Below are 49891 nucleotides of genomic sequence, written 5' to 3'. Positions count from 1 at the left end.
ACCACCTGCCCTGCATCAAACAGTGCTTGCAGTTCGGTTTGGTTGATGCCTTCGAGGGTCAGTGTACCATGGGTACCGATGGTGAGCGTGGCACCGCTCGCATCAAACGTGGCTGAGGATAGCAGGTCAGCCAGCACAAGGCCTTCGATCTCGGAGAAGTCGAGCGTGTCACTGTCACCGTCCGCTGTGCCAAAGTCAGTGATCGTGTCATTGCCAAAGCCTGTGATGAAAGCGAACGTGTCATTACCGTCACCACCAGTGATATTGTCATCACCGGCACCGCCGAAGATCAGATCATTGTCATCACCGCCGTCAACTGTGTCATCGCCCGCGCCGCCAAACAGGGTGTCATTACCAGCACCACCGTTAACCATATCATTGTCTGATGCGCCAAATGCCTGATCATCGCCGCCGCCACCAAAAAGTGTGTCTTCACCAGGGCCACGACCACCATAGATAATGTCACTACCCATACCGCCAGTGACACTGTCATCTCCGTTGCCGCCACCAAGCGTATCGCCACCATCATCACCAATGATGCTGTCATTACCAGCACCAGCATAGATGGTGTTACGGCCGCCGTTTCCGTTCACTGCCATATTTGTTGTCGTATCGAACGAACCACCAATGATGACATCATCACCATCACCACCAAACAGGCTGTCATTACCTGATGCATCTGTGCCATTACCGTCAATGTCACCACCAACGATAAAGTCATTACCGGCACCGCCGCCAACAACATCATTACCGCGGTTACCTTCAACCGTATCATTGCCTTCGTCGTCAGGACCAGCAAACACACGGTCATCACCCGAACCACCAGATATACTGTCATCACCCGCATCACCGCGCAGGAAGTCGGCGTTACTGCCACCATCAATGGTGTCGTTACCCGCGCCTCCAAGCACCGTGTCATCACCCTGATCACCACGCAGAGCATCATTGCCTGCGCCGCCGTCAACACTGTCTGTGCCAATGCCGCCAGACACCGTATCATCACCACCACCACTGGCGACAACATCATTGCCATTCCCTGCATCGACTTTATCACCGCCGCTACCGGCCATAATGTTATCCGATGCAGAAGATCCTTCGATGGTATCCGGAGTTGTATCCGCTTCACTACGCACAATCACTACCGGATCAGGTTCAGCAGCCGGGGCTGGCACTGATGCGGGAGAAGGTGTTGGGGTTGGGGCGGGAGACGGCGGTGTTGCAAAGATAAAATTACTCTCATTCAAGTCAGCAATGGATACGCCTCTGAGTCTGAGTATCTCACCGTTACCAAGCCCAATAATCGTATCGCCGGTCGTTGTTTCGCCTATACTATCTAGGGAGGTTGTCTCGGTCGCACTAAGGTCAATCACTTCTCCCAGACCGGGGTTAAAGTCAGTGATTTCATCTGAGGCGCCAACGCCAATAACAAACCGATCAATCCCTTCGCCGCCAGTAAGCGTATTATCACCCCTGCCGCCCTCTAGCGTATCAGAACCAAGACCATCACCGCCTTCCAGCGTGTCATCGCCATTACCACCCTGAAGACGGTCATTATCCGTGCCACCATTTAGGCTGTCATCACCGTTACCGCCACTTAGGTTGTCATCTTGTCCGCCACCTAGCAACGTGTCGTTACCGTCACGGCCTTCAATATTATCGTTACCGCCCGCACCTTCGATACTATCATTACCTAAATCACCGTTCAGAAAATCACCGAAACCACCACCCGTTATTCTCAAATCATCTGGTGGGATTGCTGCTGTCAGGTCGTTGTCAAAACTGATACGTGATGATGCAAGGAAGTCTGCAAGCATAATATTTTGCAATGTCAGCGTGTTACCATTGGAAAATGTAATCACAACATCATTGCCATTTTGCGCGGAAATGGCCGTTAACTGATCCAGATTTTCAATGTCTGTGTTTGATAAATCTAAACTGTCTCCAGTGAAAGTGTCTTCAGGGTTAAAATCGGTAATGACGTCATCGGAGAAAATATCAACTGCAAAATCATCACCACCAGCGCCTCCTGTCAAAGTGTCATTACCCGACCCTCCTTCGAGAAAATCCCCCTCATCACCACCGTTCAGCACATCGTTACCTGGACCACCATCAACAAAATCGACGCCATTCGTTCCATTTATAGTGTCGTTGCCTGCTGTGCCTGCAAGTGATGGTTGCCGGAATGCGAATGTCGCACCAAAAAACTCACTTAACGTGATGTTTTGAATGACAATGCGGTCACCATTGCTCAGCGTGACAACGACATCAGGGCCATTTTGATTGGATACGGCCATCAAATCAGTCAGGTTTTCGATATTTGTAGAGGCAAGTGAAATAGTGTCTTCCAACACGCTAAAGTCCGTGATGGTATCCCTGCCAAGTTCCCCAAGAAGGTTCAAAGAGTTAAAGAAAAAGGTATCTGCACCAGCCCCCCCAGTCAGGGTATTAAAGCCATCACCACCAACAAGGGTATCATCACCAGCGCCGCCATCAAGTGTGTTATCACCGACTTGACCAGCCAAATTACCAGTAAGCCTCAGATCATCTTCATCATTACCCGCTATAAAGCCTGAAGCTGCAAACAAAACATCATTGCCGTCCCCACCATCAATACTATCGTTTCCAGTATTACCTTGCAGTGTGTCATTACCAGCCCCGCCACGCACCGTATCATTGCCTAGACCACCACTTACCTCATCGTTATCAGCACCGCCTTCCACAATATCATTATCATTACCACCGCTCAGGGTGTCTCTACCCTCTCCTCCATCAAGGATATCATTACCAAGCCCGCCTTCTACACGATCAAAACCACCACCCCCATTCAGCATGTCATCACCGGCAAGGCCGTCCAGATTGTCATTGCCATCAAGACCATTCACTGTGTCATTATCAGAGGTACCATCAAGCGTGTCATTATCCGCTGTTCCGTTAATGACCGGAGACAGTTCAGGCACATCAGTTACATCAATGTCAATGAATGCGGAGAAGGCAGCAAAGTCTGTTCCATCATTCACGCTGAAAGAGAAATTAAACAGATCAGGGCCGTTTTCATCGGCGGCAGGTGTATAAACCAGATTACCTGCTGTGATATCAGCCAAACTGATCACTTGCCCCATGATAACATCTACACCTAACAGTTGGAAACTACCGTTTCCAACACTGATACTGTCAATTCTCACAGATTGTAGGCTGTCGCCTGTATCAACATCGGTAAAGTCAAAGTCACTTACAGTGAAAGTGCGGGATGTATCTTCATCAATAGTAATTCTATTGCCGTTAGATGTCGGCAAATCATTCACTGGTGTAATATCAAATATCAGCGTTTGATCATCAATACCCCCAGCACCGTCAACCGTTTGAATACGGACGCTCCCTGCATTTGTGCCATTTACATCCGCAAGTGGTGTGAAAGTCAGCGTGTCAAGAGCAGCATTAACATCCGATAATGTGCCAATGAACGATATTTCCAGACCATCATTGATTGAAAATGTCACGCCCGTTGTTGTGCTAACTGAAATTGTTCCGCCACTTGCAGTCAGCGTTACAGTTTGGTTGTCACCATCGGCGTCCGCAATCTCAACCGTATCAGAAATCGGTACATCCACAGCATCTTCATCCACAGATGGAGCAGTGGGCAGCGTAATGATCGGGCCACTGTTTGCGGGCGGTTCAGGTGCAAATGTAAATGAGCCGGTTAGGAAATCACTCAGCACAACATTTTGTATTGTAATTTGTCCGCCCACACCGAGATCAACAAAGATATCCACACCAACCTGAGTGGATGCAGTGCTTAACTGAGGGAAGTCGAATAAGTTGAATGAACTAAAATCTATACCATCAGCAGTAAAATCAAAATCAGTAATGGTTTGAAGGCCACCTAGGCCATCAACTCTGAATATATCTGCACCCGCACCACCAACAAGGGTATCATTGCCTAAACCTCCATTCAGGAGATCATCACCGGAACCGCCATTTAAGTTATCATCACCAATGCCCCCATTAAGGGTATCATTGCCTAGGCTCGCAGTTATTCCATCGTTTCCTGGGCCACCATCAAAAAAATCATTACCCGCGCCGCCGATGAGGAAGTCATCACCAGCGCCACCAGAAAAACTATTATTTCCTTCAAAGTCACCGAGCGTATCGTTGCCATCGCCACCGTTTAGTGTGTCATTTCCGCCAGACAGGCCGCCAGTAGTATCAGCGCCAGCACCGCCATTGAGCTCATCGTCGCCCAAGCCACCGTTTACGGTGTCGTTACCATCATCACCGTTAAGCGTATCATTGCCATCACCACCATTAAGCGAGTCGTTACCATCACCACCATTAATGATATCGGCACCAGCTAACCCATCTAAAACATCCCCGTCTGAACTCCCTGTGAGAGTATCGTTGCCTACCGTGCCATTGGGAGTGGCAAAATCGAAGTTGGCTGACAGAAAATCGGCTAAATTTAATCCTTCCAAAAGAACTTGGGCACCGTTCCCGCCAATGGAGAGAACAACATCACTACCCATTTGCGTAGACGCATCTTCCAGTTCTTGCAAGCTAGTGATGTTAACATTTATCAGATCGAGCGTATCATCCGCAGTATTAAAATCTGTGATAATCTGGTTACTATTTGGGTCAATAATAAAAAACGTATCACGCCCAGCACCACCGGTTAATGTGTCATTACCCGCTGTCACTCCGGATAAGGCGCCATCTCCACCTGCCAGTGAATCATCCCCATCGCCGCCATTGATTAAATCATTACCACTTCCGCCGCTAAGAAGATCATTTCCGATATCACCCAATAGGGTATCATCACCTTGGTCGCCATTGAGCAGGTCATCACCCATGCCTCCATTTAACGAATCGTTTCCAAACCCTCCGCTCAAAATATCTAGCCCGGCACCGCCTGAAAGCTGATCATTTCCGTCTCCGCCACTTAGATTATCAATTCCGTCTCCGCCTAAAAGGGTATCTTCTCCGTCTTGACCCGTCAGAGTGTCAACACCGTCTAGACCAATGATAAGGTCATTACCTGCATTACCTTCGAGACCATTATTCAAGTTATCTCCAGAAATAGTGTCCGAAAAATTCGAACCAATTACATCATTGATATCAATGAGGGTATCTGTATCACCAAAGCCATCTGATGCGCTGAGTGTAACCAAGTTCACGTTAACGCCGGAGGGGCTGCTAGCATAGCTGATCAAGTCGATGCCGCCGCCGCCGTTAATTGTGTCATTTCCTGCCTCACCAGATAGTGTATCGGCTCCGCTTGATCCAATCAGGTTCTCTGAAGCAGCTGTTCCGGTAAACGTAGGCATGAGGCAATTTCCTTCTTCATTCAAATATCGCCCCATGAGATGCACAGAGGCTGATGTATTGCTTTGGGTCGAAATGTAGAAGGTCATTTTTCGGAAAAAATCATCAAAAGTGATGATGTTTAGATAAAAATCACGTAATATATCTTTACGAGGAATGGAGAAAAATATGGCGAGCATATCATACAGTGAAGTAGCTATCAGCAATGCTGACTGGTGGACAGAAGCAACCAAGCCTCATCCAGCAAGCCTAATAGGCAAAGCTGCTGTTGGTTATATTAAGCTCATCGTCTGGGCGATGAAGCTTTTAAGAAAAACAAACGCTGATGATGAAATCGATTGGAAAAAAGCACGACACTTTATTGCACGATCAGAAGGTATGATTTCCATATTCTTACGCACCCCCAAAAGCACACCCGTTGAAGGGTGCCCCGTTCCTAGCAACTGGTTCACGCCTGACAATATATATCCAGGTGTCCATACTCTGCCTAAAAGAATCGTGCTTTACGTACACGGCGGCAGCTATTGCTTTGACCGAACAAAATTACACAACAAGCTTGCGGCCAATCTTGCAACTCATGCCGACGCACGTGTCCTTGCCGTTGATTATGGACTTGCACCAGAAAACCCTTTTCCTGATGCCATTGAAGATGTCGTCAAAAGCTACAGCTGGTTACTAACTGAAGGGTATGCACCCAAAGATATTGCCATTGTGGGAGATTCCGCAGGTGCAGGACTAGCGCTTGCTGCCCTTATTGCGATAAGAGATCAAAATATACCCATACCTGCAGCATATGTTGCATTATGTCCGTGGGCAGATCTCACATTCTCAGGTGCATCGATAATCGAGAACGCTAAGGCTGATCCATTTATGTCGAATTTGGAATTTGTATCTATGTTCGCCAATGCATACAGACAAGGCATAAAAGCTGATCACCCGCTTGTTTCACCGGCCCTTACCGATTTATCAGGCCTGCCAAACACACTAGTTCACGCAGGAGGTTCAGACATGTTACTTGATGATGCACGCTCAATCGTTAGCAACGTACGTAAAGCAGGTGGGCGGGCCCGATTGGATGTTTGGGAAGAGATGCCGCACGTATGGCAAAAACTGTCAAACCTAATTCCGGAAAGCAAAACTTCCTTGGTAATGATCGGTCATTTTATTCGCAGCAGCATTCCTAGTTCAAGCTTACATTAGTATGACCAAAACAAAACAGACACTGTTTGCAGAAGACTTTGAAACCGCTTACTTCCGCAACTTACGCGCCGAACGCCAAGAACCGTACGGTGATCGATCTATGCAATTGCTCAAATTACTCGATGAGCAAAGTACAAACTGGATTATGTCCGTTATCAATCAACGGCTGGATCGAAATAGCGATGCATTGGGTACCAACAGTTTTATCGATGAAAGCCTACATCACATTGTAAATAATGCGTACATACCCACATTGTTAATATCCTCCAATCATCAACTTTTATTTTCAAACAAAGCAGCAATGAAAACATTGCAGTATCAGACTGACTTATACCTTGAAAAAGGATATCTACGAGGCACATCGGCCGAGTATGATAAATTATTCAAACAAAAAATTAGAAAAATTTGCAAAGCTAATGCGGCATCCACAAAACCACATCAAACCCTGATGTTAAACCGCGCAAATGATGAACGCGGTATATTCGCTTCTATTGAATCAATTCAACTGTTAGACGGGAAAAGCGCTATTGCTGCGTTATTTTTTCAAGATCCAGCTAATCTACCTAATATCAACACTGAACGGCTTCGTGGCTGGTATGGCCTATCTAAACGAGAAGCAGCACTTGCTACTGCATTCGCACAAGGAATGAGCCTGAAAGATTATGCCCACACTCACGGCGTATCGATAACAACAGTGCGAACTCAATTCGCACAAGTAAAAACCAAGATGTCTGCTGCAAGCCAAGCAGATGTCGTTCGCTTAACTTTATTGGCTCAGGATTAATCTCGTTGCTCTAAAGTTTCCTCATTATTCCGTTTCGGCTTCGTTTTACTCCATATGAATCATGGCAATCTGCACCTTGAGTGCATCTTGCGAGGTGTCAAACCATACCTCACGGAGTCAAAAAAGAAACTCGCTACACGAGATGATTGGGCTTCTTATCGATTGCTAGAGTAGAATTTTAGGTGCGCATACTTATTGGAATTGCTAACTTGTCCTTGGCGTAATTTCGCAATGCAATACATTGCTACGCTGGCGGTTGAACATACTTTGTCTGCAGGTTGTGAGATTAATTGACAGGTTATTAAATCATTGAATTATATAGATAATAAATTTACCTAAAAATTTGTATGAGTTAAGTGATTTTAAAAACTCCTTTTAAAATCCAGCAGGCCTTACTCTAATAATTTTAGACCGAACAACACTACCAGCGAATGCCTTCTTTTTGATAGTGAGAATACACTTAATTGAGAGAGGCTGCGGCCACCTGGTTCGTTTTTTCGCTCGGATGCATAATGTAAGTCTGCACGAACGTCACTTCCTGAGCCATAGAAATCGCAGTATTCTGCCCAGTTACCGCATCTGGATAACCGTCTGCGTGACGATGTAAAGCGCTATACATGGAACTAGCAGATTCTTGCCCGTAGCTCTGATGATGCGTTGACCAAGTCGTGTTCCGCCAATGGCGAAACTTATCGATGTCCATGAAGCCTGCCATCGTGCCTTTTGCCGCCTTGGGCGTCAGGGCAAGCTGAAAACGAAGGCCGAGATAAGACTCGTATCCGTTGGTATTGAACGTAGAACTCGCAGGCACCTTGATATGTTCAATAGGTTCTGTGGTAAGTATCCCATCAACAATCTTGCCCTGAATCTGCATAATAAACTCTTTGCCCCAACGCATATCAATACGCTGTGTTCCGCCGGGAATGTAACCTTCACCAGTAGCATCCGCTAGCAACGGGTCGCGGCCGCGATACGTGGTTAATGTTACTTCGTCGTCGTTGGTCAAATCATCAACACCTGTCAATTCAAACACCCAGCGGTTGCTGTTATATTGCACCATAAACACGTTAACGAAGTGACGAAGCGAACCTGCTTTCATATAGTTGTTGGTACAGCCAACCACACGGTAAAACTGGTTATCAATTCCATCTTCACCGTCCGGGCTTTGGAAATCATTGGGTCCGGTTTGCCCATCAAGATTAAGCCCATACGAAATATTACCCTGCGGCTCTCGGTAAGGGGCTACTAGGTTTTCCTCAGCATTCGAATGCCAATTCTCTCCCTCGAGTTTCAACTGTGTCTCGACAACAGTGCGTTTAGTACCATCGTCAGGAAAGCGCTTGGCAAACAGTTCGCGAGGCCCAAGATTTAAACCATCAGGGCATTGAACACTCTCGTCAGTCTCGTAAACCGCATACATTCTGTTTGTCAGAACATAACCAATCCGGCCACCAGGAGGGGCCTCAGCTAGCGCAGCATCGCTTCCGCTCAACAAGATCGTGCCGCTGCCGGTCAGCAAGGTTGCCGCCACTGCTATGCGCGGTAATATTCGGGATATATTCGACAACCTTGATTGCAGGTATTTTCCACTATTATTCATAGGTTACTCCTCTGCGGCCCAATGCCCTTAAGACCAATCATCGTCTATAAGCATTCGTCAGATAATCATCACGCAGCCAGAAGGCTTTGAAGCCATTACGGTAGCCGTTAAACTCACCGAATGCGTCACCGTTCGCATCTCCTGGCTCAGTATCGCCCGTGAAAGTGAACACTGGCCGGGCGCGGTAAGCCCAAACATTTATCCCGTCCACTTGCCCTTCTAAGGCACGGTGACCGGTATTTGGATCGATTTTCATCACACTCCACAGCCGGCTTTCACTCGTCGCATTTTCTAGCGCGATAACATACGGAAAAGTCTCACGGCAAACTTTCGGGTCGCCGTTGCCACAAATTGCTAAACGATACTCCTGATCAGTGTCCGGATTATCGCAAGCCAGCTGGTCGTAGGCATCATCCCCGCAGTTGTAAACATAAACTGTTTTGCCGTTTCCATCTGCTAGCACATGGCCAATACGTGCCGCCTGAACAGAAAAATTTTCCGGCGGAGGGGCCAGAGAGCGCTGTGTATAGACATTGTGCCACCCGGGCACATCGCTGCCAATGCGACTAACGCCGAGAGTATCAAGGTTATAAGTATAAAGCGGCTTGCCCCAAAAGGCCCACTGACGCACACCGGGCGAACGCTCGATAACTGTCCATTTGCCTTGTTCTACCGCCGACACTGATGCCAGTACAGGCGTCCAGTTATTAAGGCAGCTGTTATAGCAATTTGACTTATTGGGCTCATCACCCTCAAAGCTATATACTGAATACCGATCCTCAGTAACGATCATTCTCCCAGTAGCCATAGCAATAACTTGAAATAATGGTGGATGTGCAGAAGGTGGACCTACAGGTACACGGCCCGCCGGCGAGCCGCCACCGCCCTGAATTTTAGTGCCACCCAGAACGTCCCCCGACTGCTGGTCCAAAGTAGAAAAATACAACGGGTACCCATCAAAGGCCCACTGTTTTGTCTCATCATCTCGCTCGATTAATGTCCATTTACCTACTGGCTCGGAACCTTCGTCAGCAAGTACAGGCGGCCATATCTCAACGCAACTCGGACGCTTGTCGAGATTGGGCAACACTAGCCCGGGTGGGTATGGACTCATAAGGCCTGATGTCACCTGCATAACTTCATCCGTACACACAGATTTATTGCCGTCTTTTCGGTCACCAGTTGACCCATTGCGTAGGTTTTTTAGCGGCCACCTATATAGTGTCCGCCCGCCCGCATCAGCAAAAACCGGTCCTTCCAATTCTGTAGCCAGCACCTGAAATTCGGGCGGCATTGGAACGTCGATATATTCTTCAAGCACTTGGCTATTTGGCGACTGCCAATATTCAAAATCCTCAAGATTTGAAGCGACCACATCTGTGTCGGCTGCACTCACAGCACTTATATTCAGCGCAACAGTTATGGCAAGTAATCCACTTTTCAGCATAATGAATGCGAAACGGCGACTTGTTGTGTCCACATATCTGTTCATTTTCCAGCCTTACTTATATACAGCGTATATCTTCCTTTGAATTGAGAGTATGCGGCGTATCTTCGCAAACGCACACTCAACTCACTGCCTCACTCAAACGAGCATATCACCGAGTGCAGAGGATACTTTATTGCTTTTGGAGCCCCACGACGGCGTGTCCACGCCCATCACACGCATAGCAGTGTAACCTACTTGTGTTACAGAGCCGCCACCCATATCGATATGCATCCCTGTTTTAACTTTGCCTCCGGCACGTCCAGCGGTAAGAACAGGCATGCCATCTAAGGTATGGAAACGAGCATATCCATGATCAGTAGTTGCATATATCAACATATTATCAAGCAATGTTCCGTCGCCTTCTTTGACGCTTGCGAATGCACCAACGAATTCTGCCCAGCTTTCCATTGTTCTGCGTGTAAACCATGAAGCATTCGGCTGATAACCCAACTTTTTATCTACGGGCTCTTCATGAGTTGTCGTGTGAGCTGGCTTTTCATACCCTGGCTTAATAACCACCGATGCCGCACCTGAATACACCATGTTGATAACTCGGGTCTGGTCACAAGCCACAGCCATGACAAGCAGTTCGGTCATCATGCGGTGCCGCAGCGCTACTGACTCAGCAGTCTTGTCCATAGGAGGGTCAGCTATCGGCGCTTGGCCAGGGCGACAACCTGCAATTGGCTCGGGTTTTTTAAGGCGCTGGGCAAACTGGTTCTCTAATTGACGCAATCCGGTAAAATATTGGTCGAGGCGCTGTCGGTCTTCTGCGCCGACTTGCCGCATCAACGACCGTGTCTGATCCATCACACCTGATAGAACGCTTTTTCGGACCATAACTTCCGGATCAGGCGTGAACGATTCTGCATTAGGGTTCGGGAATTCCGGCCCAAAAAGGCGGTTGTAGAATTTCAGCGGTGACCACTCGGGTGCATTGGGCGTGGTGGCATTCTCGTAGCTATAGGTGCTGCGAACGTCAGCGGTTGCAGTCGCAGTGAGCGACTTGAAGCGCGTAGTGCCACCAACTTGGTTGGCAACAGTGACATCAATAGTTTCGCCAGGGATTGATTGTCCATCCTTTGGTGCAACGCCCGTTCTCCCAATTACCCAGCCAGTGTGATGGCACGGTACAGGAGAATCGTCCGGAAAGGCTGAAGCATTTGTGAACAGATTGATATGATCCCGCACTGGTGCCCACGATTCAATTTCCTCGGGGAGATCGTAACCAGAACCATACTTTTTAGGCACGAAGATGTTCGCCGTCATTCCAAGCCCATAACCCCATGTCCCGAACCTGACCGGCATGGGAGCACCCGAAGCCAGAGCGGTACCATTTCCATTTAAAAAGCAATCCAGCATGGGTAGTGCAATTGTTACCGCACCCCCTCTTAACATTCCTCTTAACACGCGGCGTCTGCTTAAGTTTTTCATTTCTTCACACCTTCTACAGATTGAACCGTTGGCTCAGCGTTATGAGTATTACTGGCAATGTGCTGCTCAGGACTGTTGTCAACATCAGGTTCTGGCTCCATTGGCGCAGGGCTCCAACCATCTTTCACTCGCGAAAACGATTCACTCAATCCTATCGTGCGCAGCAGGTTAGGTAATCGATATCCACCAGCTGCAAAACGCTCATTGAAGTACTCTAGTAGTTGATTGTCTTGCGCGCCGGTTGGCCCGCCTGATCCATAACTATAGAGGCGCTGGACCAAACATGCCGGCAAAGCCGTATTATTACGTAAAGCTTGCCCCAAACCTACCACGTTTTCAAATTTCACACCATCTAGGTCACCGGTTGCATCAATCAGAACGTTATTTTCCCTTAACCGCACTCGCCCTTCGCCATTGAAATTCTCCAGCGATAGTCCAGTTGGGTCAGTAACTCTGTGGCAACCAGCGCATGAAGGATTCTCAAGATGAGCCGCCACACGTTCCCGTTGTGTAGGGTAATGCGCATTGGCATCCATTATGACCGAGAAATCGACATCCGGAGGCGGAGGTGGCACATGCTGGCATAGCAGCAATTCACGTAGTGCTTTACCACGTAGTGTCGGCGAACTACGTCCAGGGTGTGCGTGCAAAGCCAGGAAACTAACATGCGTAAGCAACCCGGCCCTTAGACTGTCGGGCGGAAAAGTATAAGGCGTCCACCCAGACGGCGCAGGCATGTCGTAAAGTACAGCCAACTCCGGCGATATGAAGGTTGACCGCGTTGTGAACAAGTCACGATAATCTTCTTCATTGTTGATCAAATGATTGATCACCGTGCGCAACGTCTGCTCACGTGCAGCCACAGCCGTTACACTTGTGAAAGTCGGATAGATGAGCGGATCCTTTGAGAGCGTGTTAAAGTCGTCAAAAGCAAACATGTCATCGAAAAAAGCCCGCATGCCACTATCTAGTCTCGGGCTCGCCAACATTCTATCAACGGCGCGCGCGAGGCCATCTTCTGTCTGCAACTCACCACTCTCAGCGGCGTCCAACAATTCGGCATCCGGGCTGGCATTCCAAAAAAAGTAACTGAGACGCGAGGCGACCGAATATGCATCAAGACGGAGTTTGCCGGGAGTTCTCGGATCTGGTTCGGCATTCTCCAAGACAAACAAAAAGTCAGGGCTTATCAACATTCCTTCCAGCGCTGTCGCCAGCCCTCGGTAAAAGTCCTCCAAACTTTCGGCTGCTGTTTCAGCGCTTGCTACATATGCCGTGATTTCGGCATCGTTCAAGGCACGCCCAAAAAGAAGACGCCCTGTTTTCGATAGAAACTCAGTTGCACAAACGTTGTCTGCTGCATCTTCGGATGCAGGCTTGCAAGGGATTAGGTAATGACGATGTCCTTCATCCACCACTTGAGCCGCCACGCTAGCAGCTGTCCGCTGGAACTGTTCGAGCAGAGAGGCACTAACGCCTGCCACAGCTGCGCCGTTCGCCAGCAATCCCTCTGTTCGTTCTGCGGGAGAGAACTCTCCTTGCGTATGGACACTAGACCCGAATACATACATCAATGTATTGACATATTGATCCGTGGTAACAAGCCTCATCCGAGGTTGAGCGCCCTGCGTTTCGGGTTCGGCTGGACCTGACTCGGAACAGCCAACAAGCGTCGCCGCAACCAACAGATAAACCATGGTCCTGCGAACCAAAGTTATCACAAATAAGTGCATTTTACCCCCCTGATTAGTGCTCCCTAAGACCCTCGCCAGCAATACCCGGTTACATCGGACACATCAGAAAATGTCGCGGAGTTTACAGGCTTTGTTACTTGAATAACAAAAATTTCAGTCTGGCACTATCAGGCACCTCCACCCAGGAAACCTATTCGATAGTAATACGCTTATACTGAAACCGTTTTCACGTAATCTGTCAACTATAGTTCATCGCACGGCAAATAGTACAAAGTACCCATGTGAGCAGCTCGGTTTCATTTTTTGCGCTCAAACTATTTGCGCTGTGTTGTCACCTGTTCTGAGCTTACTGCGCCTGCTTTGTGCCCCCACGAACTACGTATAAAACTTAGAAGATCGGCTACTTGTTTATCATTCAATTTCGCGGCAAAAGGATTCATATGCTGCCAACGCCTTGAATTCCATTCGTCCGACGGTGCAATCTTGGGTGTCTGAGCACCGAACAGAGTAATATTAATTAGCGACGATGGATCGGTGTCCAGAACTACTGGACTGCCAATCAACGTAGGCCCCGTATTTGGGGAACCTTGTCCCGTTGGCAGATGACAGGTGCCGCAATGAATATCGTACTGTACAGAACCAGCCTGAATAGTCGTATCTGCTGCAGGTGGATTAGTATCCTGAGAGTTAGCAGGCAGGCTCTTCAAATACACAGCCATCGCGGTCACATCCTCCGCTGACATATGCCGGGTGCTATTCATCACCACCTTGTTCATTGGCCCAAATACACCCGCACGCGCACTAACGCCCAGCTTCAGATAATTTTTGATATCTTCTTCATGCCACATCGACAGGCCATTATCCGCAGACGTGAGGTTTGGTGCTGACCATGCCGAGAGTTTGCTCTCGACGTGCGTCATATAAGTACCCCCAGTCATGGCGAGGTCAGTATCGATTGCACCCATAAAATTCCGCGGCGAGTGGCACATGCCGCAATGACCAAGCCCTTCGACCAAATAGGCACCACGGTTCCATTGCTTGGTTTGTGCCTGCTCTGGCTCAAATCGCCCCTCATCGAAGTACAAAGCTTTCCACAGCCCCACGGCCCAGCGCTGGTTGTATGGGAAACCCAGATCATTCTCCGGCGGCGTATATTTCACTGGCTCAACAGTCTTGAGAAACGCGTAAATCGATGCAACATCTTCGTCGCTGATTAGTGTGTACGAGGTGTAAGGGAACACTGGATAAAGGTTTTCGCCGTCAGGCCTTTCCCCGTGCCTTAACGCTGCCTCGAACTCTTCAAGGCTCCACCCGCCAATGCCTAACTCTGGATCGGAACTAATATTTGTTGAATATATCGTCCCAAACGGCGTTTCAAAAGCAAGCCCACCTGCAAATGGGCTTCCATTTTCGCTTGTATGACAGCTCACACAGTTACCAGCAGCGACAAGATATTTCCCAGCTTTCTCTACATCAGATAAGTCATCTGCATGAGTAATAGCCGACAAATTCATTAGGCCCAGTGTTAAAATGGAGGTTAGCATCATCCTATTGAAAATAGCTGATGTAGGCACATGCGGGGAGCTATTAGGGTTGCGGCGATTAAAAAGAAACTTAATCATTCTTATCCTCTGTGTTTGACTGCTTTCTTAAGCACAATTCTTAATCCACCGAAATCAAGGCACTGTTATTTATGTCCCTACTGATTATGCATCAGGAGGTTTAAGCTGCACCCTGCGGATCAACACTCCAAGATACACAGTAGCCACCCGAATTCGCTTGCTTGCCACCAAACATCTCACATGTACCACACCCACCTGTGTCCGTTGCCGTTTTAAAGAACTCACAGTCTGAACATGTTTTGGCCGGGTCTGGTGAAGTTTCAGTATAACTCAAAGTACGACGTAAGCTTTTTTCCGCAGCAGTCATTTTACTTTCATCGGCGCAGACCTTTGAGGTCCCGCTGTCGCTGCTGCAAGCCGCCAGCCCGAGAAGAGCGCTTCCTCCAATAGGTAACTGGAGGCATCGTAAAAGCAAAGCGCGGCGTGAAGTGGTCTTTTCCATTTTAGCTCCTGACAGTCATTTACTAACTAAAAAAGGTTATCCTATGAAAAACCGAGACTTAGGTTCAGTCGGAATATGAAAGCTAGCTATCTGCAGCAGCTCTGCCCACTCGAATGGCGGCATCCTTATTAGGACCAATAGGCAATAACCCAAGGAAGCCCTGCTTTACTCGCAGTGCCATCGTTTCTTCGGTTGCAGTAATCAGATCAACCATGCCTGCACGTTTACTATGCGCGAGAACTTGTTGATTGAGTACTTCGGCCGCCTCCCTGTCTCCGCCCAGCGCCTGGGTGAGGCTGCCGATGCCACACGCCAACGAACTGTAGCCTGGAATATTAGCTATTTCCTCAAGTTCGGCGAATACATTCGGATCTTCTACTAAAAGCATTACAACGATTTTGCCGTCCGGGTTTTTTGGAGACCAGACATTGTAATCATCAAAAAACGATACGGCTACACGAGCCTCTTCAGCGCTTCGAATATGAGGCAGCACAACACCGTCAGCACCGAGATCAAGAGCTTCTTTAGCCCGCGCTCGGGAGATGTCTACACCATCCTGATAGATTGGAGGAATACGAACCAATAATGTTTTTACGGAATCGGCGCCGTCATAGCGAAGACCTTCTAAGGCGCCACGAACTGAGTCTGCATTGTAATATTGTTCAAGGTTTAGAAAGACGTAGTCCAAAAGTGGGTTGGCGGCTAGGTCACGGCCCATCTGCACTGTGAATAGGGGGGGCTCTTGTGAACTCTCGACCTCTTCTCTATGGCGTGGGGTTGTATACTCGCCAAACGCTGGCTTCCCAGACTTCCATAAGTCTATCAGACCTGGCCTGACAGTGGCTTCTTGCGTGGGATTAGGCATTTCTTCTTGTCCGCCACCTGCAATGTCAGCGAACGGAAAATCATCGGCATTAAGCGTTAACGGCATAAAAAAACAAATTGCATATGTCAGCGCTGCAAGAGGAAGATGCCGTACTTTCATTTCGTATTCCAATCCTGAATAGGGGTCCTGAAATTAAGCCTTATTTAAAAGCAAATTATAAACCCGAAGTTTTCAGCAAGAAGCCAGGAAGTGTGCATGCCTGTTCAATTTCGCCTCCCCCAAGACCTCAACGCCATTAATTGAACTCATCTTCAAATTAACAAAGAGGTATCTCCGCGACCCCACTATATGACCGCATTACCTATTTAATCAAATGCTCACTGTCGCAAATCTCAGCAGATTTGTGACTTAAAACATTATGGGCAATGTACCATATGAACAATTAATAAACCCAACCCAAGTCAAATGCTGACACATAGCCCTATGCACTTCAACTATTTTGGTTGCTGGAGTAGGATTTGAATCTACGGCCTTCAGGTTATGAATCTGATTAATCAGCTATGAAGTCATTGAAATAATTTAATAACAAACGTAATAGAAAATTTTATGTGAGTCTTGAGATACAAAAAATCACATTAAGGCCATCCAGATAGCTGTCTCTTACTTTTGTGGTTACTTGCAAAAGGATAAGCTGATCTTTCTCGCCAAACACCAATGAATGGCGCGAGCCATTCTGCTCCGTCACCACCGGGCCTTCTTTATTTGAGTGAATTACTGTTACCGGTATATGTGTGGCAGGGTCATTTCGCCCTGCCGCAACAACGAGCGTAAGATCCCGTATTGTTCCAGGTGCAATTGTTTGCCCGCCCAAATTAAAGGGTGACGTTTGCGCTAAAGTCGGCGGCGTTAGCATAAAGGCTAAAAACCAAAGAACCAAAAATCTACACGCAATAAATTTCACAAAAACCTCCTCTCACCCTACCATCTCAATAGGTAAACGTTTTGTTCCCACACCCCTCGCTGCCACTGGGCGTGCCTTGACCACAATCATCGAAACCAGTCAATTCAGCTAACACATTACTAGACATCTAACGATCAGATCCCATAGCAGGATCATACTCAGGCAAACTCTCAAACGCTTCCGCTCTATAAGCAGCATTTTTAAATAGAAGTGGGTAATAGAAGGAGCGCAGTTCAGCATGAAAATTCCGCACCCGATGCTGATAAGTTAGAGCTGATCCCACATCCGTATTTGCAAGGTGCGACAATGACCGCTGCGTCAATGCAGACGGTGACAAAAAGGCAAACCATCCCGCCATCTCGTTCCGTCTTGAAACAGCCACCCGGCGATCATTAGACATGGCGGCAACAGCTTGATCTCCAACTTGTTGGAATGCGTAATACCACTTCCATTCAAAGGGGCGTTCTATTTTCGCATCATCTGCCCATTCAGGATGTTGAGCGACAAAAGGCTCCATCGTTGCTTCTTTCCGCAGATCCCATGCATCATTAACCTTCTCTCGTTGAGCAAGAATAATGTCACCGCCTTCGGGTGCGGGGATTGCACGTTCCACGATAGCATCGCTAGCTGCTGGCATGACAAATGTTGTCAACACCCAAAAGGCGAGTAGGCCAGACGCAATTGCAGGACCACTGAATGGCCGGGCAGATGCCCACAAGCATAAAAATGTCCAGAATAATATCTGAGCAAAAACAACAAGAAATACCAGCGCGATTAACTGTGTATCAACACCCGACATCAATGCACCAACAAGAAACGGCAAGAAAAGCCCAACACCAAGAAGACTGACACGAACTATCGTGCGAGACCGCCAAAGGTTTTGGCCATACCCTGCGGTTGCAACAAGAAGGTCATGACGACCAGCTACTTTTTCAGATGCGCGTTGATCATGCAGTAAAATAATCAGAAACAAAGGCGTTAACACACTGAGGAAAAAAGCAAAATCAAACTGCCCAGATTGTGCTAATTCAGCGTTTGCTGCGTCAGATTCATAGATTTGCCCTTCCAGAGCCAACATACGGATACGATGTTTCCAAGGGAAAACATCTCTCTCACCAAGTGCGGCAAAAGAGAGCGCGCTAGGTGGATCAAAAGTCAAATGAAAGCTATAGTATGCGGCTCCGCCAAAGTCGGACTCTTTCTCAATCGCCGCCGCTCGGTCTTTTGCATCAGCGACAAGTAACCGTTCAATTGTTGCACTTTGTCGATCCACTTCAGTCAACCCTGACCATACTGAAAAAGTAGACAACCCTGTGGCTACAATGATCAGCCAAATTGCAAAAGGTTGCTTCAGGAAAAAACGTAATTCACGTGAAAAAACAGCGGTAGCAGTCATAGCGCACGCCTCCCTATGGTTCTGCACAACAACAAAATGGCAATTAGCCACAGCATTATCTTTGCAAGCGGATTAAAACTTGCCTCCACCCGATCAGTCGCGGGAAACGGCTCAAAGCTAAACGCCTCAAGAACTTTCCAATTTTCAGTACTTATTCGTGTTCGCTTTTCGGCTTCAGGGTCACCGCTCCGACCGGCGTCATCTAAATAAGTCATTTTCTCCGCATGGGCTTTATTCAACGATTGTACAAAATCAAAACGCAGCTTCTCGGTTTCTCGTAAAAACCGATGGTGTGTTTCAAGATCAACACCAGCGAGCTTCATGGAAAACTCGCGGATACTCAGAACAGGCGACAACCAGCCAAAATAGCGTGCAATGCGCACTTGCTTACTTTCAACGCGCATACGTTCTTCAGCAAACTGATTAAGAGTATCGGTCAGCTCTGCTTCTGCTGCACCCGCGACAACGCCGCGAAAATTAATTGGCAGTTCTTCCACACTGTCAACGTTGTATTGTTGAAGAAGGTTTGCCCTGAGCGCTGTGAATGCAGGGTCACCAGCATTGTGGCCGTCACCAATCTTGCTAACAGCTTCGATAACAGCAAAGTCTGTTTCTATCTTCCCCGGGGCATCAACTATATTTGTTGCCACCGTGCTCGATACCCTCGGCATTAACATTGCAACAATCACCCAAACTGCGAGCAGCGCCCCAAGGCTGCCACCTGCTGTACGCATGATAGTTGATGAAAGAACAATAGCAGCACACCATGTTAGAAGGTAGAGTGCATATCCGCTGATGAAGAAGGCAATCAGTGAAACAGCCTCGCCTTCTGAGGCAGCTAACACTGAAGCGATACATAATGGCAAAACCAACAGAGCCGTAACACCGCCTAAAGCTAACCCTTTGCCAAGCATAATCTGAACAGATGTAACACCTTGCGCAATCATTTGGTCTAAAGTCCGCGCCTCGCGTTCGCGTGTTATGGCACTATAGCCCATCAAAATAAGCAGTAAGGGAGCCAGTATTTGCAATAGCAATGCCGGCGAAAGTGCACCAAACATTGCTATTCCTGCACTTGCTTGCCGATCAGCAAACATCGCACTGTTTTGACGGTGCCCTTCCAGAAAAATAGAGTTGCCCGTATATGCATCAATGCCAGGATCAATAACGCTCAATGGTGGTGGTGTGCGGAATGCATAGTGACCATAGTGCACCATACGATGAGGGTGGCGCTCAGGTTGATTTAGAAAGGCATTTTCCGCTTCTGTTTGCAGATGCTCTCTTTCATGCGACGCATCTATCATTTGAATTGCCGTCAGGAATGCTGATCCAACCAGCAGAACAAGACCCGTCAACAATACCGATATTGCGATTCTTGAGCGTCGCCAATAACGCCACTCATCAATTGCTATATTTCTTATGACACTCATGCTACCGCCCTTTCCGCAAAAGCAGCATGCACTGTTTCAGTATCAATACGCTCGCCGTTCTTCGCTTCGAAAGAGCCGACAAGAGTGCCGCGGCGCAGGAGCGCAATCTTATGTGCAACCTGACAAGCGCCGTACACATCATGTGTGACCATCACGATGGTTGTTCCCGCCTTGGCAAGATTAGTAACCAGTCTATTGAATTCATCAATAGCAACAGGATCAAGTCCAGACGTTGGTTCATCAAGAAACAGGATGGGTGTCTCCCTCAAGAGGGCGAGCGCAATGGCCGTTTTCTGCCGCATACCCTTGGAATATCGTTCCATATGCTGGTCACGCGCTTCTTGTTGCAGTGAAACCCGATCAAAAACCTCTTCAACATCCGCGCGTGAGCGTCCTATACCTGCAAGAGAAAGAAAATAATCTACATTCTCATAAGCTGATAAATGTGGGTAAAGCGTTGCTGCTTCTGGCAAATAGGCAATCTTACCCCTAACAGAGGCGATGTCGTTTTGGACGGATTTACCAAAAACCAATGCTTCACCGGACGTTGGCTCAAGAAGGCCAAGAAAGGTCAACAGGCTTGTTGATTTACCAGCGCCGTTACCACCCAATAATGCAAAAACTTCACCTTCTTGCACCTCAAAACTAATATCTGAAAGGACAGGCGTCTGCCCTCTCGAAACTGTTAGATTACGTGCTTCAACAACCGTGCGCGTCATCAAGACCTCCTAAAAATAATAAACCAACCAAACTGGACCAGGAAACACCTAGTCAATTGAAATAACGAAGAAATTAAAAATAACTAAGCCACGGCTTGTTCCGCTTTTCTCGGTGTTTGAAACCAGAGAAAGATTTTGCCAATGGGTAATGCAAGGCGATTAAAAGGCCAGCCCCTATCCATATCCAGCCAACACTATCGAGGCCGAAACGTTCACCGTGTGTTGCTCCAAAAATCAGGAACAATATCCAATAAGCGGCTAAGAGCACATAGAGATGTACTACGTAAATAAACATCGGCGCAGAGCCGAAGTAACGTAGTAGATTTAGCGTCAGGTTGGTTTTTTTTGTCGCATCAAACCATGCTAAACAGATCAATCCAATTCCAAGCGTGAACAAAATATAGTCTAGCGAAGGCGGATACTTGGTAAAGTTGATGAAAGACATCAATGTTTCAGTAAAGGTGTTTTGCACCGACCAAGATAGCGTTTCACCATAAATATTAAACCCGCGTAGAATCAGAAGAGCTGCAATACATGCTATTCCTGTCCCGATCAGTGTTCTTTGACGCCTCACAGCGCCAAAAGACCGCGCAAATAAAGGCCCAGCGAAATACCCAAGCAAAATTACCCCAAACCAAGGCAACATAGGGTATGAAAGGCTGACCGTTAGTGGACCAACCTTTCCGAGCTGTCCTGGGTCATGAAGGATTGTCCAAGGAATGTAAGCCCAATCGCTAGGTTCAAACTGTAATGGCTCAAAGAAATTATGCCCGACTACGATTACAAAACCGAGTACACCAATGAGCCAATAGTTTAAACGACTGGCAGCCGATAGCGCGATCATACATAAACCAATTGCCCACAGGACTTGTAAGAATAGGAAGTTTGGAAAGCTATCTGCCCAGACCAAGTAGTAAAGCACCAATTCAATCATGATGATGACCAAGCCACGTTTCAATAGAAACCCACTTGGAGAACGATAAACACCTTGTGCAGGGTGCGCATAAAGCCAAGCACCCAGCCCCGCCAGGAAAATGAAAACAGGCGCACAAAAATGCGTCAGCATCCGTGTGAAGAACAGATCCGGCTCAATAATATCACTGATGGGATCGCCCGTACGCACATGCATGTAAAACCGTTCACGTACGTGATCAAGCATCATCAAAATGATAACTAAGCCTCGCATAACATCAATGGATGAAATGCGAGAATTTGTGCTTTCTATATCGCTCATGGCTATCACTTTCCTAGTTTGACTGGGCTTGAGCCAACTAGAACGCGTAAGACGCGGTCAGACGGAAGCGGCGCGGTGCACCAGGCTCCACCCAAACATCTGCAAACGAGTTTGTATAAAAGGTCTCATTAAAGATGTTATCGACATCTAAACGTACAGCTAAACCTTCAAATGGTTCGATTTGGGCAAAAGCGCGAAACGTCGTGAAACTAGGCAAGAAAAAATCAAACCCGGTCCACCCAAGGCGCTCGCCAGTATGTTGCATACCACCGCCAAATTGGGCAGGCCAACTGCCAAGCTGAAAGTTCTTGCTCGCTTGAATGTTTAGCTGATGCTCCGGTGAGTTAATCAGCGGGTCACCTACTTCGATCTGTGCTCCAAAGTCAGCGTCAGGGTTGCTGTTTCTGAATTCAGCATCAGTGTAAGCATATGATAGCCAGAAACTGAAACCATCATCTGTAAACACATTCGCATCGAATTCAATCCCGCGGCTGCGCGCCTCACCGGCAGTGAATGAGAAGAAGCCTGCGGCTACTGCTTCAGGACGGTCGTCATTCACGAGAATATTGCTCTGATCAACCTGGAAAGCCGTTAGGGTTACAGCACCAGAAACATCGTCGAAATAGGCACTCAAATCCGCCTTGAAGCCTAACTCGGCAGAGTCAGTTATATTTGGAGCAAACTGGTTACCTTCAAAGTCTGACCCGGTTTGTTGGCGAAACCCTTCGCCGTAGCTTGCGTAAAAGCTTAACCCATCATTGATTGCATAAACAGCACCAACTTGCGGAGAAAACCGTGTGTCAGACGTAGTTATAGTTGATGCCGGATTAGCACGAAGATTGGTGAGGTCCTGTTCGAAATCATCAAAACGGCCGCCAAGACGAATTTGTAATCGGTCAGTAATATCGATTTGATCTTGGAAATAGATACCAGCGCCTGTCAACTTTTCCTCGCGGTCAGTATTAGGGCCAGGAGTGGGGATAGGAAATTGGCCGTAAACCGGGTTAAAGACATCAAGCAATAAATAAGTTGCCGGATCGAGATCAGCGACAGTGGCGCCAGCCGGAATACCTGGCGGTCTGAAGCGTAAGATGAAAAGCCGGTTATCAAAACGGTCAATGTCTGCACCAAACAAAAGCCGGTGGCGCAGTGGACCAGTGTTAAATTCACCGGCAAGTTCAGCCCGAGCAACAAAATATTCGGAATCAAAATCCCGAAAGCGGAAAAAGCGCGACACAGTCTGACCATCAAGGAAATATGCCTGTCGTCCGCCAAAGTTGTTTTCGGATGCATTACCCTCAAGAGACGTTTCTCGATAACCAACGCCAGCAAGTAAACTCCAATTGTCATTAAAGTTATGTTGTACTTCGAATTGATGGCCAATCACTTCCGTCTCAACAGGCCCATCACCAGGTTCTCCTGTAAAGGTCCTGCGCGGCGAAAAGCCAAATTCCTCAGAGAATACAACGCCCCGATCGAACGGTATTTCTTGATAGGTATATTCGAGCTCGTAAGTAAGACTTGTATCATCCGTCACGTTCCATGTCACAGACGGATAGAACCCAACCCGCTCAGTTTCAACGGTTTCACGGAAACTATCAGCCTCTTCGTAGAAGCCGACCAAACGCACACCAACATTTTCGTTCGAGCCAAAGGTGGTTTGCACATCTCCTTCGAATCGGACCTGATCCCAACTTCCATATGTCGCACGGACTTCGACTCGATCTTCAAATTGAGGTCGCTTAGTGGTAAGGTTTACTGTACCGCCCGGCTCACCGCGCCCGAACAAAGCTGAACGCGGTCCTTTCAATATTTCAACTGATTCAATACCTACCAGATCCCGTGGCCCACCAAACCCACGTCCGGCATTAAATCCATTAACGAGAAATCCGCTTGGCAGGTTAATATCGCCAGAAAAACCGCGAATAGAGAAACTGTTCCAAAGACCGCCAAAATTGTTCTGTCGTGCAACTGAAGCCGATAAATCGAGTGCATCATTCAAATTCAATGCACCAACTTCACGCAGGAATTCGAACTCCAGTTTCTGATTGGAGGCTGTATCTTCGAGGAAATTAAAATTACCCTGATAAGCCCGACGATCCCCTGTGACAAATATTTCTTCGATAGCTTCAGTACCGTAATCAGTATCAGCGTCAATCGCCTGAGCTGTGGCAAAAGAATGTGTAGTTAATGAAAAAGAAGCAGCACAGATAGCTGTTGTAGTAAGCAAAGCATGCTTAATAGTTTGGATATTCATTATGTATTTCCTGAGCATAGTGAGCATGCGCAAGCTCTCAATGAGAGCGCGCAATAAAACTTATGTATTTTATGAAAGTTTAGCTGCGACCGCTGCGATGCATCCGCAGTGACATTACTATTAAAGCTTAGGAAAGAGGTGGTGCGCGCGCACTTACATTCACCACGAACACGTGCGCTGGTACAGTCTTGAATTGTGGTTTAATTGCTACCTTTGAGGCGCTATGTCTTAAAAATTGTGCCTTGGGCGTATCTGCGTCATCGAGATGGGATGCGACAGCACAAATCGCGCATTCCTGAACCAGACTGGAATCATCATTCAGGTCATGAATATGAGACCCAAGCTGAAACTGAGCGAAAGCAAGCAGTACAGCAAAGCACACTGTAAGCAACGTTGTTTGATTTCTTTCTTTTTTACCCAACCACATAAAAGCGTTATTATATTACAATATCGTAATTCACAAGATATTTTGTAATTGAACTGGCGTGTTCATTCGCGTGCACAACCAACCCAATAATTCGCTAAGTTAATTACTATAATGCAAAAACTCGCCTGCATTAAAAGCGGTGAACTGTGCATCAGTTGCGGTGCAGAACAGGTTTACAGTATGGATTATTCTCCCAAATTACTCTACTGTCCATGGGAAGCGTAGGGGATTACATGTCATTTGGGGCAAGACATACCGGTGTTATAAAGGCGGCAAGTTTCACTGCATTGCTCGCATGGATAATGCTGCAAGCGATAAGCTTTGCTCACGCTGATACACCGCATCATTCTGATTTGCCCAATAACCACTGTGTAGCATGTTCACACGGTGCGTCTGATGATGAATTGATTACACCCACTGTTCATTCATTCAAGATTGCTGCTATTTCTGCTGAAGTGTTTTCTCTGCCTCTCGCAGATAACACAGCGCCACAGCACAAAACCCTAACACATCTTGCGCGCGGCCCTCCTCAAGCATAATGCATCTGCGTTTCTTCACGGTATATAAGGCGAGGTTTGACGGCGCATTCGCTTGTGCGATTAATAGCTCAACTAGCGCAACCTGAAGCCCACCACTTTAATTAACTGAAGAACGCATCAAAGCCTTTCGGCTTACTGGTTGATTGCATCTAGCTGCCTTCAGCCAACATTTCACAAGACTAATATAAACACCAATGAGGGGGCAAACATGTCGTCGCATGACATTAATAACAATGGCAGAACATCTGTTCTGCAAACAATTAATTTACGTAAAACTTTCGGGGAGGTAATCGCTCTGGAAGGATTGAATTTAGATGTATCTGCAGGTGAAACCTTGTGCCTTCTTGGGGCAAATGGAGCTGGTAAGACAACAACGATAAATTTGTTCCTTGGGTTTCTAGAACCTAATTCAGGTGAAGCATTAGTGAATGGCCGCAACGTGGCCTTAGCGCCTGTAGAGACAAAAAAAGAGCTTGCATATATACCGGAGCAAGTCGCGCTATATCCATCTTTAACTGGTCTTGAAAACTTGCGTTACTTCGCCGCCCTTGCTGGTCACGACTACTATTCAGACACTGAACTTTATGAGTTTATTGAACGATCGGGTTTACGCAAAGAGCAAGCGGATCGTTCTGTCTCGGGCTACTCAAAAGGCATGCGCCAGAAAATTGGTGTTGCTACAGCACTGGCGAAACAGGCAAAGGCATTTCTACTAGATGAACCGCTCTCTGGTCTTGATCCTAGTGCGGCAAACGAATTTGCACATCTTGCAAACAATCTAAGGCAAGACGGTGCCGCTATCCTGATGGCAACGCATGATATTTTCCGTGCAACCGAACTCGCAACAAGGATCGGCATCATGAAATCAGGCCAACTTGTTGAGGAAGTATGCCCTGATAACGTAGACGCGAGTGAAGTAGAAGCCATTTATCTGAATCATATGCGCGCTGATCACGCTGACCTTGAAAAAGGAGAAGCAGCATGATTAAAGCCATTTTATGGAAGGAACTGCTCCAATATCGACGAGATGGCCGTATCGTGGCAGTTCTCTTCATTACGTTGACGCTCGGTATAGCCGCTGCACTCAATAGTTGGTCAAGTGTGCAAAACATGCAGCGAGAACGTTTGGCAGCCATCAAAACTGACCGTACGATCTGGGATAATCAAGGTAAGAAAAACCCACATACTGCTGCGCACTTTTCCCGCTATGCATTCCAACCAACATCAAGCTTATCTGTTTTTGATCCCGGCCTTGGTGATTATATGGGCAGTGCCATATGGCTGGAGGCACACTACCGTGACCCGGCAACACTTCGTAACATCGAAGACGCTGTTGAAATTCAGCGTTTTGCACGCCTGACGCCAGCGTGGATACTTCAGGTATTTGCGCCTTTACTCGCCATACTGCTTGCGTTTGCAGGGATAGCCTCCGAACGTGAACGCGGCACGCTCAGGCAAGTCATGAGCTCTGGCGTTTCGCCGAAGCAGCTATTTCTCGGCAAAGGGATCGCAGCGCTATGTGTTGTTGCTCTGCTTGCACCAAGCGTGGTGGCAGCTGTTGTACTAAGTGTATCAACTCATGACGAAATTGAGCTGCCCAGTGCGGATGTGCGACTGTTTGGAATTGTCGCCTCATATGCCATTTATATAGCAGCTTTCACTTTTGCAGCCATTGGCATTTCTGCACGGGTTTCCAAATCAAAAACAGCGCTCATTGCGCTGGTTGGTTTCTGGGCAGTGGCCGTCATATTTATGCCGCGTCTGGCAACAGATATTGGGTCTAATATATCACCAGCTCCGCAAGCGGCCGAGTTCTCGGCAAAACTTTCGAGCGAGTCTTCATCACCATTTTGGGGAGGGTCTGACGAGGCTATCGCTCGCCGCGAGCAAATAGAAGCAGATGTGCTGCGTCAATACGGCGTTGATACAATCGAAGATTTACCCATCAATTATGATGGCTACCTTTTGCAAGAAAGTGAAGAGTTTGCCAACGGCGTTTTTGATCGTATTTATGATGAGCTTTGGGGTGCATATGAAACACAAGCCGACATTGTTCGTGTCTTCAGCATTGTCTCGCCAACCATTGCACTAGGCAATATTTCGAGCGCTCTCGCAGGGTCTGACCTTCATGCCCACCGGCATTTTGCAGATAGCGCAGAGATGTTCCGCCGCGACTTTGTTCGACTCTTAAATGAGGAAATGATCGAGCAAGGAGGTAAGGACGGATATGCATATATGGCTGACAACGATTTCTGGCAGCAAAACCCTGATTTTGACTATCAGCCACCAACGCTCAGCGATGTTGTATCCAAAATATGGATGGATATGGTCATTCTTTTATTGTGGGCGTTTATCGCCTACCAGCTTGCTTTCCGAGGTGTTCGTCACAGCTTCAAACAGGAGGCAATGGCATGAGTATTTCAGCAATAAAAAATCAGGAGATTAAGGCGCTAAAAACAGAGCCGACGCAGCTTATTCTCATCATCTCTTTCTTGATTGCATGCTTATATGCCGTAGTTCAAGGAGCAGCTTATCGTCATCAACAAACCGATATGACAACAACCTTTATTGCGGAACAAAACAAAAGCATTGAAGTGTGGCGAGACCGCCTTGTTGCTGTTGACAATGGTACAACCACGGAAGCTGATGATCGCTGGGCTGGGCTTGCCATGGACGTATCATTTCCAGCAGTTGCAGCGCCCGGTCCATTATCCGATCTGTCACACGGTGTATCGGATGTCAGGCCTCACACAGGCCGACTTTCTTTATGGCGCAGTGTTGATCGATTATTTGGCAATTATCAGGTTCAAAGCCCGATCGACACGGCCGCTGGATCATTTGATCTAGCATTTGTTATTATCTTCGTCATGCCGCTGTTAATGATTGCCCTCTCATATGACGCTTTGTCGGATGACAAGGAGTTAGGACGTTTGGGGCTTGTTCTATCGCAACCAATTTCTGTGAGGCTACTTGTTCTTACTCGGCTGCGCGTTAGATTTATGGCAATCGCGGTCATTCTGGCTGTTGCGCTTGCCATTGGTCTTGTTAGCGGCGCTACTGATAATGGTGGCATCAGCGAAAGGCTGCCGTATTTCACTATATGGTTCCTAATAGCTACGAGCTATTTCCTTATGTGGGCTGCAGTAATCACCTGGGCGATCAGCCTCAAGCTAAGGGGCGAAACTACTGCTTTGTTATTGGCTGGAATTTGGATCGTTAACTGCCTTGCCGGACCAGCATCTCTATCCGCAACAGCAGAAAGCCTTTATCCGACACCCTCACGTCTAGCTTTTCTAAGTGAGGCACGAGAAGCCTCCAATAGTGCCTACAAATCAAAAGCCGATATCATGCAGGGCATGCTGTTTGATCATCCAGATTTAACCGCTGATAATTATTCTATTCCCGAGTATATTCGTACAGCCTTTTTGGTAACGCGCACAGTGGATCAGTCTGTCGCTCCTGTCCTCAATCGTTTCGATGAAGTGCAAGCAGAACGCCGCGATTTTCTATCTATCTTTCAGTACGCTTCGCCTGCCGCACTGACGCTTCAAGCGTTCAACTTGTCAGCAGGAACAAACCTTGAGCGCCATTTGCGGTTTGAGCGGTCTGTTCGAGATTTCAAGCAAATGATCGCTGAAGAGGTCGAGCGTAATGTGCTGGTTGGTCAACGATTAACACTCACTGAATACGATAACCTACCGCGCTATCAAAACAACGAGTGGTCAATTGGTCAAGTAATAGAAAAAACAGCTGCGCCAATCGCCTTTCTGCTCATCATTGCATCACTTTTGGGCACCATCGCTCTGAAAAATTTGGGCCGCCTCCAGACTAGAATACTGGAGCCGTGAGCGACATCCCCATGGTGCCCACTCCGGGCGTTCCCAAACTTGGGAATGCCCGGAAGCACAAAGCCATCGAGCTAATTCATATAAAAATTATTGCCTGAAAGATATAAATAAGATGACCCAATCTGCGCCGGAACAAAAAAAGCGAATTCAATCTCTGGATTTTATACGCGGTATTGCAATTTTGGGCATGCTTGTACCAAATATCCCGTGGCATGCAGGCAACTCCATGTCTCGCGTTTATGATGCAGACTTATCAAGCACTCTCGCTTGGCTGGCGCAATATTTGATCTTTGATCAGCGGTTTATGCCGCTTTTCTGTATGCTATTTGGGGCAAGCATATATCTGCTTGCTGGAAGCGATGGCCTGACCCCAAAGTTTAACCGTTACTTCCTTCGGCGCATGAGTATCTTATTGTTCTTTGGCGTTTTGCACGCCTATCTGCTTTGGCCCGGCGATATTCTAATAACTTACGCAATTTGCGGCCCTCTTCTATTGTTGTTTTTCAGGTCACCTATCTGGTTGCTGCTCACAGCAGGCATCCTTTTCAAAGGAGTCGACCTGTTATTCGGCGAATGGCCACAGCTGTATTCTGCCACTATTGAACGCTTACTGTTTTCTTGGTGGGTAGATTACGGCGATGCGCCATCCAGCGCAGCTGCAGCTTATGCTGGTAGTTATGTTGACCTGTTCACTTACAATGCCTGGAGAAATCAATTCTTACAATGGACCGCACTTCCCTATTTTCGGATTTGGAACGCGCTGGGCTTCATGCTTATTGGCATGGCTTTCTTCCGTGCAGGAATTTTGCAGGGGAACCGTAGTGTTGATTTCTACAAACGCATGGCATGGATTAGTTTTGTAGTTAGTTTACCGCTATTGATATACGGCATTCTCGCACGCATTGGCGTAAACTCTTCTATTGGGCCATTCCTTGGTTTCATAGAAGATTTGCCATTGCAAAATATTACATTCCGCACAGGTACGGCCATAATGAGTTTCACCGTGCTTGCAGCACTGCACCTTCTATATCCGCAGGTATCCGAACGTTTAAGAAAGGCTGTTGAGCCAGTTGGAAGAACAGCCCTATCCAACTATGTGTTTCACTCAGTATTTTTCTTGATGCTGTTTCATGTTGCTTTACCAAGCCGCTTTGACACACTGGATCATGATACCTTTTTCATATTGGCGGTCATTGTATGGGGACTTCAGTTAATTGGCAGTAACCTATGGCTAAAACGCTATAAGCAAGGTCCGCTTGAGGGCGTTTGGCGGCGACTTGCTGGTAAAAAGCAAGTCGCACAAAGTTAGCGGTGACATATGGAAAAACGATTCCTTTACCTAAAGTAACCACTCATTCCCTTCTCAACACATTGATGGGACTTTCTGTAGAAACTTTCACCGCATCATAAAGCGATAACAGCAAAATAATTACTAATAACGTGATGAGCGGCAGCATAAGCACTGCTCCTCCAACTTCAATTCGTTCAACATAAAGCGTGAGCCACTGTTCGCTAAAATACCACCCAATCGGCATAGCCAAGATAGTACTAATGGCTAGAGGCCTGATCGAGCGCATCATAACAGGAAAAAATATCTGGTATGGGCGCGCCCCCAAACACTTCCTAATCGCAGCAGATTTTCGCATTGCCATCTGTGCTGTCCTCAGCAACGCCAAGAAACCAGTAAGCGCAACACCGCCTGCAATAATTCCAAAGAATGTTAACATGTTTGATCGGTCAACGGCGTCAGCGTAGGTGGCCTCAATTTCGCTTGCAACCTGAACGCGGTCAATGGCAAATTCTGGAAGCATTTGACGCCATATCTCTTCGATCTTTTGAATTGTTTCTGTCGTGTTGTTTCCATTAAGGCGCGCCAAAACAGTTCCATGATTCCAAGGCCAATCAATAAAGAACCGCGGTAAGATATTCGTGTCAGACGGTTCAAACCGGAAGTCCGGAACAACACCAACAATTGTCAATTCGAATTGCCATGTACCAGTTCCCTGCACAATCGCACCAACAGCATCTTCAGGATTAGCAAACCCAAGCAACCGAACAGCAGATTCGTTTGCCATGATGTTTGCGGCGCCAGTGTTGTCTCCTTGACTTCGCGCGTTTAGCTGATCACCGGGGAAATCACGCACTAATGCACGCCCAGCAAAAGGCTCAATACCTAGTACACTTAACTGGTTCGCATCACCGCCTTGATACGAAACATTCACGGCCTCACTGGTTTCACTACCTACCAAACGAACGCGCATAGACGATGTATTTTGCCCCGGCAACCATGCGACAAGCCCAACATCTTCAACAGCCGGCAATTCTCCAATACGATCCGCAATCAACCTTGCCTGATCAATATATCCTGGAACATTCGAAAGCCTGATAGCGTGAAGGCGTTCAGGGTCATATCCAAGGTCTAAGTTGCGAAGATGATCTGTTTGGAAGTGCCCCGCGGTTGCCAAAATCATTACACTTAGGGAAACCGTGAACTGAACGACCAACATTATATTCGCAAATAATGATTTTACATTGACCCCCAATTGTTTCTTCGCCTGAAGTAATTGAGCTGGTCCAACCTGCTCAATGCGAGATAAAGAATACAGGCTTGAAAGCACAGCCGGTACAAACGCCGAGACAATCGCAACAGTGATAATACTCCAATCAACATTTACTGTGCCTTGAGAGTATTCGTCGAAGAACAAATAAGGCGCCAGGATTTCATGTGCTGCAAAGCTTATCGGGAAAGCAGGGATGCTGTATGCAAATGTACGCCATGCAATTGCTGACAGAATATGCTTACTTTCTGCACCATGAATTTTCTTCATCAAAATAAGCTTGAGGCGAATAAGCGTGTCCGCTGTTGTTAAAAAGATTGAATTCAAGGTTACAGCCAGAAAAATTAGAGCACCAATACCCGCAAACACTTGCAGTTGAAACCTGTCCCCTCGAGGCCGAAAAGCGTAAAAGTCTGTTGGCTCCAAATGCACGTTAGCAAGCGGCGTGAAAATGTAGCGTAATCGTTCACTGGTAGGTTGCTCTTCATCCCCCGGTATATTTTGGTCGATAAACGTAGAGATATTTTGGTTCAATTGATCAAAAGATTGAGTACTTTTTAACCGCGCATACGTGTGGCTGCTGTACCAATTCCAGTTCGACATAACGTTACCGGTTCGTTCAATATATGCGATCGGCGTGGGTATGAAGATTTCATTGGCAAAATGAGTGTTTGAAGGCCATTCAGGCAACACGGTAGAAACTATATAGTCTTGCGGGCCGTCCGGCATTTGAATGGTGATAGCTTCACCCGCAGCATTAGTTCTCCCGAAATACTTCATCGCCGCAGTTGCAGTGATCACTGCATTTGCACCATCTAATCTTGGACGTTCATTGCCGTGCAACACAGGCAACCGAACGACCTCAAAAAAGTTTGGATCAGCCCAGAATACTGCCTCATTAAAAACTGCATCGCCCCTTTGAACACTAAGGGTGCGTACCTGCAGCCGCGTAACATCGACGATGTCGTCTGGTGCAAACGCACGCAGCGCATCAGACACCGGTGCCGGCACTCTGGCCAGCCGGGTACCGCTATTTGGAAAATGTGAGCTTACATGTGCTGTGATTTCATGATCTGCAATCCACGTATCATATCCCACTTCACTATCGATAAAACTAGCAATCATCAGAATTGCAGTAAGAGCAATTGTAATACCAAACCCACTCGCGACTATCGGGAGTGTTGCTCTACCTATTTTTGGAAACCATTTTGATACTAACATCTTTTATCTCCCTTATGCGTCATCGAAGGCGTTATTGAGTATGCTTCGGTGGAAAGTTTCCAGAACATTAGTCGCGGGTGCGAGGGATGATTGATTGCCCCCCGCTACAACAATCCTATCCCGTAGCTTCACCGCCCGGACATGGCGTCTGGGCGTAAATGGTATTTTAAGATCACGCCAATTGCCTGATGAAATATCAAACCCTAAAACTGACGTTTGTTCCTGATAATCCCCGAACAGGAACAAGCGCCTCTCATCCCCGGCGCCTGCATGTGCGCTAAGCGGCCTTGGGGGTGGCGGTCCGATAGACCACGAATTGGTACTAGGTTCAAAAACCTGCGTTATTGCGAGTGATCTCTGACGATCAAAGCCACCAACCAAATATATCTTGGCGCCCGCCGTGATAGTAGCCATATTGCCGACTGCAACCGGCATATTTGTGCGCTCAACCCAAGCTTCATATGGTGGGGCGCATTCAAATACGCGACTGCTAGGTTTTGAAGAATTTGATCGGACATCACGGTATATGCCACCAAACACAAAAATTGACCGCCCCAATGTTACCGCAGACAAATCAATTAACGCTAATGGCAAATCAGGACCACGCCAGATTGCTTGAGTTGCAAGATTAATGCGTTCAACTTCAGCAGCAATGCGCCGCTCATCACCAAGTTGCGTTCTGCCTCCTAACAACCAAAGCTGTCCGTTCATCCAAACGGCAGCATGATTAGCTCTCGGGAAGGCAGCGTTCGCCAGAAAGGTTTGCGCCAAAGTGATGGGGTCAATCGCTTCAACCACAGACATAACGCCTGAATGCGTATGGTCTTCCATGCGTCCTGCACCGATCGGCGCTCCCCCTGATAGCAGTACCCTCTTACCATCCGTCGTTAATGCAGGAGCATAGCGAGGAATATAGAGTGTTCGGTGCAGCGTTTCTTGCGAAGCAATGCGAGGGCTGTAAGCAACAGAAGTGGCTGCAGATGCGGTGACATACTTCCCGAGTGTTCTTCGCGTGATTTTCATGCTCACCTCTCTCCATTATTGGCAATTAATAAACGTGTCACGCTATGGTGGTTCATTATTTGGGTTCGAGACCATTGCCTTAAAATTGCCCCGCTATAGTTAGTGAGATGAAAGCACCGCGCCTGCGATTAATAATCTCCGATCCCGAAAGGCTGCCTGCCCTGCTTGGTTCAAAGAATGTTCGTTCTCGAAAACGATTCCTACCGCCTATACTTCTGGCTTCAAGTGTAGTGCGCCAGCCTTTCAGATGTGTTGACTGAACAAAAGCACGCCATTGTTCCCCTTCACGCGTGAAGCTGATCTCGTCTGCAAAAAAGAAACGGCTTTCTATTGCCGCGCGGTATGAGACACCCCAGGCAAGTTTTTTATCTGGTAGATCTTGCCTGAATTCAGCCACCAATGTCGGCGAAGACACACTGGATATATCGCGCTTGCGTCCAGAAACTGGGTCGAGGAAGCTTGAATCTCTGAAATCAGCCTCCACTTCAAGCAAGCCGCCAGGTATAACGGACGTCAAAGGGATACTGCTGTTTGCAGTGACACCCCAGACTCTTCCATCTCCAGCATTTGCAGCACCAAAGGCACCGGATGCCAACTCAACTTGTTCGATCAAGTTGTCGCGCCACTCGTGAAACAGCTCAACGTTCAGTGCGCCTCTTTTGTCAGACCGAAGATCAACAGTAAAAGAGGCGCGTGTGGTTTGGTCCGGGCCCAGTTCCGGATTGCCGGCAAGCAGGCGGTCATCAGCCGCAGACGCGGAGGCAGCAAACTCGCTAAAATCAAGCTGCCCGACTGTACGGCGCAACCCCAAGCGAAGCTGAAGCCCTTTGCGCACATCATAGATTGCTGTAGCAAAAGGTTTTATAAAGAAAAAAGATTGGCGGCTATCAGCGTCACCTGAAACTGTAATTTGAGAAATTTCAGTCGCTAAACCGGCTTCCATAGATAATCCACCACCGGCTTGCCAGATAAGATTTGAGTATGCTTCGCCGCGCAACTCTTCAACCAAAACATCCGCTGCAGGAAGGTCGATAACATTTACACCATCAGTGTTACGAGTTTCGAGTGATAATTGGCTATCAAGGCTATTATAAGCGACCTCGGCTCCAAACTCCGGGCGAAGTGTGCTGGAACCTGACTTGGTAAAGGAGCCCCTAAAGACTGTTTCAAACGTATCTTGCTGTCTTGTGAATGTTGAACCAGACTCTAAACTTCCTACTGGCCGTTCTGTCGTAACCAGTTGTTCCTGTTCCCACGTTTGAAAAGATGACAAAGATAACAGTTTGAGTGTCCACAAACTGCCAAGACTTCTGCTCCAGTCAGCACCAAACTCGCCTTCATAAAAAACACTGTTCAGATCAATAAAAAAACGTTCATCAGGGTTTTCGTCTGGCAAACGACCATCAAACCCGAGCCTTTCGGTATTAGGTAAAAAGGCACTTCGCCCAAACCGTCCGGTTAGGGTTAATACTCCGCCACCCGCAGCACGTTCTGCTTCAGATGAAATAAATGCTTCGGTCAATGTGCTTGGGCGGTCCTCCAATTGAGATGACCTCAAATTTCCTTCAGAATCAAATTGTGTACGAGGGCCGCTTAAGGGAAACCTTTCCCAAAACCCATTTACTTTTGTAGATGTTTTCCAACCTGAAACCTGCCTAACAATAGTAACCTCACCACGCGGATAGATAATACCATCAGCAGCCCGCTCCAGCTTAACTTCCCAGCTGCCTGCAGCGCCTTGCGTCAAACGAATAACGTTCGCGACAACAGATTGACCTGCAGCTTCACCTGAGCCTGCCGATCCTCTGATCACTTCAATTCGTGCTACCTGATTTGCGGGAATACGCCTCAAGGCATCTTCAATGCCGCCAGTCTTGGATGAGGGTCTTTCCCCATCAATAAGAACATTACCAGCTGCACCACCAAAGCCACGCAAATTATCACCACCATCAAGCGTAAATCCAGGCAGGCGATCAATCATATCACGTGCTGTCTGCGGTGTGAATTGATTGAAGAAACTGCGCTCATATACCTGTGCACTGTCACGACCTGCAATCAATGCAGTTGACTCACTTTTAAGGTCAGGCGTTTCCTGAGCGTGTACACCTGCAATGGGCAGTGCGGCGAAGCAAATTAATATTGCAAGATGCGAAACACTATATTTTGTCAATGTATTTTCTCTCTGTCGTTGATTGTCAATTCACCCTGCCGCACTTTGACGGCTTACTGGTTTTGTTATGATGTCAATCGGGGCAACATATACATATTGCCCGCATATTTTTGATGTGTGCATATGCCATCATGATCGCACCTATGCTTGCCAGGTACTCTGCGAGCCCTCCAATCTGAGCTTCGGCAAGTGATACCAATAATAGCAAGATACCAATTGATGCGATGATGATCGGGCGGCTCTGTTGATGACGTGCTTTGCCTACCAACATCGCATAGCCACCTAGTGTTGCTGCAAACAGCACCAATGGTAGGTGCAACCATTCATTATCTGGTGCATAGACTGTCATGGTAGGTGCGGCTAACACCGCGATAGGGATAGCCAAGCAGTGCAATAGGCAAATACTGGCTACAATAATACCAAAGTGATCCAATGCTGTTCGGTTGCTAACAAGCGAGCTCATGATGTACACCGCCTGTCACAGCCATCACATGATGTTTCAATTTCAAGGTGATAGGAACGGACAGAAAATCCATTATTACTTGCGTTAGCAGACAAAGCTGCGAGCAAAGGCTCGTTCTCAACAAACCGGGTTTCACCGCATGTATCACATAGCAAAGTGATCTTTTCTTTTGTTCGTTTATCAGGTTCTTTAAGTGCAACAAAAGCACGTGAAGACACGATATGCTGCACCAAATCTTTTTCCTCAAGTTCATGCAACGCACGGTAAACTGTTGGAGCAGCCTTGACGCCTTTGTCTCTCAGTATATCAAGCAATTCGTATGCTTTTGCTGCGCGCCCTAGCCCTAGCAACGCAGAATAAATCATCTGTTGATTGCCTGTTAAAGTTGGAAAATCAACGCTCTTGTAGTTGGTATTATTTGCTCGGCCTTCAGACCGGCCTTGAATGGAAGTCATGACTATATCCTGAATAATATTCCAGCACCGTTGAGTGTGAAAACAAGTAAAAATGACCAGCGTTTAGCCGGTTACGGTTCATTAATTCAGGAAATTGCAGGCGGTGCTCGAGGCTGCTGCAAGCGAATACTTGCTGCTAGTCGCGTGTTTTCAAGCCAAGTTATGGATGGTGTTTGAAAACCTGTGATAAAGAAAGTTTCACTCGTTTCAGAGGGCAGATCGAATACACTTGCTGAAACCGTGCAAACACCGCACTCAACGACAGCACCTTCGTCCGCCTTATCTAAGCTGTGTGCGTCGCTTACATGATGAAAAGAGATCAAAAACTGAGCAAACAGGAAAAGCACACCCAGCGTAGCTGCACGCATGCCTAAACCCTTTAATCTCTGATGTTTTGTCGTTTGCCCAAACATCGTTACATCTCTCCCATCGGAGGTTATACAATAACGATACTGGCTCTGCAATGTTTTCGATGTTTTGATGCTAAAGGTAGGGTTTGAACTTACGGCCTTCAGGTTATGAGCCTGATTAATAGGCTATTAACTCATTGAAATGTTTACATAATAAAAATTATTAAAAGATAGTGTGATAAAAACTGTGATAAACTTGATTCTATCGAAACTCATTTTAAGCCTTATCAGGCATAACATTTAATATTTTCATGCTAAATGACCAAAGGCTTAGAGCTTACCCTTTAGCGACAAAATCGGATCAAAAACCCATTGTACAAGTGAACGTTCTTCAAGCCGCACATCTGCTTTGAGAAGCATGCCTGACTTCAACGCCACGCTCTGCGTCGCCAATTCAACCATGTTACTTTCAAGCTCCAAGTCGACAAGATAAAATGCCTCCTGCATAGGAACCGGCACCTCCAGTTCGCCCGGAGACAATATGTTTTCAGATATAGCTTTCACAGTACCGTCAAACACACCAAAGCGTTGATACGGGAATGCGTCATACTGTATCTTGGCCTCTTGTCCAACAGCCAGCAATCCAGCAGCCCGACTTGGCACCAAGAGCTTTGCAACTAAGTTCGAACTTTCAGGCCTGATCACCAGAAGCGGTGCAGTACCAATAACTGCAGCACCTTCTTGTTTAAGAATGCCAACCACATAACCATCCAGTGGTGCGCTTAATACATATCCGGACGCCAGTTCCTGATCCGATAGTTGGCGGCCCAAAGCCTCAGCTCGTTGACGCAAGTTAGACTTTTCTTCATCAAACCGATAGGGCAACAGCTCCAAAGAACCTTCTGTCTGCTTGATATTAGTTTCAAGGTTAGTTCTTTGCCGGGTAAGGCTTGTTTGTTGCTGTTGTAGCCCAAGGAATGCCTCTTGCCGGGCATCAACGGTACGCTGTGTTGTATAACCATCTGCAACCAGTTCCAGTGCAGCATCATATTGTTTACGTGCCAGCTCAATCCTGCCAGAGAGGATGTTTGCTTCATCAACAATCGACGAAAGCTCAGTTTGTTGCCCTACAAGCCTCGATCTCAAACCGCCTGTTTCTTTTGCAAGACGCACATCAGCATCCGCAAGGCGTGTATTTATATCACTCAGTTCACGCTCTAACGATGCCTTAAACATTTCGATACTAGAAGAACCAGAAAGTACACGGCGCTCCAATCTCATGGATGCAAGACGCTGCCCTTTCACAACTTTCTGCCCCGGCGCTACATAGAGTGTATCAACGGTCCCACCTCTGCTGGCATAAACATTTGCAAGCCCACCTTCTGGGGCCAAAAAACCAAGCACAGTCTCTTTACGAGCATACGATTGCGAGGCAAGGAAGATACCAAGAGCGATAAACACAATCAAAAACAACAATACGATGAAGTAATAGCTTGTTGGTTGGACGATGATGACATCGCCCCAAAGCTTGGTGCGCTGATGATCCATTGCTTCTTTACGAAATAGACTGCTCATTCTGCGGCACCAAGAAAGCGTTGTTGCGGCACTTCATGGAGCACGCCATCAACCATGGCAAACACGCGGTCTGCTGCTTCAATGAGCGCAGGTCTGTGCGCAATGATAATACGCGTGATGGGCAAGCGTTCAATCACATGCGTAATATGCTGCTCAGTCTTCTCATCAAGATTTGCAGTGCCTTCATCTAAAAACAGTATGCGCGGTTTGCGGTATAAAGCGCGCGCAATGATAATACGCTGCTTTTGCCCACCAGACAGCGATGTGCCCATATCACCAATCAGGCTGTTATAACCCATCGGGTTTTTTACAATGTCCTTATGGATACCGGCTGCACGTGCACACAGCTCCATTTTTTCATGATCAAGATTGGGATCAAAAAAGCTTATGTTATCAGCGATAGAGCCCGACAACAGTTGATCATCCTGCATCACCACACCCAGATTGCTACGATATGCTTGCGGCCCCATTACAGAGAGCGGAACACCGTCTATTCGGATATCGCCTTCCTGCGGCTTTAATAGACCAAGCATGACCTTAAGAAGGGTGGATTTACCGCCGCCTGATGCGCCCGTTATGGCAATCATCTCACCAGCCTGAATATTAAGATCAACACCTTTCAGCACAAAAGGTTCTTGCTCACCATACCTGAAGCAAAGGTTATTTAACTGGATATCACCTTTAAGCTTAATAGCCTGCTGTGAACCGGTGCCGTTCTCATCCGTTTTGACTTCTGGTTCCGTGTGAACGATATCAGCTAACCGCGACAAATGCAGTTTAAGCATCTTAAACGACATAAACTGGCCGATAAGCGCAGAGATACGGCTGGAGAATTGGCCTGAATAAGCTTGATAGGCAAACAGCATCCCAAGTGTCATACTACCGTCAATAACAAGAATGGCACCCATATACATAACGATGATAGACTGCCCTACACCAATCAATGATGTGAAATTACCGAGGTTAATATTGAACTTGGACAGCGAAACATTTGCATTCAATGTTTCTACCTTCAGGTTTTGCCACACACTTTCCCGCGCCGTCTCCTGACCAAATATTTTGATGGCGCGCACTGCACGAATAGTCTCAAGGAAGTTAGAGTTTTCCTTCGCGCCCAAGTGCAGGATTTCTTCATTCTTACGTTTACGCACTGGAAAAGCGACTAACTCAATCGCAAACCCAACCATCATAAACCCAAGCACAACAAACGTGAGTTTGGCGCTATAGATAAAGGCCATAGCGAGTGTGCCAATTGCCATAAAACCATCAAGCACGACAGCGACAAGGCCAGATGTAAACAATTGACCAACAGGCGCAAGCGATCCGAAGCGCGAGGTAATGTCACCAATGTGCCGTCGCTCAAAAAAATCAACCGGCAAACGCATTAAATGACGAAACAGGTTCACCGTCATTTGAAAATTAAGCGCAGATGAGAAATAGAGCATCACGTATGAACGCAAGTAGGTAACAGCGATGTTCATCACACCCATGAAGCCAAAACCAATAGCAAGAACAATCAAGAAATCGGTATCCTGCTTTGTAATGGCGTCATCCACCACCATCTGCTGGTAAAGCGGCGTGATCAGAGCAAATACCTGCAAGAATGCAGACAGCATAAACGCTTGTACCATGCTGCGCTTCAAGCCAGATATTTTACCCCAGAAGTCAGTAAGCTTTACCGGCTTAACATCTTCCTTTGGCTCAAAAGCTGGCGTGGGCCTGAGTTCAAGTGCAACGCCGGTAAAATGGTTTGATACATCGCGCAAAGATAGCTTGAGCTTACCACGTGCCGGATCATGAATGATCGCATGCTTCTTGGTTGCTTTCGCCAGCACGACAAAGTGGTTCATGTTCCAATGCAATATGGCTGGTGTCTGGATTGTATCCAGCGCTTCTAGCTCCGCACGCAGCGGACGAGCTGCAAAACCAATTTGATCTGCAACCGACATCAAGTTCTGAAGTGTTGCCCCCTTAAGTGACACCTGAAATCGGCCACGCAAAGCACTCAAGTCAGTCTTATATCCATGATAGGCTGCCACCATCGCCAAACACGCAAGACCACACTCCGCAGCCTCTGACTGATGCAAAATAGGAAGCTTTCGCTTACCAAAAAGAATTGCAGGTGACGCATTCACAACATACTCGCTTTATTGAGTAGCAACATTGGGTGCCGCACTGTCCTCAGCAACCATTGGCTCAGGAATAACGCTTACTGTCAGGCGCGGCCCATCACTCATAAACTGTCTTGCAACACCAACAAGGTCTTGCAATGTTGTTTCAGTCACTGCTTCTTCGAGACGAAGGTCATACTGAAGGTAATCGGGGTCAGACTGCGCTCCATCTAGAATTCTTAACCAGTAAGAATTGTTCTTTTTTCTATTGCGTAACTGTTCAAGAATTGGCTTTCTGGCACGCTCTATCACGTCTTGTTCAATATCACCCGAAACAAGCTCATTCACCACTTCCAGAAAAATGGCTTTTGCCTGCTCAATTTCACCCGGCGATATATCCGTCGCAATTGTTAGGAAACCATAGTCATCAAAATAGCCATAACTTAACTTTGAAACAGAAGGCGTATAAGCAAGCCCTTCTTCTTCTCTCAGTGTTTCAGTCATCATCACCTGAAGAACGTGACGCAGCAAATACAGCTTCGCATTTAATCCGTGCTCATCCGGCCCAACTGTCGGCCAATACATCCGCAAAAGCGCTTGGTCGGCACCGCCTGTATGCTTAAACACAACTTCTTTGGTGCCTTCAGGGAAAGTTATTTCTGCAACCTCCGGGTCAAGTTCAGGTACGAGGCGGCGTTTAGGTAAGGCACCTAGCGTTACAGATAGTGCTTCAATTGCAGCATCAATTTCAAAGTCACCCACAACTGTTAATTCTAGTGCACCGTTCGCAGTCACGTCCGCCAGAACAGATCGCAGGTCTTGCATCGAAAGTTCTTTAAGTCGCTCCTCAGACTGCAGGTTGAACCGAGGGTCATCGCCGTACAAATACGAGCTAATTTTTGCGTTAAAAACACCGCCCGGTGTGGAGTTTACTGATTGAAAGTAGTTTTCAATGGCACGTACATATTGACTGTGCGCTGATGGCCTGTATGCCGCATCTGTAAGATAAGCCGCCCAAAGCTGAAACTGCTTAAGCATATCAGCTGGAATAACACCAGCAGGTAAAGAGTAACTGCTGTTTGATGCCTGCAACCTGATACTCGCTGTTGTGCCTGCCATTAATCGCGGAATATCAGTTACTTCGTGCGCACCAAGACCGCCATTAACAAAGCCAAGGTTTACGAGGTTTTGGATGCCAGCGAATTCTTTCGGCATAGAGGCAACCCCTCCGCCAAGAGTCAGTGACATTCGAACTGTGTTATCTTCAAAAGTTGTTGGCTTCAAATTCACTTTCAGGTTGTTCTCAAACCGTATCTTTGTGAACCTAAAATCTTCATCCTCTTCGCGGTAAACAACCTTGCCCGGTGTCCCAAAGTCTGTGTAGGCAAACTCAGTGACCGTTTGCACCTCAGGCGCTGCAACAGCCACTTGCCGAGATTGCTCAAGTGCCAATTGCAATCTGTTTTCTGCATCATCAATTTTAGTGTTGGTAAGCGCAAAATAACGCGATGGATTATCCCACATATCTGCAAACGCAGCATTCAACACATCAACGTTCAATCTCGGCTCAAGCCCTTCATATATTGCCAGTTGATTGTCAGGATGAATAAACACTGTATCCGTATGAACACTGTTAACAATCGCATTCGCTAGAACGTTATTCTGCCTCTTTTCTGCGGCATCTACTTGATACTGATAGGATAGTTTGAAATTCGCTTTCTGCTCCACAACTTCGTCTTCGGTAAACCCGTGGGTTAGAACCCGCCGAATTTCCTGCTCCATCAAACCAGCCGCATCATAAATATTTTCATCCGACGTGTTAACAGTAAGGCTCGCCAGCATAGCTTCTTCAAAAAGCCGCGTATAACTGACGCGCAAAGACAGAATGGGCGCACCGTCTTGCCGTGTCAGTTTATTAAGGCGCTGTGCAAACATTGTATTTGCAAAGGATTTGATAATTAAATCTTCACGCTTGGCAACAGAATCTTCCCTTGCATCAAACGGCAACGGCATCGTCAGACTAAGCGATGTTGTAATGCCATCAAGGTCAAAAAACTTTATGTTCTGAGGTGTTTCTTCAACAGGCAACGGTATGTCCATATAGCCTGTATCACGTTCAACTGTATCATTGGTCCAGTCGCCAAAGATTTCTTCAATCAGTACCTCAATATCTTCAACCTCAACGTCACCAACAAACACAAGGTAAGCGTTTTCAGGGCGGTAAAAATCATTATAAAACGCAACCAGCTCTTCACGCGTCGCGCTTTCAATCGTTTCCTTGGTGCCTGCTGCAAATCGAACATTGGTCCGGCTGGTTGGCGACCAGAACTTAAGCTGCTCACGAAAAACCTGAAGCCCTTTGCCGTTACGAGAGTCCAGCTCAGACACTAAAACGCCGCGCTCACGATCAATAGCTTCCGGCGTAAACGTCAAATTGCTAGATGTTTCACGGAGTGCTTTAAGCGCAAGCTTAATTGTCTCGCTTTCAACATTAGGCAATTCAAGCGAGTAAATTGTGCGGTCAAAATTCGTTGATGCATTCGCGTGTGCGCCGAAAGCTAGCCCTGCATTTTGCAGCGTTTTAACAAGCTCACCCTCAGGGAAGTTTGTCGAACCATTAAACGCCATATGCTCAACAAAATGCGCAAATCCGCGTTCATGATCTTTCTCATGCAATGAGCCAATGTCGAAATACAAGCGAACTGATGCTGTTTCTTGAGGTCCATCATTTGGCATAATGACATAGCGCATGCCATTCTCAAGTTCGTCGTCAAAAATCGAAGAATCAAAAAAGAGATCATGTGCTTGACTTTCTTGAGCGAAGACAATCTTCACTCCAAGCAGCAAAATTAATAATACTTTTTGAATCATTTATATTGAATCCGAATATGTAGAATAATTATCAAACATTATGTATCGCTCGGCCTACCGCGAAATTTATATAGATACTTCCCAAGCAAACCCCCAAGAGCCCCCATCACCGATGTATCTGCATTGGATAGTATAATATCTAGGAAGTAGGTTGCGCCTTTTGTGGAATAGCCTTCCTCTTGAGATACCTCATACAGCGTTAGAGGGATTAAAATCCCTAAAAACACTATTATAAAGAACTTCAATGAAGGAATAATTTTATCTAACATAGCCTTAATCCTAGTTAATAATTGTGCACCAAATTATAGCAGGCACTAAGGGTTTTCATTAATATAGTGCCTGCAGTTTCTTAATCACTCCTGCACATACACGCTGATTTCATTATTTACCGTTCAGCAGCACATGAGGCTTGACTGATTATTACCAACCGTCCTCGAGCTCTCGATCAAAAGCTTCATTAGCCGCATCCAATTGTCGCTGAGCTTCTGTTGCATCAAGCTGCTCTTCGAGTTCAGCTCCAGCTCCAGCTCCAACTAATCCACCTACTGCTGCGCAACCAGCACCACATAAAGCACCTCCTAAAAGGCCCCCTAGAGCCCCTCCGATATTTGTAGGTGTGAATACTGAGAAAAAACCTCCGCCGCTATCTGAACTAGGACGATCACCGTGAACGGTGATTTCTTCGATTTCACCAGCACCGCTAACAAAAGCTAGCTCTTTCATATTTAATTCACGTACCATTGTAGTCATGTGTTTTCTCCATAATTTAGTTTTAACAAAGTCCTCGCCCCGTACCAGGGTTTGAGAACCATTTTGACCCATTTTGGGCCATCCATATACGCAACCATTACGCACATGAATTTCTTTAGCTGCTATTGGCAGCTATCTATAATCGCCCGTCAGGGTTCAAGTTGAATGGACGCACTGAAAACTCATCTAAAAACGCTGCAATACTCGGCAAGCCAACGTCCGGCTGGCTATCTAAAGCCACATTCTCCGGTGTAGCCTCGCCCAAAGCATCAACAAATGCTTCACTTGAAGAATGTCGTAAAGACACAGCAGAAATAGCACACGCTGTGCTTTGCATTTCCTCAGTCAAGCCATTGCTAATGATTGCATCAATATTCTCGCTAACTTGATGCTCCGTAAAAGAGAAACCACCAGCTACAAAAGTAAGCTCTTTATTTGATAGTTCCCTGATGTTTGGTTTTATGATATTAACCACTTTGTCAATTCTCCATAATAGTTTTGACATCGTGGTTTGGACTGGTACCAGCAGTTCAAACCACACACTTTTCCAGCGACCAGCCTCCAGTTAATCAATACGCAGTGCCCCAACGCTGCATACAATCAACCAACAACTAATCCCCGTTACATTACACCCATAGGGTGCATGCGATTATTCTTGAGAAATGATAGATGCCCCCACATCTGAACTCAACACTCTGTGGCAGCACTACACACAAAGTTGTAAACTACAGTCAAGAATAAAATTTTAAGTTTATTAATCGACTGATTATTCAAGAAACTCAAAACAAGGCTCTTCAATGGTTTACTAGTTCATTAAGCACTTCAATTAATACAAATTAACAGTCTAGTTGTTTTCATTTCCACGGCACATTACTACCCAGTAAACACGAATCACTAATAAGTTGTATTTGAGGCAAAACCCTTAACCAAGAATCCAAGATCATAGCTAATCAAAATCGAGCAAAAAGACCGAGGTACTTTATAGTTAAGGTTTGAACCTACAACCTTCAGGTTATGAGCCTGATTGATAGGTCATTAACCATATGAAATATATAGGTAATTAATTTAATTGAAAATTTTGTGTGCACGTTTTGTGTGAGTCTTCAGATTCGAAAAACTCATTTTAAAGGCCCATCAGAAGCCATTAACAGGTTTTAGACTGTTCCGAGGTCATATTCTCTCAACTAGCTGATTTTATATATGTTGATCATTCAGCTCTTCGTTACACTGCGACCCGTCCACTATCGAAAAACCCTTCTAACTCGGCTCGGTCAAGACCGCTTAGAGTGACAATGTTACGGGTAGTGATATACAAATTAGCCTCCAAGCAGAAAAGCCATAAAATTGAACAAGCTTTTTTGATTTAATTAAAATAAATAGGTGATTTCCTAGGCTATAGTCGACTATGTGAAAGCAAAATATACAAAATAAATGCCTCTGAAAAGTTGGGTATTTTTATTATAGTATACTTACATGAATTTGGAGCAATCTATGATCAAGTATATCTCTGCAAACTTTGGAACTCATCGCGGCTTGATTCGTAGCATTATCGATCAGGTAAAACTTCGTTTAGGGTACTTCAATAGTGCCACAAAGCTAAATTCTTATAACAGTAAAAGATTAGTTTTCGTGTGCCACGGCAATATATGTCGCAGTCCTTTCGGAGAGTACGCCGCCAAACAGTATAATTGGAATATCCCTATAACATCTATTGGGCTATCCACTCATACCGGCTCGCTGGCGAATGCAGTCGCTATAGAAATCGCTGAGGAGTTTGACATAGATATGTCTGCGCACAGAGCTACTGATTTGGAAGATTTTGAAGTGAAACCTGATGATACCTTCCTTGTTATGGAAGAGCGCCATATCTCTAGCATAAAAACAAGATTAAAGAGAGATGATATTCAGGTCGTCTTATTAGGTTTATGGTGTGACAAACCCAAACCATTAATTTATGATCCATACACTCACAGCAGAGCATATTTTCGGACGTGTTTTCATACAATTCACCAAGCTGTTATGAATTTACACTATGAACTAGAAGATTAGATAAGCTATAAGAAACTATTGTTTCAACAGTTTCCAAAGTATATTTTTTACATCGCTCCAAAATGGCCTTTGATCCACCCATTCGAATACATAATAATGTGTATAAGGCGACAAAAATGAAAAACAATATCGCAGTAAACTCAAAAATGGTCGAGGTTTAAAGAGCGGGTCTTTTATCTTTTTTCGTTCAAATAAAATGCGTACTAACCTTTTCGTTTCAGGAATAAAGTACAGGCATTTAATGCGTTTATATGGTGCTTGGAATACCTTTGGAAACTGAGTTACATCGTTAATAATTTGAGAAACTACCAAGCCTGTGGCAAATGGTACACCCGCAGCAATAGCCAATGGCAAGCTACCCCAAAACCGGCCATTCACTTCCATAAACAGATATGTTCCGGATGACACATCATATCGGTACTCCACCATTGCAACACCAGTCCAATTGAGCTTTTCTAAAAGTACTCGAGATTTTTCTCTCGCTCTTACATGCTCATTTAGCGGCACACTCATACATAAAGATGAAACTCCACCTTCTGGCTCCCATTCATGAATTCGATGATGTTGAAATTCGAGCAAAGCTTGGCCTTCATACATTAAAAACATATGGCCTAAGCCTTCGCCCTTACAATATTCTTGTATCATAGGAAAAATATTTAACGTCGAATATTTGCCTAACTTACCAATGAGCTCGTCAAAAGACTTCGCATATTCCGCCTTAATAACCTTCAAGCCTACCTTGTGAAGCCGGCTCGCTACAGCATTGGGATCAGCCCATTTCAGAACAACAGGATACGTAACATCGCCTAGTACGCTCTCTATGTTCTCCATGTTTGAAATAGATACTGTTTTGGGGGTTTGTATTCCAACAGAGGCAGCCTGTTTCAAAGCATTTTTCGTATCGAATATTTGATTAATTGTATCTGCTTCAGGAAATAGTAATCGTATATGCTTGGAGAGCTGTTCTCTATGGCGATTAAAGAGCGCAATGTCAGGCTCACTCATAGCAATTAACATGGATGCACCGTATGTGCGTGCAAGCTCGATCACCTGATGAACAACAGCTCTTTCACCTTGTGCCCTAAGGTAATGAGCAGTGCAGTATTTTGATGTACTAGCGAGTGCAGTCGCCGAATAACCAAGCCCGATAACTTTGCCTCCATGTGAGCCTATGTCTCGCATAGCGGCTAATCCCATAGGGTTATCCGTACCGAAAAGAATAATGCATTCTTTCGCTAAAATCTGTTTTGAGGTAGAAGTCAAACTTACCCTTTATTTAATCGCTTAAATAGTGGTTTAATACTGCCATATTATATCATTTAGTTTATTTTCTATCACACGTACTATAGAGGATAGCGGGCGCGATTCAATTTTTACATCATCAGCCACAGTGGCTGACAGCCAACGGTCAATAGAGGACTTAAAATCCGCTGTTGTCACAGTCTCGGTTTCCGCAATCCAACGACAGAGTTTTTTCAATCTACTTTGGTTAACGCGACTTAATGTAATTTTTCGAAATTTTGCATCACCACGCTTAATAAACTCAAATGGATGTGTCAAAATAACTATATCTTCTACCCTTTGAGCTACTGCATCTTTAATTACGTCTTTCGTTTCTTCAAACCCGACGCCTGTTATCGTGAGTGATTTGTTAGGACACGCAAGGTTTCTACCGAATTTCAAAGCTGAAAATGATAAAATTGGAACTTCCGTAACATGAACAATCTTCTGCCGAACATTTCCAATCACAGAAAGCGCGGCGTCAGATTGTAAATTAGCTGCACTAAGTGAAGAAGAAACCTTAACGCCAAGCTCTGCTAATGCTTTGTATGTATTGGTATGAGATGCCCCTAGTTTGTTAGACACCTTGCGATTTCATTTTAGTTTGTTGTTCAAAATCGACGGGAGACAACAACCCGTTGTTACCATGCTTTCTTTTTGGATTGTAAAACATTTCGATGTAATCGAAGACGTCTTGGCGAGCATCCTTGCGGGTTGCGTAGGTTTTGCGCCTGACGCGTTCGCGCTTTAACAGGTGGAAAAAGCTCTCAGCAACAGCATTATCATGGCAGTTGCCGCGCCTGCTCATGCTGGCTTCCAAATTGTGAGCGCCGAGGAACTTCTGCCACTCATGGCCTGTAAACTGGCTGCCCTGATCAGAATGAATGATCACCTTTTGCTTTGGTTTGCGACGCCAGACAGCCATCAGCAAGGCACTCAACACCAAATCCATCTGCATACGGGGTTGCATAGACCAACCCACCACGCGGCGGGAATAAAGATCAATGACAACGGCCAGATATAGCCACCCCTGATGCGTGCGAATATACGTAATGTCCGTGACCCAGGCATGATCTGGCAGGGCCACTTTGAAGTCTTGCTGTAATCTGTTGGCTGCAACAATCGCAGGTTTGCCACCGTAAAAACCAGCTTTGCGCCGGTAGCCTATTTGTGCTTTGACGCCCGCAATGCTTGCCAGTCGTGCCACACGGTTCGGGCAGCAGGTCTCACCGAGCGACCGCAGGTCGTCATGAAGTTTGCGGTATCCATAAACACAACCACTCTCAAGCCAGGCTTGTTTGATGAGCCCGATAAGCCGGTTGTCATCTCTGGCCCGCTTACTGAGAGGCTTCTTGACCCAGCCATAGAAACCACTGTGATGAACCTTCAGGACGCGGCACATCACCCGCACACGAAACACAGTTTGGTGCGCCTGAATGAAGGCGTACTTCACTACGCATCCCTTGCGAAGTACGCCGTTGCCTTTTTTAGGATATCTCTTTCTTCGGTGACTCGAAGCAACTCAGCTTTTAACCGCCTGATCTCAGCGCTGTCAGCAGCTTCCTGCTTGCGTTCCTTGCTTGGCTTTGAAAAAAGCTTCTTCCAATCATAAAGGGACTTTGTACAAACACCAAGCCGTTCAGCCACCTCTTTGACGCTGTACCCTCGGTCTGTGATCTGAGCGACCGCATCGCGCTTGAATTCTTCTGTATAACGAACACCTATCGGCATAATCTATAAACTCCTTGCTTCCATTTTATAATGAACAAGGTGTCTACAAATCTAGGGGCATCTCA

General features: G+C 46.6%; 37 protein-coding genes. 8 read left to right on the top strand and 29 right to left on the bottom strand.

Translation table 11 applies throughout. The features are described 5' to 3' along the window. Positions 1-5318: calcium-binding protein (locus tag OEU88_RS17230; protein WP_262696458.1), on the bottom strand; the 5318-nt coding region annotated here is incomplete at its 3' end. A 166-nt stretch (positions 5319-5484) separates the two neighbouring features. On the opposite strand from OEU88_RS17230, the gene OEU88_RS17225 reads away from it, so the two are divergent. Together OEU88_RS17225 and OEU88_RS17220 are read left to right on the top strand one after the other, a co-directional pair. Continuing rightward, positions 5485-6516 (top strand): alpha/beta hydrolase, encoded by a 1032-nt coding sequence (locus OEU88_RS17225; protein WP_262696457.1) that lies wholly within the window; start codon positions 5485-5487, stop codon positions 6514-6516. A 100-nt stretch (positions 6517-6616) separates the two neighbouring features. Then, complete coding sequence (locus tag OEU88_RS17220; protein WP_262696456.1) at positions 6617-7300, top strand: helix-turn-helix transcriptional regulator; 684 nt, start codon at positions 6617-6619, stop codon at positions 7298-7300. Positions 7301-7760: 460 nt separating this feature from the next. Here OEU88_RS17220 and OEU88_RS17215 read toward each other — a convergent pair whose 3' ends face one another. The 13 genes from OEU88_RS17215 to OEU88_RS17155 all read right to left on the bottom strand — a co-directional run bounded on the left by OEU88_RS17215 (position 7761) and on the right by OEU88_RS17155 (position 24404). Further along, on the bottom strand, positions 7761-8900 hold the full coding sequence (locus OEU88_RS17215) for a hypothetical protein (protein ID WP_262696455.1): 1140 nt from the start codon (positions 8898-8900) through the stop codon (positions 7761-7763). 37 nt (positions 8901-8937) lie between these two features. Next, the gene (locus OEU88_RS17210; RefSeq protein ID WP_262696454.1) at positions 8938-10392 is read right to left on the bottom strand and encodes a COG4315 family predicted lipoprotein; all 1455 of its coding nucleotides are present in this window, start codon (positions 10390-10392) and stop codon (positions 8938-8940) included. Positions 10393-10485: 93 nt separating this feature from the next. Further along, positions 10486-11823 (bottom strand): DUF1552 domain-containing protein, encoded by a 1338-nt coding sequence (locus OEU88_RS17205; protein WP_262696453.1) that lies wholly within the window; start codon positions 11821-11823, stop codon positions 10486-10488. After that, entirely contained in the window at positions 11820-13556 is a 1737-nt protein-coding gene (locus tag OEU88_RS17200; RefSeq protein ID WP_262696452.1) for a DUF1592 domain-containing protein, read from the bottom strand. Before OEU88_RS17200 ends, OEU88_RS17205 begins: the two co-directional genes overlap by 4 nt. 275 nt (positions 13557-13831) lie before the next feature. Further along, on the bottom strand, positions 13832-15139 hold the full coding sequence (locus tag OEU88_RS17195; protein ID WP_262696451.1) for a c-type cytochrome: 1308 nt from the start codon (positions 15137-15139) through the stop codon (positions 13832-13834). Between the two features lie 100 nt (positions 15140-15239). Further along, positions 15240-15581 carry a high-potential iron-sulfur protein gene (locus OEU88_RS17190; RefSeq protein WP_262696450.1) on the bottom strand — a complete coding sequence of 114 codons (342 nt, stop codon included), beginning with the start codon at positions 15579-15581 and terminating at the stop codon, positions 15240-15242. Positions 15582-15663: 82 nt separating this feature from the next. After that, positions 15664-16566: an aldolase/citrate lyase family protein gene (locus OEU88_RS17185; RefSeq protein WP_262696449.1), complete on the bottom strand. Its 903-nt coding sequence runs from the start codon at positions 16564-16566 to the stop codon at positions 15664-15666. 445 nt (positions 16567-17011) lie between these two features. Further along, on the bottom strand, positions 17012-17368 hold the full coding sequence (locus OEU88_RS17180) for a hypothetical protein (protein WP_262696448.1): 357 nt from the start codon (positions 17366-17368) through the stop codon (positions 17012-17014). A gap of 127 nt (positions 17369-17495) precedes the next feature. Continuing rightward, complete coding sequence (locus tag OEU88_RS17175) at positions 17496-18764, bottom strand: DUF3526 domain-containing protein (protein ID WP_262696447.1); 1269 nt, start codon at positions 18762-18764, stop codon at positions 17496-17498. Continuing rightward, positions 18761-20194, bottom strand: a complete 1434-nt coding sequence (locus tag OEU88_RS17170; RefSeq protein ID WP_262696446.1) for an ABC transporter permease — start codon at positions 20192-20194, stop codon at positions 18761-18763. Before OEU88_RS17170 ends, OEU88_RS17175 begins: the two co-directional genes overlap by 4 nt. Continuing rightward, positions 20191-20913 (bottom strand): ABC transporter ATP-binding protein, encoded by a 723-nt coding sequence (locus OEU88_RS17165; RefSeq protein ID WP_262696445.1) that lies wholly within the window; start codon positions 20911-20913, stop codon positions 20191-20193. Before OEU88_RS17165 ends, OEU88_RS17170 begins: the two co-directional genes overlap by 4 nt. A 73-nt stretch (positions 20914-20986) precedes the next feature. Then, positions 20987-22147 (bottom strand): DUF1624 domain-containing protein, encoded by a 1161-nt coding sequence (locus tag OEU88_RS17160; protein WP_262696444.1) that lies wholly within the window; start codon positions 22145-22147, stop codon positions 20987-20989. A 37-nt stretch (positions 22148-22184) separates the two neighbouring features. Continuing rightward, complete coding sequence (locus OEU88_RS17155; protein ID WP_262696443.1) at positions 22185-24404, bottom strand: TonB-dependent siderophore receptor; 2220 nt, start codon at positions 24402-24404, stop codon at positions 22185-22187. Positions 24405-25064: 660 nt separating this feature from the next. Between OEU88_RS17155 and OEU88_RS17150 the strand changes: the two genes are divergently transcribed. From OEU88_RS17150 to OEU88_RS17130, 5 genes are all read left to right on the top strand, one after another. Next, positions 25065-25370 (top strand): hypothetical protein, encoded by a 306-nt coding sequence (locus OEU88_RS17150; RefSeq protein ID WP_262696442.1) that lies wholly within the window; start codon positions 25065-25067, stop codon positions 25368-25370. A 208-nt stretch (positions 25371-25578) separates the two neighbouring features. Beyond that, complete coding sequence (locus OEU88_RS17145; RefSeq protein WP_262696441.1) at positions 25579-26355, top strand: ABC transporter ATP-binding protein; 777 nt, start codon at positions 25579-25581, stop codon at positions 26353-26355. After that, complete coding sequence (locus OEU88_RS17140; protein WP_262696440.1) at positions 26352-27785, top strand: DUF3526 domain-containing protein; 1434 nt, start codon at positions 26352-26354, stop codon at positions 27783-27785. Before OEU88_RS17145 ends, OEU88_RS17140 begins: the two co-directional genes overlap by 4 nt. Continuing rightward, positions 27782-29218 (top strand): DUF3526 domain-containing protein, encoded by a 1437-nt coding sequence (locus OEU88_RS17135; protein ID WP_262696439.1) that lies wholly within the window; start codon positions 27782-27784, stop codon positions 29216-29218. The genes OEU88_RS17140 and OEU88_RS17135 overlap by 4 nt, the downstream gene beginning before the upstream one ends. Before the next feature lie 112 nt (positions 29219-29330). Further along, the gene (locus OEU88_RS17130) at positions 29331-30527 is read left to right on the top strand and encodes a DUF418 domain-containing protein (protein WP_262696438.1); all 1197 of its coding nucleotides are present in this window, start codon (positions 29331-29333) and stop codon (positions 30525-30527) included. A 43-nt stretch (positions 30528-30570) separates the two neighbouring features. Here OEU88_RS17130 and OEU88_RS17125 read toward each other — a convergent pair whose 3' ends face one another. From OEU88_RS17125 to OEU88_RS17070, 12 genes are all read right to left on the bottom strand, one after another. Continuing rightward, the gene (locus OEU88_RS17125) at positions 30571-32997 is read right to left on the bottom strand and encodes an ABC transporter permease (protein ID WP_262696437.1); all 2427 of its coding nucleotides are present in this window, start codon (positions 32995-32997) and stop codon (positions 30571-30573) included. Between the two features lie 12 nt (positions 32998-33009). Then, positions 33010-34020, bottom strand: a complete 1011-nt coding sequence (locus OEU88_RS17120; protein ID WP_262696436.1) for a Kelch repeat-containing protein — start codon at positions 34018-34020, stop codon at positions 33010-33012. A 79-nt stretch (positions 34021-34099) separates the two neighbouring features. Beyond that, on the bottom strand, positions 34100-36190 hold the full coding sequence (locus OEU88_RS17115) for a TonB-dependent receptor plug domain-containing protein (protein WP_262696435.1): 2091 nt from the start codon (positions 36188-36190) through the stop codon (positions 34100-34102). Between the two features lie 73 nt (positions 36191-36263). Continuing rightward, positions 36264-36653, bottom strand: a complete 390-nt coding sequence (locus tag OEU88_RS17110; protein ID WP_262696434.1) for a MerC domain-containing protein — start codon at positions 36651-36653, stop codon at positions 36264-36266. Continuing rightward, positions 36650-37108 (bottom strand): Fur family transcriptional regulator, encoded by a 459-nt coding sequence (locus OEU88_RS17105; protein WP_262696433.1) that lies wholly within the window; start codon positions 37106-37108, stop codon positions 36650-36652. Before OEU88_RS17105 ends, OEU88_RS17110 begins: the two co-directional genes overlap by 4 nt. A gap of 86 nt (positions 37109-37194) precedes the next feature. Continuing rightward, positions 37195-37476 carry a hypothetical protein gene (locus OEU88_RS17100; RefSeq protein ID WP_262696432.1) on the bottom strand — a complete coding sequence of 94 codons (282 nt, stop codon included), beginning with the start codon at positions 37474-37476 and terminating at the stop codon, positions 37195-37197. A 312-nt stretch (positions 37477-37788) separates the two neighbouring features. Further along, positions 37789-39033, bottom strand: coding sequence for an HlyD family secretion protein (locus OEU88_RS17095; protein WP_262696431.1), 1245 nt, complete (start codon positions 39031-39033; stop codon positions 37789-37791). Then, positions 39030-41168, bottom strand: a complete 2139-nt coding sequence (locus OEU88_RS17090) for a peptidase domain-containing ABC transporter (protein ID WP_262696430.1) — start codon at positions 41166-41168, stop codon at positions 39030-39032. The genes OEU88_RS17095 and OEU88_RS17090 overlap by 4 nt, the downstream gene beginning before the upstream one ends. 12 nt (positions 41169-41180) lie before the next feature. Continuing rightward, positions 41181-44015, bottom strand: coding sequence for a M16 family metallopeptidase (locus tag OEU88_RS17085; protein ID WP_262696429.1), 2835 nt, complete (start codon positions 44013-44015; stop codon positions 41181-41183). Between the two features lie 38 nt (positions 44016-44053). Continuing rightward, positions 44054-44284, bottom strand: a complete 231-nt coding sequence (locus OEU88_RS17080) for a hypothetical protein (RefSeq protein ID WP_262696428.1) — start codon at positions 44282-44284, stop codon at positions 44054-44056. 151 nt (positions 44285-44435) lie between these two features. Continuing rightward, a complete protein-coding gene (locus tag OEU88_RS17075) occupies positions 44436-44765 on the bottom strand; it encodes a hypothetical protein (protein WP_262696427.1) in 330 nt (109 codons plus the stop codon). A 136-nt stretch (positions 44766-44901) separates the two neighbouring features. Continuing rightward, positions 44902-45240, bottom strand: coding sequence for a hypothetical protein (locus OEU88_RS17070; RefSeq protein WP_262696426.1), 339 nt, complete (start codon positions 45238-45240; stop codon positions 44902-44904). Between the two features lie 1016 nt (positions 45241-46256). On the opposite strand from OEU88_RS17070, the gene OEU88_RS17065 reads away from it, so the two are divergent. Beyond that, entirely contained in the window at positions 46257-46814 is a 558-nt protein-coding gene (locus tag OEU88_RS17065) for an arsenate reductase/protein-tyrosine-phosphatase family protein (RefSeq protein ID WP_262696425.1), read from the top strand. Between the two features lie 15 nt (positions 46815-46829). Here OEU88_RS17065 and OEU88_RS17060 read toward each other — a convergent pair whose 3' ends face one another. From OEU88_RS17060 to OEU88_RS17050, 3 genes are all read right to left on the bottom strand, one after another. Next, entirely contained in the window at positions 46830-48077 is a 1248-nt protein-coding gene (locus tag OEU88_RS17060; protein WP_262696424.1) for a carboxylate--amine ligase, read from the bottom strand. Between the two features lie 33 nt (positions 48078-48110). Then, positions 48111-48680, bottom strand: coding sequence for a polysaccharide deacetylase family protein (locus tag OEU88_RS17055; protein WP_262696423.1), 570 nt, complete (start codon positions 48678-48680; stop codon positions 48111-48113). Continuing rightward, positions 48673-49826 (bottom strand): IS3 family transposase gene (locus OEU88_RS17050; RefSeq protein ID WP_262694959.1). Its coding sequence is split into 2 segments (ribosomal slippage): positions 48673-49586 and positions 49586-49826, totalling 1155 coding nucleotides; the frame shifts between segments, so codons are not numbered across the junction. Before OEU88_RS17050 ends, OEU88_RS17055 begins: the two co-directional genes overlap by 8 nt. Positions 49827-49891: the final 65 nt, after the last annotated feature.

The organism is Kordiimonas aquimaris (genome assembly GCF_025574485.1).
GTDB classification, from domain to species: domain Bacteria; phylum Pseudomonadota; class Alphaproteobacteria; order Sphingomonadales; family Kordiimonadaceae; genus Kordiimonas; species Kordiimonas aquimaris.
The sequence above is the reverse complement of the archived record's forward strand: the minus strand, read 5'-3'. Positions and strand labels throughout refer to the sequence as shown.

Coding starts and splice junctions, on each gene's coding strand:
- OEU88_RS17225 (WP_262696457.1), top strand. CDS start 5,485: ATGGCGAGCATATCATACAGTGAAGTAGCTATCAGCAATGCTGACTGG.
- OEU88_RS17220 (WP_262696456.1), top strand. CDS start 6,617: ATGCAATTGCTCAAATTACTCGATGAGCAAAGTACAAACTGGATTATG.
- OEU88_RS17215 (WP_262696455.1), bottom strand. CDS start 8,900: ATGAATAATAGTGGAAAATACCTGCAATCAAGGTTGTCGAATATATCC.
- OEU88_RS17210 (WP_262696454.1), bottom strand. CDS start 10,392: ATGAACAGATATGTGGACACAACAAGTCGCCGTTTCGCATTCATTATG.
- OEU88_RS17205 (WP_262696453.1), bottom strand. CDS start 11,823: ATGAAAAACTTAAGCAGACGCCGCGTGTTAAGAGGAATGTTAAGAGGG.
- OEU88_RS17200 (WP_262696452.1), bottom strand. CDS start 13,556: ATGCACTTATTTGTGATAACTTTGGTTCGCAGGACCATGGTTTATCTG.
- OEU88_RS17195 (WP_262696451.1), bottom strand. CDS start 15,139: ATGATTAAGTTTCTTTTTAATCGCCGCAACCCTAATAGCTCCCCGCAT.
- OEU88_RS17190 (WP_262696450.1), bottom strand. CDS start 15,581: ATGGAAAAGACCACTTCACGCCGCGCTTTGCTTTTACGATGCCTCCAG.
- OEU88_RS17185 (WP_262696449.1), bottom strand. CDS start 16,566: ATGAAAGTACGGCATCTTCCTCTTGCAGCGCTGACATATGCAATTTGT.
- OEU88_RS17175 (WP_262696447.1), bottom strand. CDS start 18,764: ATGACTGCTACCGCTGTTTTTTCACGTGAATTACGTTTTTTCCTGAAG.
- OEU88_RS17170 (WP_262696446.1), bottom strand. CDS start 20,194: ATGAGTGTCATAAGAAATATAGCAATTGATGAGTGGCGTTATTGGCGA.
- OEU88_RS17165 (WP_262696445.1), bottom strand. CDS start 20,913: ATGACGCGCACGGTTGTTGAAGCACGTAATCTAACAGTTTCGAGAGGG.
- OEU88_RS17160 (WP_262696444.1), bottom strand. CDS start 22,147: ATGAGCGATATAGAAAGCACAAATTCTCGCATTTCATCCATTGATGTT.
- OEU88_RS17155 (WP_262696443.1), bottom strand. CDS start 24,404: ATGAATATCCAAACTATTAAGCATGCTTTGCTTACTACAACAGCTATC.
- OEU88_RS17150 (WP_262696442.1), top strand. CDS start 25,065: ATGTCATTTGGGGCAAGACATACCGGTGTTATAAAGGCGGCAAGTTTC.
- OEU88_RS17145 (WP_262696441.1), top strand. CDS start 25,579: ATGTCGTCGCATGACATTAATAACAATGGCAGAACATCTGTTCTGCAA.
- OEU88_RS17140 (WP_262696440.1), top strand. CDS start 26,352: ATGATTAAAGCCATTTTATGGAAGGAACTGCTCCAATATCGACGAGAT.
- OEU88_RS17135 (WP_262696439.1), top strand. CDS start 27,782: ATGAGTATTTCAGCAATAAAAAATCAGGAGATTAAGGCGCTAAAAACA.
- OEU88_RS17130 (WP_262696438.1), top strand. CDS start 29,331: ATGACCCAATCTGCGCCGGAACAAAAAAAGCGAATTCAATCTCTGGAT.
- OEU88_RS17125 (WP_262696437.1), bottom strand. CDS start 32,997: ATGTTAGTATCAAAATGGTTTCCAAAAATAGGTAGAGCAACACTCCCG.
- OEU88_RS17120 (WP_262696436.1), bottom strand. CDS start 34,020: ATGAAAATCACGCGAAGAACACTCGGGAAGTATGTCACCGCATCTGCA.
- OEU88_RS17110 (WP_262696434.1), bottom strand. CDS start 36,653: ATGAGCTCGCTTGTTAGCAACCGAACAGCATTGGATCACTTTGGTATT.
- OEU88_RS17105 (WP_262696433.1), bottom strand. CDS start 37,108: ATGACTTCCATTCAAGGCCGGTCTGAAGGCCGAGCAAATAATACCAAC.
- OEU88_RS17100 (WP_262696432.1), bottom strand. CDS start 37,476: ATGCGTGCAGCTACGCTGGGTGTGCTTTTCCTGTTTGCTCAGTTTTTG.
- OEU88_RS17095 (WP_262696431.1), bottom strand. CDS start 39,033: ATGAGCAGTCTATTTCGTAAAGAAGCAATGGATCATCAGCGCACCAAG.
- OEU88_RS17085 (WP_262696429.1), bottom strand. CDS start 44,015: ATGATTCAAAAAGTATTATTAATTTTGCTGCTTGGAGTGAAGATTGTC.
- OEU88_RS17080 (WP_262696428.1), bottom strand. CDS start 44,284: ATGTTAGATAAAATTATTCCTTCATTGAAGTTCTTTATAATAGTGTTT.
- OEU88_RS17075 (WP_262696427.1), bottom strand. CDS start 44,765: ATGACTACAATGGTACGTGAATTAAATATGAAAGAGCTAGCTTTTGTT.
- OEU88_RS17065 (WP_262696425.1), top strand. CDS start 46,257: ATGATCAAGTATATCTCTGCAAACTTTGGAACTCATCGCGGCTTGATT.